General features: G+C 64.5%; 45 protein-coding genes, 1 tRNA gene and 1 pseudogene (2 of these 47 cut by a window edge). 24 read left to right on the forward strand and 23 right to left on the reverse strand.

Annotated elements, in window-relative coordinates; translation table 11 throughout:
- A protein-coding gene (locus EPO50_RS18950; protein WP_296346568.1) for an alpha/beta hydrolase crosses the window boundary here: on the forward strand, positions 1 to 223 show its 3' portion. It extends 662 nt beyond the left edge of the window; only the last 223 of its 885 coding nucleotides appear in the window; its start codon lies beyond the left edge, outside the window; its stop codon occupies positions 221 to 223.
- A 21-nt stretch (positions 224 to 244) separates the two neighbouring features.
- Here EPO50_RS18950 and EPO50_RS18955 read toward each other — a convergent pair whose 3' ends face one another.
- From EPO50_RS18955 to EPO50_RS18965, 3 genes are all read right to left on the reverse strand, one after another.
- Positions 245 to 1,270: an aspartate-semialdehyde dehydrogenase gene (locus tag EPO50_RS18955; protein WP_296346569.1), complete on the reverse strand. Its 1,026-nt coding sequence runs from the start codon at positions 1,268 to 1,270 to the stop codon at positions 245 to 247.
- Between the two features lie 183 nt (positions 1,271 to 1,453).
- Complete coding sequence (rpoH, locus tag EPO50_RS18960) at positions 1,454 to 2,389, reverse strand: RNA polymerase sigma factor RpoH (protein ID WP_296346570.1); 936 nt, start codon at positions 2,387 to 2,389, stop codon at positions 1,454 to 1,456.
- Positions 2,390 to 2,532: 143 nt separating this feature from the next.
- A complete protein-coding gene (locus tag EPO50_RS18965; protein ID WP_296346571.1) occupies positions 2,533 to 3,507 on the reverse strand; it encodes an RluA family pseudouridine synthase in 975 nt (324 codons plus the stop codon).
- Positions 3,508 to 3,527: 20 nt separating this feature from the next.
- Here EPO50_RS18965 and EPO50_RS18970 point away from each other — a divergent pair, with 20 nt between their 5' ends.
- The 4 genes from EPO50_RS18970 to EPO50_RS18985 are packed head-to-tail and all read left to right on the forward strand — an operon-like array spanning position 3,528 to position 7,660.
- Positions 3,528 to 3,869, forward strand: coding sequence for a DUF6476 family protein (locus tag EPO50_RS18970; RefSeq protein WP_296346572.1), 342 nt, complete (start codon positions 3,528 to 3,530; stop codon positions 3,867 to 3,869).
- Positions 3,870 to 3,871: 2 nt separating this feature from the next.
- Complete coding sequence (locus EPO50_RS18975; RefSeq protein WP_296346573.1) at positions 3,872 to 4,273, forward strand: VOC family protein; 402 nt, start codon at positions 3,872 to 3,874, stop codon at positions 4,271 to 4,273.
- Positions 4,274 to 4,275: 2 nt separating this feature from the next.
- Positions 4,276 to 5,316 carry a low specificity L-threonine aldolase gene (locus tag EPO50_RS18980; protein WP_296346574.1) on the forward strand — a complete coding sequence of 347 codons (1,041 nt, stop codon included), beginning with the start codon at positions 4,276 to 4,278 and terminating at the stop codon, positions 5,314 to 5,316.
- 43 nt (positions 5,317 to 5,359) lie between these two features.
- Positions 5,360 to 7,660 (forward strand): molybdopterin-dependent oxidoreductase, encoded by a 2,301-nt coding sequence (locus EPO50_RS18985; RefSeq protein ID WP_296346575.1) that lies wholly within the window; start codon positions 5,360 to 5,362, stop codon positions 7,658 to 7,660.
- A gap of 13 nt (positions 7,661 to 7,673) precedes the next feature.
- Here the strand turns inward: EPO50_RS18985 and EPO50_RS18990 are convergent, their stop codons facing one another.
- Positions 7,674 to 9,377 (reverse strand): amidohydrolase family protein, encoded by a 1,704-nt coding sequence (locus EPO50_RS18990; RefSeq protein ID WP_296346576.1) that lies wholly within the window; start codon positions 9,375 to 9,377, stop codon positions 7,674 to 7,676.
- Positions 9,378 to 9,515: 138 nt separating this feature from the next.
- Between EPO50_RS18990 and hemP the strand changes: the two genes are divergently transcribed.
- Entirely contained in the window at positions 9,516 to 9,701 is a 186-nt protein-coding gene (gene hemP, locus EPO50_RS18995) for a hemin uptake protein HemP (protein WP_296346577.1), read from the forward strand.
- 88 nt (positions 9,702 to 9,789) lie between these two features.
- Here the strand turns inward: hemP and EPO50_RS19000 are convergent, their stop codons facing one another.
- Positions 9,790 to 10,752, reverse strand: coding sequence for an AraC family transcriptional regulator (locus EPO50_RS19000; protein WP_296346578.1), 963 nt, complete (start codon positions 10,750 to 10,752; stop codon positions 9,790 to 9,792).
- A gap of 210 nt (positions 10,753 to 10,962) precedes the next feature.
- Complete coding sequence (locus EPO50_RS19005) at positions 10,963 to 12,723, reverse strand: winged helix-turn-helix domain-containing protein (protein WP_296346579.1); 1,761 nt, start codon at positions 12,721 to 12,723, stop codon at positions 10,963 to 10,965.
- 213 nt (positions 12,724 to 12,936) lie between these two features.
- Between EPO50_RS19005 and EPO50_RS19010 the strand changes: the two genes are divergently transcribed.
- From EPO50_RS19010 to EPO50_RS19035, 6 genes are all read left to right on the forward strand, one after another.
- A complete protein-coding gene (locus tag EPO50_RS19010; RefSeq protein WP_296346580.1) occupies positions 12,937 to 14,133 on the forward strand; it encodes a carbohydrate porin in 1,197 nt (398 codons plus the stop codon).
- A gap of 72 nt (positions 14,134 to 14,205) precedes the next feature.
- Positions 14,206 to 15,312 (forward strand): hypothetical protein, encoded by a 1,107-nt coding sequence (locus tag EPO50_RS19015; protein WP_296346581.1) that lies wholly within the window; start codon positions 14,206 to 14,208, stop codon positions 15,310 to 15,312.
- 92 nt (positions 15,313 to 15,404) lie between these two features.
- Positions 15,405 to 16,217, forward strand: a complete 813-nt coding sequence (locus EPO50_RS19020) for an FAD binding domain-containing protein (RefSeq protein WP_296346582.1) — start codon at positions 15,405 to 15,407, stop codon at positions 16,215 to 16,217.
- Positions 16,214 to 18,925, forward strand: a complete 2,712-nt coding sequence (locus EPO50_RS19025; protein ID WP_296346583.1) for a molybdopterin cofactor-binding domain-containing protein — start codon at positions 16,214 to 16,216, stop codon at positions 18,923 to 18,925. The genes EPO50_RS19020 and EPO50_RS19025 overlap by 4 nt, the downstream gene beginning before the upstream one ends.
- Positions 18,922 to 19,881, forward strand: coding sequence for an antibiotic biosynthesis monooxygenase (locus tag EPO50_RS19030; RefSeq protein WP_296346584.1), 960 nt, complete (start codon positions 18,922 to 18,924; stop codon positions 19,879 to 19,881). The genes EPO50_RS19025 and EPO50_RS19030 overlap by 4 nt, the downstream gene beginning before the upstream one ends.
- Positions 19,882 to 19,921: 40 nt before the next feature.
- A complete protein-coding gene (locus tag EPO50_RS19035; protein ID WP_296346585.1) occupies positions 19,922 to 20,755 on the forward strand; it encodes a phytanoyl-CoA dioxygenase family protein in 834 nt (277 codons plus the stop codon).
- Here EPO50_RS19035 and EPO50_RS19040 read toward each other — a convergent pair.
- A complete protein-coding gene (locus EPO50_RS19040; protein ID WP_296346586.1) occupies positions 20,752 to 21,555 on the reverse strand; it encodes a class II aldolase/adducin family protein in 804 nt (267 codons plus the stop codon). The two genes, EPO50_RS19035 and EPO50_RS19040, sit on opposite strands and share 4 nt — an antisense overlap.
- Positions 21,556 to 21,646: 91 nt before the next feature.
- Between EPO50_RS19040 and EPO50_RS19045 the strand changes: the two genes are divergently transcribed.
- Positions 21,647 to 22,651, forward strand: coding sequence for a methyltransferase (locus EPO50_RS19045; protein WP_296346587.1), 1,005 nt, complete (start codon positions 21,647 to 21,649; stop codon positions 22,649 to 22,651).
- A gap of 55 nt (positions 22,652 to 22,706) precedes the next feature.
- Positions 22,707 to 22,782 (forward strand) — tRNA-Glu (locus EPO50_RS19050).
- Positions 22,783 to 23,233: 451 nt separating this feature from the next.
- Here the strand turns inward: EPO50_RS19050 and EPO50_RS19055 are convergent.
- The gene (locus EPO50_RS19055; protein WP_296346588.1) at positions 23,234 to 23,476 is read right to left on the reverse strand and encodes a hypothetical protein; all 243 of its coding nucleotides are present in this window, start codon (positions 23,474 to 23,476) and stop codon (positions 23,234 to 23,236) included.
- Positions 23,477 to 23,717: 241 nt separating this feature from the next.
- Here EPO50_RS19055 and EPO50_RS19060 point away from each other — a divergent pair, with 241 nt between their 5' ends.
- From EPO50_RS19060 to EPO50_RS19070, 3 genes are all read left to right on the forward strand, one after another.
- Entirely contained in the window at positions 23,718 to 25,523 is a 1,806-nt protein-coding gene (locus EPO50_RS19060; RefSeq protein ID WP_296346589.1) for an adenylate/guanylate cyclase domain-containing protein, read from the forward strand.
- Between the two features lie 203 nt (positions 25,524 to 25,726).
- Entirely contained in the window at positions 25,727 to 26,149 is a 423-nt protein-coding gene (locus tag EPO50_RS19065; protein ID WP_296346590.1) for a hypothetical protein, read from the forward strand.
- A gap of 344 nt (positions 26,150 to 26,493) precedes the next feature.
- A complete protein-coding gene (locus tag EPO50_RS19070; protein ID WP_296346591.1) occupies positions 26,494 to 26,997 on the forward strand; it encodes a hypothetical protein in 504 nt (167 codons plus the stop codon).
- A gap of 118 nt (positions 26,998 to 27,115) precedes the next feature.
- Here EPO50_RS19070 and EPO50_RS19075 read toward each other — a convergent pair whose 3' ends face one another.
- The 5 genes from EPO50_RS19075 to EPO50_RS19095 form a co-directional block, all read right to left on the reverse strand.
- Positions 27,116 to 27,871 carry a hypothetical protein gene (locus EPO50_RS19075; RefSeq protein WP_296346592.1) on the reverse strand — a complete coding sequence of 252 codons (756 nt, stop codon included), beginning with the start codon at positions 27,869 to 27,871 and terminating at the stop codon, positions 27,116 to 27,118.
- 33 nt (positions 27,872 to 27,904) lie between these two features.
- Positions 27,905 to 28,525, reverse strand: coding sequence for a glycosyl hydrolase 108 family protein (locus tag EPO50_RS19080; protein ID WP_296346593.1), 621 nt, complete (start codon positions 28,523 to 28,525; stop codon positions 27,905 to 27,907).
- 28 nt (positions 28,526 to 28,553) lie between these two features.
- Entirely contained in the window at positions 28,554 to 31,436 is a 2,883-nt protein-coding gene (locus EPO50_RS19085; protein WP_296346594.1) for a CHAT domain-containing protein, read from the reverse strand.
- A 183-nt stretch (positions 31,437 to 31,619) separates the two neighbouring features.
- The gene (locus EPO50_RS19090; protein WP_296346595.1) at positions 31,620 to 33,614 is read right to left on the reverse strand and encodes a bacterial transcriptional activator domain-containing protein; all 1,995 of its coding nucleotides are present in this window, start codon (positions 33,612 to 33,614) and stop codon (positions 31,620 to 31,622) included.
- Entirely contained in the window at positions 33,611 to 34,789 is a 1,179-nt protein-coding gene (locus tag EPO50_RS19095) for a patatin-like phospholipase family protein (RefSeq protein WP_296346596.1), read from the reverse strand. The genes EPO50_RS19090 and EPO50_RS19095 overlap by 4 nt, the downstream gene beginning before the upstream one ends.
- A gap of 284 nt (positions 34,790 to 35,073) precedes the next feature.
- Here EPO50_RS19095 and EPO50_RS19100 point away from each other — a divergent pair, with 284 nt between their 5' ends.
- The 3 genes from EPO50_RS19100 (at position 35,074) to EPO50_RS19110 (ending at position 42,699) form a co-directional block, all read left to right on the forward strand.
- Positions 35,074 to 36,555 carry a hypothetical protein gene (locus EPO50_RS19100; RefSeq protein ID WP_296346597.1) on the forward strand — a complete coding sequence of 494 codons (1,482 nt, stop codon included), beginning with the start codon at positions 35,074 to 35,076 and terminating at the stop codon, positions 36,553 to 36,555.
- A 7-nt stretch (positions 36,556 to 36,562) separates the two neighbouring features.
- Positions 36,563 to 42,181, forward strand: a complete 5,619-nt coding sequence (locus tag EPO50_RS19105) for a hypothetical protein (RefSeq protein ID WP_296346598.1) — start codon at positions 36,563 to 36,565, stop codon at positions 42,179 to 42,181.
- Positions 42,182 to 42,462: 281 nt separating this feature from the next.
- On the forward strand, positions 42,463 to 42,699 hold the full coding sequence (locus EPO50_RS19110) for a hypothetical protein (protein WP_296346599.1): 237 nt from the start codon (positions 42,463 to 42,465) through the stop codon (positions 42,697 to 42,699).
- Between the two features lie 61 nt (positions 42,700 to 42,760).
- Here EPO50_RS19110 and EPO50_RS19115 read toward each other — a convergent pair whose 3' ends face one another.
- The 6 genes from EPO50_RS19115 to EPO50_RS19135 all read right to left on the reverse strand — a co-directional run bounded on the left by EPO50_RS19115 (position 42,761) and on the right by EPO50_RS19135 (position 50,064).
- Positions 42,761 to 43,765: a tripartite tricarboxylate transporter substrate binding protein gene (locus EPO50_RS19115; RefSeq protein WP_296346600.1), complete on the reverse strand. Its 1,005-nt coding sequence runs from the start codon at positions 43,763 to 43,765 to the stop codon at positions 42,761 to 42,763.
- A 130-nt stretch (positions 43,766 to 43,895) separates the two neighbouring features.
- Entirely contained in the window at positions 43,896 to 44,483 is a 588-nt protein-coding gene (locus EPO50_RS31555; protein WP_367268052.1) for an iron chelate uptake ABC transporter family permease subunit, read from the reverse strand.
- Positions 44,484 to 44,615: 132 nt separating this feature from the next.
- A complete protein-coding gene (locus EPO50_RS19120) occupies positions 44,616 to 45,845 on the reverse strand; it encodes a PepSY domain-containing protein (RefSeq protein WP_296346601.1) in 1,230 nt (409 codons plus the stop codon).
- 8 nt (positions 45,846 to 45,853) lie between these two features.
- Positions 45,854 to 48,343, reverse strand: a complete 2,490-nt coding sequence (locus EPO50_RS19125; RefSeq protein ID WP_296346602.1) for a TonB-dependent receptor — start codon at positions 48,341 to 48,343, stop codon at positions 45,854 to 45,856.
- A 116-nt stretch (positions 48,344 to 48,459) separates the two neighbouring features.
- Positions 48,460 to 49,473, reverse strand: coding sequence for a FecR family protein (locus EPO50_RS19130; protein ID WP_296346603.1), 1,014 nt, complete (start codon positions 49,471 to 49,473; stop codon positions 48,460 to 48,462).
- A 90-nt stretch (positions 49,474 to 49,563) separates the two neighbouring features.
- A complete protein-coding gene (locus EPO50_RS19135; RefSeq protein WP_296346604.1) occupies positions 49,564 to 50,064 on the reverse strand; it encodes an RNA polymerase sigma factor in 501 nt (166 codons plus the stop codon).
- Between the two features lie 131 nt (positions 50,065 to 50,195).
- Between EPO50_RS19135 and EPO50_RS19140 the strand changes: the two genes are divergently transcribed.
- From EPO50_RS19140 to EPO50_RS19150, 3 genes are all read left to right on the forward strand, one after another.
- Complete coding sequence (locus tag EPO50_RS19140) at positions 50,196 to 50,834, forward strand: CBS domain-containing protein (RefSeq protein ID WP_367268053.1); 639 nt, start codon at positions 50,196 to 50,198, stop codon at positions 50,832 to 50,834.
- 681 nt (positions 50,835 to 51,515) lie between these two features.
- Positions 51,516 to 51,893, forward strand: a complete 378-nt coding sequence (locus EPO50_RS19145; protein WP_296346605.1) for a hypothetical protein — start codon at positions 51,516 to 51,518, stop codon at positions 51,891 to 51,893.
- A gap of 680 nt (positions 51,894 to 52,573) precedes the next feature.
- Positions 52,574 to 52,837 (forward strand): hypothetical protein, encoded by a 264-nt coding sequence (locus EPO50_RS19150; protein ID WP_296346606.1) that lies wholly within the window; start codon positions 52,574 to 52,576, stop codon positions 52,835 to 52,837.
- Here the strand turns inward: EPO50_RS19150 and EPO50_RS19155 are convergent.
- Positions 52,834 to 53,568, reverse strand: a pseudogene (locus EPO50_RS19155) (adenylate/guanylate cyclase domain-containing protein). The gene EPO50_RS19150 and the pseudogene EPO50_RS19155 sit on opposite strands and share 4 nt — an antisense overlap.
- 161 nt (positions 53,569 to 53,729) lie before the next feature.
- Positions 53,730 to 54,695 carry a hypothetical protein gene (locus EPO50_RS19160; protein WP_296346607.1) on the reverse strand — a complete coding sequence of 322 codons (966 nt, stop codon included), beginning with the start codon at positions 54,693 to 54,695 and terminating at the stop codon, positions 53,730 to 53,732.
- A gap of 111 nt (positions 54,696 to 54,806) precedes the next feature.
- On the opposite strand from EPO50_RS19160, the gene EPO50_RS19165 reads away from it, so the two are divergent.
- Positions 54,807 to 56,171 carry a deoxyribodipyrimidine photo-lyase gene (locus EPO50_RS19165; RefSeq protein ID WP_296346652.1) on the forward strand — a complete coding sequence of 455 codons (1,365 nt, stop codon included), beginning with the start codon at positions 54,807 to 54,809 and terminating at the stop codon, positions 56,169 to 56,171.
- 49 nt (positions 56,172 to 56,220) lie between these two features.
- Here the strand turns inward: EPO50_RS19165 and EPO50_RS19170 are convergent, their stop codons facing one another.
- Together EPO50_RS19170 and EPO50_RS19175 are read right to left on the reverse strand one after the other, a co-directional pair.
- Positions 56,221 to 57,315, reverse strand: coding sequence for a malate/lactate/ureidoglycolate dehydrogenase (locus EPO50_RS19170; protein ID WP_296346608.1), 1,095 nt, complete (start codon positions 57,313 to 57,315; stop codon positions 56,221 to 56,223).
- A 15-nt stretch (positions 57,316 to 57,330) separates the two neighbouring features.
- On the reverse strand, positions 57,331 to 57,671 hold the final stretch of the coding sequence (locus EPO50_RS19175; RefSeq protein WP_296346609.1) for an SDR family oxidoreductase. Its footprint extends 424 nt past the window's final position; the window shows 341 of its 765 coding nt (coding positions 425-765); the start codon falls outside the window, past its right edge; it ends in the stop codon at positions 57,331 to 57,333.

The following is a 57,671-nucleotide window of genomic DNA, read 5'->3' on the forward strand; positions in this document are numbered from 1 at the left end:
CGGTACCGCGCCCAAGCCGCCCAAGATCACCCAGCCCGCGAGGGTGCTGTGGGGCCGGCACGATCCTGTGCTGAAGTCGGCCTGGATCGACGTCGTGCCGGAGTATTTCGAGACTGTCGAAGCGAGCATCGCGGAGGATGCCGGCCACTTCGTCCACTACGAGCGGCCCGACCTCGCCGCAACGGAGATCGGGCGCTTCTTCGAGCGGATCGGCTACCGCTGAGCGCGCCGGGCTTGCCCGGCGTTATTCCGCCGCCTGCGCGCGGGCGGGCTTGGCGAGTTCCTCGGCGATCTGCACGGCGTTCCAGGCCGCGCCCTTCAGGAGCTGATCGCCGGCGGCGAACAGCACCAGGCCGTTGGGGTTCGAGAGGTCGCGGCGGATGCGCCCGACATGGATGTCGAGATCGCCGCTGGCTTCCAGCGGCATCGGGAAGTGATTGGCGGCGGCATCGTCCACCACCTTCACGCCCGGCGCCTTCTCCAGAATCGCGCGCGCCTGTTCGGGCGAGAGCGGCTTCTCAAGTTCGAGGGTGATCGCTTCCGAGTGGGCACGCAGCACCGGCACTCGGATGCAGGTCGGCGTGATCGGGAGGTCGGGCATGTGGAACATCTTCCGCATCTCCTCGACCACCTTGTTCTCTTCCTCGTTGTAGCCGTTCTCGGCCACCTTGGTGTTGTGCGAGAAGACGTTGAAGGCGATCTGGTGCGGAAACACGGAACGGGTCAGCTCCTTGCCCTCGCCGTACTGGCGCACCTGGTCTTCGAGCTCCTGCATGGCGGCAGCGCCCGCGCCCGAGGCCGACTGGTAGGTCGAGACCACGATGCGGCGGATGCCGGCGGCCTGATGGATCGGCCACACCGCCGTAGCGAGGATCGCCGCCGTGCAGTTCGGGTTGGCGATCACGCCCTTGTGGTGCGCGAGATCGCCCGCGTTCACCTCGGGCACGACCAGCGGCGTCTCGGGGTCCATGCGGAAGGCCGAGGAGTTGTCGACGACGACCGCGCCCGCCGCCTTGGCGGCCGGCACGAACTCGCGGCTGCGCGTGGCGCCGGCGCTGAAGAAGGCGATGTCGATGCCCTTGAAGGCGGCGGCGGTCAGCTCCTCGACCGGATAGGTTTTGCCTTTGAACTCGAGCGTCTTGCCGACCGAGCGGGCCGAGGCGAGCAGCTTGAGGGAGGCAACGGGGAAGTTCCGTCGCTCGAGGACACGGAGGATTTCGACACCCACCGCGCCCGTGGCGCCGACAATGGCGATGTTTTGAGCGTTCATGACGCAATAATACAGGACCGCCCGGAACGCCGGAACGGGTCAGCCCGCCGCGCCTTCAGTGTTCTTTCTCATCGCAGGCATGAGCCCCATTGGGCCGATCAGCTTGCGAGACCGATCTTCCAAAAGGAAGGGCCGGCACCCCGAGGATGCCGGCCCTTTCGTCGTGTCCTGTGGTCCGGGTGGCTACCGGGCGCCAGCCGCCTCGACGGCGGGCCGGGTCGGCGGCCGCTGCGCGGCCTCGACCACCATGTTCTTCATGGCCTTCTGCAGCTTGTCGAAGGCGCGCACCTCGATCTGGCGCACGCGCTCGCGGCTGATGCCGTACTTCGAGCTCAGGTCCTCGAGCGTCTTCGGCTCGTCGACCAGACGACGTTCCACGATGATGTGGCGCTCGCGGTCGGTGAGCTGCTTCAGAGCCGCCGCCAGCATGTGCTTGCGCTGGTTGAGCTCCTGGCTCTCGCCGAGGCGGGCCTCCTGGTTGGGCGAATCGTCGACCAGCCAGTCCTGCCACTCCATGTCGCCTTCGGCCTTCACCGGGGCGTTGAGCGACGAGTCCGGGGCGGCGAGGCGGCGGTTCATGTTCACCACCTCCTCCTCGGGCACGCCGAGGCGGGTGGCGATCTTGGTCACCTGCTCGGGCGACAGGTCGCCTTCCTCGATGGCCTGCATCTGGCCCTTCAGCTTGCGCAGGTTGAAGAAAAGCTTCTTCTGCGCCGCCGTCGTTCCCATCTTCACCAGCGACCAGCTGTGCAGGATGTATTCCTGGATAGAGGCGCGGATCCACCACATGGCATAGGTGGCCAGACGGAAGCCGCGGTCCGGATCGAACCGCTTGACCGCCTGCATCATGCCGACGTTGCCCTCGGAAATCAGCTCGGCCACCGGCAGGCCGTAGCCGCGATAGCCCATGGCGATCTTGGCGACGAGACGCAGATGGCTGGTGACGAGCCTGTGGGCGGCTTTCGAGTCGCCGTGCTCGCGCCAGCGCTTGGCCAGCATGAATTCTTCCTGGGGCTCCAGCAGCGGAAACTTCCGGATCTCAGACAGATATCGGCTGAGATTGCCCTCGGGCGTCAGCGAAGACGGCAGGGCGGGAAGGTTGGCAGTGGCTGCACTCATGGCTACTCCCCCTTTCATACGCGGGATGGGCCGGTGAACGAGTGTTTAGCACTCTCGCCCCCCGACTGCTAAATCCGACTATATTAGTCGGGTAGTCCCTCGGTCAATTTAATTCCGACTAACCCACTGGGACTTTGGGGACTTTACTTAACGCTGTTCAGTGACTGGACCAACTTGCTGAAATCTTGAGGCAATTCTGTGGCGAAGTGCATTTCCTTGCGCGTGGTCGGATGTCTGAACTCCAGGACAGCCGCATGGAGGGCCTGTCTCGGGAATTCCCTCAACGCCTCGGGTGCGTTCGCGTTGCGGGTCTTGCGGCCATAGACGGGATCGCCCACCACGGGACAGCCGAGGTGCGCCAGATGCACGCGGACTTGGTGGGTTCGGCCGGTCCCGAGCTTGGCGCCGATGAGACTCGCCAGGGGATGGAGGGGCGGACCAAAGCGCTTCTCCAGCCAATAGTCGGTGATGGCCATGCGCCCGCTGCTGTGACGCACCGCCATCCGCTTGCGATCCACGGGATGGCGGCCGATTGCCGCCTCGACCCGGCCCCGGTCCAATTTGGGCGCCCCCCAGACCAGCGCCTGGTAGATGCGGGAAAGGTCGTGGGCGGCAAAGAGCTTCGAGAGTGCCACATGGGTGCGGTCGTTCTTGGCCACGACCATCACGCCCGACGTGTCCTTGTCGAGCCGGTGCACGATGCCCGGCCGGCGCACGCCGCCGATGCCCGAGAGGCTGTCCCCGCAATGAGCCAGCAGGGCATTCACCAGGGTACTGTCGGGGTTGCCCGGCGCCGGATGGACCACCATCCCTGCCGGCTTGTTCAGGACCAGGAGGTCCCCGTCCTCGTAGAGGATGTCGAGCGCCAGCGCCTGAGGCACCGGCACCGCGGGTTCGGGCTCCGGAATATCGACCTCGAAGCGCTCGCCCGTTTTGACCTTGCGGGACGGCTCTTCTATCGTCTGCCCCCCCGTCAGCGCCACGCGACGGCCCTCGATCAGCGCCTTTACGCGGCTTCGCGTGAGGGCCGGCAAGGCAGCCGCCAGAGCGCGGTCCAGCCTTTCGCCGGCCGCGGTCTCGTCGATGGTCACGAAGTGGCGCTCCGTGTTGATCGTCACGTGTCGCTCATGGAGTTGTCTTGGCGTCCCCTGCTCGGGCCTCTGCACCGTTTTGGCTGAAGGTGCTGGTTATCTCGATGGGCCTGCTGATCGTGGCGGGCTTCGTCGTCATCGTGGCCGAGATCGGCCGGCGCATCTCTACGCCCAACGCCGGCGGTTCGCCAGCTTCGGGCCCCGGCACGACGTTCACGGAGCGTATCGCGCTGCCGTCCGGTGCGCGCGTCGTGTCGATGAACGCAGCGGGCGATCGCCTGGTGGTGCATGTCGAGACGCAGGGCGGTCCCTCCGCCGCCTATATCGTCGACCCGCGCAACGGTGCCCTGCTGGGCACGGTCGAGTTCCCGCCCGCCGCCGGCCGCTAGCGATGTTCGACCATCTGTCGATCACCACGACCGATCTCGATCGGGCGCAATCTTTCTATGACGCGGTGCTGGCGCCGCTGGGTGTGCCGCGGGTGAACCGGCGCGAGCGGTCCGTCGGCTATGGCGAGCGGTCCGGCGTCGATGGCGGCCCCTGCTACCTCTCGGTCTATCTCAGCAGCAACGTCGTACCCGACAACCGCCACTGGTGCTTTCGTGCGCCCAGCCGGGCCGCTGTCCGCGCCTTCCACCAAGCCGCTCTCGCCCATGGCGGAACCGACGACGGCCGCCCTGGCATTCGCGAGATCTACAGTCCTGATTACTACGCAGCGTTCGTACGCGATCCCGACGGCAATCGCCTCGAGGCCGTGACACGCCAGCCTGAAAAACTGGGGCCCGAGGAATGAGCATGAACTTTCGCAGCGACAACGAGGTCGGCGCCCATCCCGATATCCTCGAGGCCGTCAGACGAGCCTTCACGGGCAGCACCGCGCCGTCCTACGGCGCCGACGACTGGACGCACCGCGTCGAGCGTCGCCTGCGCGAGATCTTCGAGAAGCCTGATCTGCTCGCCTTCCCGGTCGCCACGGGCACGGCGGCAAACGTGCTGGCGCTTTCCTGCTGCACGCCGTCCTGGGGCTCGATCTACTGTCATCCGGAAGCGCACATCGTCGTCGACGAAGCGAATGCACCGGAGTTCTTCACCTCGGGCGCCAAGCTCGCCCCCATTCCCGGCGCGGCCGGCAAGATGGATCAGAAGAAGCTCGCCGGCGCGCTGGCCCAGCCGGTCTATGGCGTGGTCCATCATCCGCAGCCGGCCGTCGTCAGCATCACGCAGGCGACGGAGTGCGGCACCGTCTACGATCCCGACGAGATCGTCTCGATCGCCACGACCGCGCATCGCCACGGGCTCAGGCTGCACATGGACGGCGCGCGCTTCGCCAATGCGCTCTCCTATGTCGGCTGTTCGGCGGCCGAGATGTCGTGGCGCGCCGGCGTCGACGTGCTGAGCTTCGGCGCCACCAAGAACGGCGCGCTGGCGGCCGAGGCCGTCGTCTTCTTCGAGCCGGAGCTGGCGCGCGAGTTCGAATTCCGTCGCAAGCGCGGCGGCCACCTCTTCTCCAAGATGCGCTTCCTCTCCGCGCAGCTCGACGCCTATCTCTCCGACAGCCTGTGGCTCAGCAATGCCCGCCATGCGAACACGATGGCACGCCGGCTGGTCGCCGGACTCACGACCATGAAGGGCACGCAGCTCCTCTACCCGGTCGACGCCAACGAAATCTTCGTCATCCTGCCCTCGTACATGCATGATGCGTTGCAGGCGGCAGGGGCGCAGTATCATCCCTGGCCGTCGGACCGGCCGGGCGAGCGCGCCTTCCGCCTCGTCACGGCCTTCAATACCGATGCCGACGACGTCGACAAGTTCCTGTCCATTGCCAAGGCTGCCTGAGACCAAATCTCCCCGAGACCAAATCTCCCGAGAGTAGAGTGACATGACCCACCAGCGCACGCTCACTGCCGCCCATTGGGGCGTCTACGAAGTCGAATACGACGACGCCGGCAACGCCACGAAGCTGCATCCCTTCTCCAAGGATCCCGATCCCTCGCCCATCGGCCTGCACATGCTGTCCGACGAGGTGTCCCGGCTGCGCGTGCTCCGCCCCTCGATCCGCAAGAGCTGGCTGGAGAAAGGCCCCGGCGCAAACCCCGAGCTGCGCGGCCAGGAACCGTTCGTCGAAGTGCCGTGGGACGAGGCGCTCGATCTCCTCGCCGGCGAACTGAAGCGCGTGAAGGAGACCTACTCCAACCACGCGATCTTCGGCGGCTCGTACGGCTGGTCGAGCGCGGGCCGCTTCCACCACGCGCAGAGCCAGGTGAAGCGCTTCCTCAACTGCTACGGCGGCTTCGTGCGCCACCAGGATTCCTACAGCCTGGGTGCCGCGCGCGTGCTGATGCCGCACATCGCGGCCAGCATGGAAGAGCTGATGGCCATGCACACGCGCTGGGACGTGCTGGCCAAGGAGTGCAAGCTCTTCGTGACCTTCGGCGGCGTGCCGCACAAGAACGCGCAGATCAACGCCGGCGGCGCCACGCTCCATCACGTGAAGGGCGGCCTCTACGGCATGCGCGAAGCGGGCGTGCGCTTCGTCAACGTGACGCCGACGGCCGAGGATCTCGACAATGGCGGCGACGTCGAGTGGCTGGCCATCCGGCCCAACACCGATGCCGCTCTGATGCTGGCCCTCTGCCACACCTTGCTGGCCGAGAACCTGCACGACCGCGCTTTCCTCGATCGCTACACGGTGGGCTTCGACAAGTTCGCCGCCACGCTCAAGGGCAAGGACGCGGCGTGGGCCGAGAAGATCACCGGCATCCCGGCGCACCGCATCGTCACCCTCGCGCGCGAGATGGCCGCGACACGGACGATGCTCTCCATCGGCTGGTCGCTCCAGCGCAGCCATCACGGCGAGCAGCCTTTCTGGGCGCTGGTGACCTTGGCCTGCATGCTGGGCCAGATCGGTCTGCCGGGCGGCGGCTTCGGCGTCGGCTATGGCCCGGTCAACCTGATGGGCAGCCCGCATCCGCGCTACTCCGGCCCGACCCTGCCGCAGGGCTCGAACCCGGTGCCGGATTTCATTCCCGTCGCGCGCTTCACCGACATGCTGCTGCATCCCGGCGAGCGCTTCGACTACAACGGCAAGAGCCACGCCTATCCTGATATCCGGCTGGTCTATTGGGCGGGCGGCAATCCATATCACCACCATCAGGACCTCAACCGCCTGCGCACGGCGTGGCGCAAGCCGGACACGATCGTGTTCCACGAGCAGTTCTGGACGCCGGCCGCCAAGATGGCCGACTTCGTACTGCCCGCGACCACCAGCCTGGAACGCGACGATATCGGCTACGGCACGCGCGAGCCCTATGTCATCGCCATGAAGAAGGCGCGCGAACCGATCGGCGAGTCACGCGACGACTACACGATCTTCAATGCGCTGGCCGAGCGCCTCGGCGTCGGTGCGGCGCATTCCGAAGGCCGCAAGACGGCGCAGGAATGGCTGGAGCATCTCTATGAGGAAGCGCGGGTGAAGTCGGCCAAGGCGGGCGTCGCCCTGCCGCCCTATGCCGAGTTCTGGGAAGCCGGCATCGCCGAAGCCAAGGGCGAGAGCCGCGACCCGGTGATGCTCGCCGCCTTCCGCGCCGATCCCGAGAAGAACAAGCTCAAGACGCCGTCGGGCAAGTTCGAGATCTTCTCCGAGACCATCGCCTCGTTCGGCTATGACGATTGCCCCGGCCACGCGACCTGGCTGGAGCCGATCGAATGGCTGGGCGCGAAGACGGCCGAGCGCTATCCGCTGCACATGCTGTCGGACCAGCCGGCCGACAAGCTGCACAGCCAGCTCGACCACAGCCCGCATTCGCGCGCCACCAAGATCAAGGGACGCCAGCCCATCACCTTGCACCCCGACGACGCCACGGCGCGCGGCATCGCCGCCGGTGATCTGGTGCGCGTGTTCAACGATCGTGGCGCCTGCCTCGCGGCAGCCCGCCTCAGCGATCGCATCCGTCGCGGAGTCGTGCGGCTCTCGACCGGTGCGTGGTTCGATCCGGCTGATGCCGGCTCCAACCGGCCACTGGAGAAGCACGGCAATCCCAACGCACTGACGCTCGACATCGGCGCCTCGAAGCTCAGCCAGGGCTGCATCGCACAGACCTGCCTGGTCGAGATCGAACGATACGACGGCCCGGCACCTGTGGTGACGGCGCACCAGCTCCCGGCATTTGCCGGGCGCTGACGGCGCTACGCCTTCAAGAGCTGCGGACGAGGCGGCCGGGTAATGCGCCCGTCGCCTCACCGTTGCGATAGACGACCTCACCCGAAACGATGGTCGCATCGAAGCCGTCGGTGCGCTGGACCAGACGCTTGCCGCCTGCCGGCAGGTCGTAGGCGATCTCCGGGCGCCGCAGCCGCATGTTGTCGTAGTCCAGCACATTGATGTCGGCCTTCAGGCCGGGCCTGAGCAGACCGCGATCGCGAAGTCCCATCTCGATTGCATTGTCGGCGGTCAGGCGCTTGATGCCCCATGTCACGGGAAACAGCGAGCCGCGCCGGCGGTCGCGCGTCCAATGCGTCAGCGTATAGCTGGTCGCGGTGGCGTCGCACATGATGCCAACATGGGCGCCGCCGTCGCCGAGACCGATCAGGCTGTTGGGCGCGGCAAGCATCTCCTCGACGACATCGAGATTGCCCGCCGCGTAGTTGGTGACCGGCAGATAGAGGATGCCCTTGCCGTCCCGTTCCATCAGCAGGTCGTAGGCAACCTCGTCCGGTGAACGGCCTTCGCAGGCCGCACGCGCGGCGACGCTCTGGTCGGCAGAGGGCTCGTAGTCGGGCGGATCGCCGAACGGGAACATGCGCTTCCAGCGTTCGACGCGCCTTGAAGCGTATTCGGATTCGTCGATGGAGTCGGCCAGCATCCGTGCTCGAAACTCGGGCTGGCTCAGCATCGCCACACGTTCGGCGAAGGGAAGATGGGCGATCTTCTTGTAGGTCGGCCGGCCGCTGAACGGATTCTGCGACAGCTCGAAGCCCAGAAGCACGCTGGTCGGCCGCGAACGGATTTGCGCGGTGATGCGCAGGCCCTCGGCGTTTGCCCTATCGATCTCGCTCATCAGGTCGCGCCAGCCGTTCGGACGCGCGTCCGACTGCGTCAGCGTGATGGTGACGGGCCGGCCAGACTCGCGCGCGAGCCGGCGGAACAAACCGATCTCGCCCTGCTGGTCCTCGAAATCCGATACGATCTGCAACCAGCCAGAGCCCACCGAACGCATGGCCTGCGCGATCGCCGTCAGCTCCGCTTCCTCGGCGCGCAGGGTCGGGATGTGCCGTCCATCGGCCGCGCGATGGTTGAGCGTGCGCGAGGTCGAGAAGCCGAAGGCGCCGGTGCGCAGGCCTTCGACGGTCAGCTCGGCCATGCGCCGGCGGTCCTGTTCCGTGGCCGGTTCGCGGTTGGCCCCGCGCTCGCCCATCACATAGACGCGCACCGCGGCGTGCGGGACCTGAGTGGCGACGTCGGCGTCGTAGGATCGCGCCGCCAGCGCATCGAGGAAGTCCGGGAAGCTGTGCCAGTTCCACGGCAACCCCTCGGACAGGACGATCTCGGGGATATCCTCCACGCCTTCCATCAGGTTGATCAGCATGTCGTGCTGATCGGCATGACAGGGTGCGAAGCCCACGCCGCAATTGCCGAGCAGGACGGTCGTCACGCCGTTCCAGGTCGAGGGCGAGAGCCGATGACTCCAGGTTACCTGCGCGTCGTAGTGCGTGTGCACGTCGATGAAGCCCGGCGTGATCAGCTTGCCGCGCGCCTCGATCTCCTCGGCGCCCTTCGGGAGGTTTTTGCCGATCGCTGTGATCTTGCCGTCGGCGATGGCGAGGTCTGCCTCGTAAGCATCGTTCCCCGAACCATCGACGATCGTGCCGTTGCGAATCACCAAACTGGGAGGCGACATGCGGTTACTCCGGGACGCGGCGGCGCAGGGTGACAGCCGATCGCCGCACGAACAAGCACAGGGGGTCGTTCCCCATTGACAAAGCGTGCGAATCGTCTGCAAATGCGAGTGAGTTGCATTTGTAAGGGTGAGGCGACCATGGATCAGATCGTGCAATTGCATCCTGCCGCGGAGACGACATCGCGCGGCAAGCCCGACCGCGACGTGCCGAGCGTCGAGAGCAGCCAGCTCATGAGCGGCCGCCGCGAGCTTCTCATTCGCCACGGCGCCAGCACCTACCGCCTGCGCGTCACGGCCTCCGAGAAGCTGATCCTCACGAAGTAGTTCTCCGCGGGGCTCTCTTGTCGTCCTTTGCTCCGCTCAGGATGGCAACGAGCCCTTGCTGAGGGCGTGCTGCTCCCGCAGCGCGCCCTCAGGCCTGCGCGCGGCTGGCCTGGCGCATATCGCGGGGCGTCGCGCCGTAGCGGCGTTTGAACATTCGGGTGAAGGTCGGCAGCTCGCGGAAACCGCAGAGCATCGCGACATCGGAGATCATCAGGTCGGTGCCTTCCTGCGACGTGAGCAGGCGCCGAGCCCGTTCGATACGTGCCGCCCAGATGGCTTCGGCCACCCCCTCGCCCCGACGTGCGAAGACCCGATAGAGCGAAGCGCGCGAACAGCCCAGCCCGTTCGCCACACGATCCGGCGTGAGATCGGGATCACCGCACTGCGTCTCGATCAGCCGGCTCGCCGCGACATGGAAGCCGTCGACGAACTGCTCGGCATCGCCGGTCCCTACCCGTGTTGCCTGCAGGATCACCAGCGCCATCTCGGCCGCCGCATTCGTGGCCACGACCCGCTCGGCCTCGGACATGAACAGCGCTTCGTCCAGCGTGATCTTGAGATGCTGGCGCAGGATGCCTGCCATGCCGCGCGGGGCAATTTGCCGGCCCGCCAGCGCCGACAGATCCCCGCCCATGACCTCGGCAACCCGTCGCCGCGACAGCACGATGCCGCTCGAGCGATGGCGCGAGCGGATGATCTGCATCGGCTTGGCGTAATCCACGACATAGAGGTCGCCCGACTTCAGCCGGTGCTCGCCGTCATGGTCGAGCAAGGCGCTGCGGCAGTCGCGCATCAGTTCGACGGCGATATCGTCGCCACCGTCGAAGCGCGAGCGGCCAGGCGCCCGCAGCGCCTGCACAGCGTCTGAGGTGTGCTCCACCAGTTCGGTGCGTTCGAGGACGATCCGTTTCAGCCGGGCCTTGAACGGCTGGCCGTTGCGGATGATTTGCGGCTGGGTCCGCTTCAGGACGGTGTCGCGCCAGAACGCCAGACGTTCCTCGGCCGGCACGCCGTCAGTGTTCAGTTCGACCAGCCGGCCGTATCCGGGCACCGGCGCATGAGACGCTGGATTAAATTCCACAGGGATGCTTTGAGACAACCGGCCCTCACTCCGACCGCGAGGATTGGGCCAATAATGCCAGAGCGACAAAAGCCTGGGGAGGATTTTTGCGCTCGCAACGAAGCTATCTTGGGGGCTGATCCATATGCGCTACGCGTCCATTCGGGCGGCCGCGGCCACTGATCCCAAGGAGCGAGACCTCTAGGAAGCGACAGTACCAGTGCGTCCGTCGAGCCTCAGCGTTCGCAAGATGCGCTGGAAGCGCGGGTTGCCATAAAGGGGTCGGAAATAGGGATTCTGCCCCACAAAGCACAGGTACGTCGTGCGCGCATTCACGCAGTGTTCGAGGGCGTCGAGCGCGCGTGCCGGCTCGCCGACGGCCATCCATTGCATGGCGGCCCCTTCCCAGCGACCGGTCCGCTCGAGAATGGCGATCCACAAGAGCATCGCCTCTCGCCAGCCTTGGCTGGCGACGACCTCTTCCAAATGATCGGCGAGACCTTGAGCGACACTCAGCCCCTTCAGGGTCTTGAGGCGCTCGGCCATGGCTTCGTCGCGACGCCCGAGCTGGTCGAGAATCATCATGCGTCCGTAGTGGCCCCGGACCGAATCGGGTGCGAGCGCCAGGCTATCGCGTACGACGTCGAGCGCTTGCTCGCCCTCGCCTGCCATCCAGTAGACGATCCCGAGATGCTGGAGCGTTTCGACGCGCCGCGGGTCGAGTCGCCGAGCCTGCTCCATTGTCTCGATCGCTTCATCGTGACGGCCCATTGCACTCAGGAACTGGCCGAAGGTCGCGAGCGCTTCGACCGAGCTGGCATTGAGGGCGACGGCATGCGCCAGATCGGCTTCGGCGCCGTCCCAATCCCAGTCGTATTCCATCTTCACGCGGCCGAGGGCTGCCCATGCCTCGGCCAGCCCCTCGTCGAGGGCGAGCGCGCGCTCGGCCGCCCGCCGCGCCATCGGCATCGCCTCGTCGACCGGCAGCGGCCGCAGCATCGCCGTCGACGCCATCAACAGATAGGTCGAGGCGAGCCCGGCATGGGCCATCGCATAGTCGGGATCGAGCACCAGGGCCTGTTCGAACAGGCCCAGCGCCTTCAGCAGCGGCAGCCGCGTAAAGGGCATGAGGTGCGCACGCGCCTGGAGCTGCAGGAAGTAGGCCTCTGCCGTGCGCGGCCGGTAGCTGCGGAGGCCCTGCTCCATGGGCAGCAATTGTGGGAGCGAGGTCGCGACCCAGGTGGCGATCGCATCCTGCAAGGCGACACCATTCACCTGGGACTGCTCGAAACGCTCGCTCCTCTGGGTGCGGCCGCTTTCCACGTCGACCAGACGCGCCGAGACATGGAGTTTTTCGGCCTCGCGCCGCACAGCCCCCTCGAGCATGTGCGCCAGCCCGAGGGTGCGCGCACCGGCAAGATCGTCCACGGCGCCGACGGACGAGACGGCAAGCCCTGGCAAGCTCCCCAGCATCGTGCCGACCGCATCGGGAATGCCGATCCCGAGATAGGTGTCGGCTTCGGCCAGGTCGCCAGTCGAGAAGGCCTGCACCGCGAGCGGCATGGCGCCGGCCATCTGCGGCTCGCCGGCATCCCGCGGCGGCTGGTCGGCCCTGGACAAGGCCCGCACCGGCACGGACAGGCGATAGCCTGCGCCGGCGACCGTCTCGATGATGTCCGCGGGATCGGCTCCGAGCGCCTTGCGCAGGGTCGACATGTGGACGGTGAGCGTGCGGTCCTCGACCACGATGTTGGGCCAGAGCCTGGTCCGGAACGTCTCGTGCGGCACCAGGCGGCCACCGGCCTCGGCCAGCAACAGGAGGATCTGCAAGGCCTTGCCGGGAACGGCTATACGCCGGCCGGCGCGCGTCAGCCGTCGCTCGGCAGGGTGCAGGGCAAACGGACCGAACACGTAGATCAGCATCACGGCGCTTATACACTGCCCCCGCCAAATCTTGACCATTTCTTGACCCGACGGCGGACACAGGCTGACGCAGGATGCGGGCGTGGGTTCTGGTGGGACGAACCGATGGCATCAGGCGGCCTGCTGAAGAGGCCTCGACTTTCCGTTTGCAGTCGCGCGGTAGCCGCCGGCCGCCGGGCCGCCTGTTTCGCCTTGTTTTCCGGAGCTCTCCTTTTGTCCGGCGGTGGAAGCGCCGAAGCGCAAGCCCCGAAAGTGGCCTCGGTCAGCGGCAACCCGGCCGCCACCGACTATGCAACCGGAACCGGCTGGCTCGGCCGCACGCTCGGCCTACGCGACGAGTGGGGCGTAACGCTGGGTGGACTGTGGCTCGCCGACACCAACCTCGTAGCAGCCGGCGGAGCACAGCCCGGCGGATGGACCAACAACAGCGCGCTGGTGATCGGCCTCGGCATCGATGCCGAAAAGCTCGTCGGCTGGCGCGGGGCATCGTTCGGTTTCGAGTTCCTGCAGTTCAATGGTGCGGACACCAATGCCGAGGCGGGCAGCGTCGCGGGCTACAACGGCATCGTCGGCGCTCCTCCCTTCCAGCGCACCGAACTCCTCGAAGCCTGGTACCTGCAGGAGATGATCAAGGACGTTCTGCAGGTCCGGATTGGCCGAAGCACGCCAGGTTACGACTTCGGCAATGTCCTGCGCCCTGTCGCCCTCGACGACGCGACCCAGAACATCCCGGCCGTGAGCGGCCTCCTCTACTCGCCGCTGTTCGTCAACGGCTCGATCATCGGCGCCATGCCTGGCTACTACAATCCGGGGAATGGCGTGACCGTCAATTTCACGCCGACCAAATCCTTCTATTTCAATCTCGGCGTCTATGACGGCAATCGGGCGCGCGGCGTCCAGACGGGCGTCACTGCCCCGCAGTTCAACGGCTACTACTTCAACATCGCCGAGATCGGCATCAACTGGCTGCTGGGCGACGGCAAGCATCCCGGCCAGTTCGGCATCGGCCTGTGGCGGCAAACGGGTCTGCTCACGGCACGCGGCGTCACGCAGGAAGGCACCGGCGGCTTCTACGTGTTCGGCTCGCAGCGTATTGCCTTCGGCCTGAACCCGAGCGTGGCCAAATCGTCGGTCTCCGTCTTCTATCAGGTCGGCGCGAACGACTCCCTCACCCTTCCGATCACCCAGTATTACGGCGGCGGCATCACGGGCTTCGGTCTGATCGGCAACCGCGAACGGGATTCGATGGGCATCGGCGTGGGGGTATCGCGGCTGAACCCGCTTCTGTTCGCCCGTCCGACCGAACTGATGTTCCAGGCCTATTACCAGGCCCATCTGTTCGCTTCGATCTTCCTGCAGCCGACCGTGACGTTGATCCCGACGCCGGGCCTCTCGCCCGACCTGCCTTGCGCCCTGACCACGACTCTGCGGCTCACGGTGCTTTTCTAACGGTGCTTTTCTAGAGGAGAAAACAGTGACAAACCGCAACGCTCGAATGGCTTACGAAGGGGAGAAGGTCTGATGACGAGAGCTGGAATTCTGTCGCGGCTCGCGATCGGATTGATTGCGGCCGGAGCCGTCGTCGGCCCGGCCTCTGCCCAGACCGGCAACCTGCCCGAGTATCTGAAGAACATCTCGGGGACGACGGCGCCGACGCCGCCGGAGCTGGCCAACCGCGACGTGCTGCAGCTCAACACCACGATGTTCGCGCTCTATGACAATGCCGCCCGCACCTTCCGGCGCAACATCATGGCCAACCACCCGATCATCCTGGCCCTGTTCTCGGGCGCCGGCGGCCGCATGATCCTCTACAAGCCCGGACAGCCGCCCCAGGAAGCACCCTCGGTGCCGATGGTCTATCAGGTCATGAAGTCGACCGGTCACAGCGTCATGGCGATCTCGCAGGTCGTCGTGCCCTATATCGGCAACGCCGCCGACAAGAGCTGGGTGACGCCGCTCGCCTCTTATCGCACCCAGATGAAGGCGGCCCTCGACGGCGTCGATGCGCTGGACATCCAGGCCGACTGGAAGCCCACCCTCAAGACCATCCTCGGCAACAACGTCGCCTACATGGACGACTGCCTCGCCAAGGGCGTCATCAACCTCGCCGACCTCCAGGCCTTCGCCAAGAAGCAGGCGCCGGACGTGAAGCTCATCATCAACTGGGCGGCCTCGACCCAGGTGAAGCACTGGATGGGCGTGCTCGATGGCTGGAAGGCCAATCTCGGCCCCGACTTCGACAAGGCCTACGCCGCCTCCAACACCATCTACGTCGCCCGCCAGAACAACGTGCTGTTCAGCGTGCTGGCGCAGTATTTCGGCCCCGAGGCGATCAACGACCGGCTGATGCTGATCGAGACGATCAACTTCACCACCACGCCCGAGGACATGCTGGGCTCGCTGACCCGCATCATCGCCGACCGCACCGTGGGCGAGCTGTTCTTCGGCAACTACAAGCTGATGGATTTCGAGCTGATGGGAGGCGACGGCCGCAAGACCATCATCTCGGAGATGAAAGCGCGCGGCCGCGAGGCCTTCCTGCCCCCCGCGGTGCCCTTCGGCTCCAAGCAGTGGCCGGCCCTCGTCACACCGGGCCCCGGTCCGACCTCGCTCGACGACCTGAAGTAAGGGTCGCCTTTCAAACTCACCTGCCGAGGCGGGCGCTTGGGGCCCGCCTCGTGGCAAAAGACACTGCGCGAGGCCCGAGTACGGGGAATGGCATGAATCTCAACACGATCGTCGAAGTAAAGCGGCCCGAGTCGTTGGACAAGATCGAATGGGGCGAAGGCCATGCCTGGCTGGGCGGCGGCACCTGGCTGTTCTCCGAACCACAGGTCAACACCCATACGTTGATCGACCTCGAACGGCTTGGCTGGCCGGCGCTGACCATGACGGCCCAGGGTCTCGACATTGCGGCGACCTGCAAGATCGTCGAACTGCACGACTTCAAGGGCCCGCCGGAATGGCGCTCAGTGCCGCTGTTCAGCAAGTGCATCGACGCGTTCCTGATGTCGTTCAAGATCTGGAACGCCGCGACCGTCGGCGGCAACATCATCATGTCCCTGCCGGCGGGCGCGATGATCTCGCTCACAGCGGCGCTCGAAGGCGTACTGACCCTGTGGCCGCGTAAAGGTGAGCCGCGCCAGGTGCCGGTCATGGATTTCGTCACCGGCAATCACCAGAACATCCTGCAGCCCGGCGAACTCCTGCGCTCCATCCACCTGCCCGCCTCGGCACTCAAGAAGCGCTTCGCCATGCGGCAGGTGTCGCTCACCCATCTCGGCCGCTCGGCGGCGCTGATCGTCGCCACCGTCGACGACAACGACGACGACTTTCTGCTGACGATCAGCGCGGCGACGCCGCGGCCTGTCCATCTGCGTTTCAAGAAGACGCCTTCGGCCGCCGAGCTGCGCCAGGCAATCGACGAACGCCTGCCGGCCGACGCCTGGTTTCAGGACGTCCATGGCTCGGCCCCCTACAAGCGCCACGTCACCCACTACCTTGCCGAACAGATTCGTGCGGAGCTGTCATGAGTAACTACGAGGTCAATGGCCGCTCCTACTCGGCGGAGCCAAAGCCCGGCCAGTGCCTGCGTACCTTCCTGCGCGACCTAGAGGTGTTCGGCGTCAAGAAGGGTTGCGACGCCGGTGACTGCGGCGCCTGCACCGTGTGGATAGACGGCAAGCCGTTCCATTCCTGCCTCGTGCCCGCCTTCCGTGGCGAGGGCCGCAAGATCACCACCATCGAAGGCCTCGCCAAAACCTGCGGCAACGGCGCCGACATGCATCCCGTGCAGCAGGCGTTTCGCGACGCCCAGGCCTTCCAGTGTGGCTACTGCGCCGCCGGCATGATGATGACCGTGGCGAGCCTCAGCCCGGAACAGCGGGAGGACCTGCCGCACGCGCTCAAGGGCAATCTCTGCCGTTGCACCGGCTATCGCTCGATCGAAGATGCCCTGCATGGCCGCTCCAACATCGAGGAGGATGTCGCAGGCAATGCCTGCGGCGCCAGCCTGCCCAATCCCTTCAGCGACACGATCCTGACGGGCAAGGCGCACTACACGATGGACGTCGCCATGCCAGGCCTGCTGCACCTCAAGGTGCTGCGCTCGCCGCATGCCCATGCCCGCGTCACCCACATCGACAAGGCCAAGGCGGAGGCCGTGCCGGGCGTGGTCGCAGTCTATACCTGGGAGGACGTGCCGCGGCGGCTCTACAGCACGGCGCTGCATGAGGACCATCTCGTCGATCCCGACGACACCTACATGCTCGACAATGTCGTGCGCTTCGTCGGCCAGCGCCTCGTCGCCGTCGTCGCCGAAAGCGAAGCCGCGGCCGAGGCAGGCTGCCGGGCGGTCCATGTCGACTACGAACTGCTGCCTGCGGTCTTCGATCCGGTCGACGCCATGGCGCCCGATGCGCCGCTGCTGCACGACAAGGATGTCCTCACCGAAAATGGCAACATCTACTGCGACCTGCACGGCGAGATCGGCAACGTCGCCAAGGGCTTCGCCGAGGCCGATGTCGTGCACGAGGCGACCTACTCGACGTCGCGCGTGCAGCATGTGCACCTCGAGACGCACGGCTCGATCGCCTGGCAGGGCGACGACAAGCGCTGGCACGTGCGCACCAGCTCGCAGGGGCCGTTCGCCGCGCAGAAGAAGCTCTGCTACCTGATGGGCCTGCGCACCCGCGACCTGCATGTCTTCACCGAGCGCGTCGGTGGCGGCTTCGGCGGCAAGCAGGAGATGATCTCCGAGGACCTCGTGCTGTTTGCCACGATGAAGCTCGGCCGCCCAGTAAAGTGGGAATGGACGCGCGAGGAGGAGTTCATCGGCGCCACGACACGGCACCAGATGACGACCAAGATCAGGATCGGCGCCCGCAAGGACGGCACCCTGACGGCGATGGATGTCCAGGTCGTGTCCAACACCGGCGCCTACGGCAACCACGGCAGCGAGACCCTGGCCGCCGCCATGGCGAGCCCGATCGCGGCCTATCGCTGCGAGAACAAGAAAGGTGTGGGCTACGCCGTCTACACCAACATGGTGCCGGGCGGTGGTTTCCGTGGCTACGGTGCCTCGCAGACGACCTTCGCCATCGAATGCGCGATCGACGATCTGGCGCGCAAGCTCGACATCGACCCGATTGCGATGCGACGCAAGAACGTCGTGCGCCCCGGCGACAACATCGAATCGATCTGGAAGGAGCCGAGCGACGCCAGCTTCGGCAGCTACGGCATCGACGAATGCATCGACATCGTCGAGCGCGAACTGGCTCGCGGCAACGGCGTCCAGAAGCCCGCCGGCGAGGAGTGGGCGGCTGGCACCGGCGTGGCGCTCGCCATGCTGGAATGCGGTCCGCCGACCGAACATCGCTCCGGCGCAGAAATCCGGCTGCTGTCCGATGGCAGCTACCACCTCGCCTGCGGCTCCTCCGAAATGGGCAACGGCATCACCACGGCGCACCAACAGATCGCCGCGTCGATCCTGGGTGTCCGCGCGCGCGACATCGACATCATCAATGCCGACACCGACCGCACGCCCTACGATACCGGCACCTTCGCCAGCACCGGCACTGTGGTGGCCGGCAAGGCAGTTCACCTCACGGCCGAGGCGATGCGCGAGGACATCCTCGACTTCGCCAGCCGCCACACCGGGACCGACCGGGCCAACTGCCGCCTCGACAACGATGCCGTGATCTGCGGCAACAAGCGGGTGCCTCTCACCGAGCTCCATGCTGCCGGCACCAAGGTCGAGCACCGCTTCACCGTCGCCCGCAAGGCCTACCTCTCGCCGCGCACCATTGCCTTCAACGTGCAGGGCGTGCGGCTGGCCGTGCATCGCGTGACCGGCGAGATCCGCATCCTGCACAGCGTGCACGCCGCTGACATCGGCCGGCCGATCAACCCCATGCAGTGCCGCGGCCAGCTCGATGGCGCCATCACCATGGGCTATGGCTGGGCGCTCACCGAAAACATGGTCTACGATGACGGGCACATGGTGAACGCACAGCTGCGCAACTATCGCATCCCCGCCTGGGCCGACGCGCCGCGCACCGACCTCTTCCTGGCCGGCACCGTCGACGCCATCGGGCCGCTCGGGGCCAAGTCCCAGGGTGAATGCGCCATCAATCCGGTCGCGCCGGCGGTGTCGAACGCGTTGGCCAATGCAACGGGCGTGCGCTTCGCCCACCTGCCCTTCACACCGGACCGCCTGTTCGCCAAGCTGGCGAAGTCATGAGCCAGGCCGCCAGCACCGCCCAACGCAGCGTCAGCATCGTCACACAGACCTGCGTGCGACCGGAGCGCTCCGAGGACTTTGCGCGCTGGCAAAGCGAGACCAGCTCGCTCATCCAGGGCTTCCCCGGCTTCATCGAGCAGCGCCTGCTGCCGCCGGCGCCACCGCTGCAGGTCGATTGGGTGATCCTTCAGCGCTTCGCCAGCCTGACCGACGCCCAGCGGTGGCTGGGCTCCGTCGAACGCCAGAAGCGTATCGAGGGTGCGGCTCCCATGCTGGTCGGCCGCGACGACGTCCATATCGTCCAGGACGAGGCCGGTGGCATCAAGCCGGCGCCGGTGTCGGCGGTGATCTCGACGCGCGTCCTGCCGGGCAAGGAAGCCGAATACCGCGTCTGGGAACGCAAGATCGCCGCCGCGCAATCCAAGGCGCGCGGCCTGCAGGGCTACCGCTTCGAGCCGCCGGTGCCCGGCGTGCAGGAGGACTATGTCGCCATCCTGCGATTCGATACGGAGGCCAATCTCCAGGCCTGGCTCGATTCGCCGGAACGCAAGAAGCTGGTCGACGAGGCCGCGCCGCTCACAGAAGAGTTCCACGCCCGCATTGCAAGCGCTGGCTTCGAGCAGTGGTTCCGCGACGTCTCTCCCGGCGGCGCGCCGCTGCCGGTGTGGAAAATGGATATGCTCGTCCTACTGATGCTCTACCCTATCGTCTTCCTGTGGAGCGTCTGGATCGGCATGCCGTACATGTCCAACCTCTCCTTCGCGGTCTCGCTGTTCATCGGCAATATCGTGAGTGTCGGGCTGACCGGCTTCCTCGTGCCCTGGGTCGCCAACCGTTTCGGCTGGTGGTTGCAGCCGGCCGGCCACAGGAACGCCCTCGCCGTCCATTTCCTCGGCGCCGGCGTCATCCTGGCGCTCTACGCCGCCATGATCTTCGTCTTCTGGCGCTTCTTCTGAGCCATCGTCCGCCTTAGACTGATGGCCGGAGGAAAAACCGATGGCCAAACGTCTCAGCGCGGAAGCAGTCGCCCAATACCGCCGCGACGGATTCTATTTTCCCCTACCAGTCCTGTCGGCCGACGAAGCCCGGGGCTACCGCCGCAAGCTCGAAACCTACGAGCAGCAGATTGGCGGACCAATCGCGTCCAACATGCGCCACAAGACGCACCTCCTCTTCACCTGGGCCAACGAGCTGGCGCGCCATCCCGCCGTGCTCGACGCCGTCGAGGACGTGATCGGCCCCGACATCCTCTGCTGGAGCACGACCTTCTTCATCAAGGAGCCACAGACTCCCGCCTTCGTTTCCTGGCACCAGGACGCGACCTACTGGGGCCTGAGCACCGACGACGTCATCACCGCCTGGGTGGCCTTTGCCGACGCACCGGTCGAGAGCGGCGCCATGAAGTTCTGGCCGGGCAGCCACCTCAAGAACCAGCTCGAGCATCGCGACACGTTCGACAAGAACAACCTGCTGAGCCGCGGCCAGGAGATCGCGGTCGACGTGCCGGCGGGCGAAGGCGTCGACGTGGCGCTGAAGGCCGGCGACATGTCCTTGCACCACGTATTGCTAGTCCACGGCTCAGGCCCGAACACCACGCACGACAGGCGCATCGGCTTTGCCATGCGCTACATCCCGCCTCACGTGAAGCAGCTCAAGGTGCGCGACTCCGCCATGCTGGTGCGCGGCCGCGACACCCACGGCAACTTCGACCTGGAGCCCTCGCCCAAGGCCGATCTCGACGAGGCGGCGCTGGCCGTCCATCGCGACTCCGTCGAACGGTCCGTGAAGGCTCTCTACGCCGGCACCGACCGCACGGAGTTCAGAGCTTAGTTGCGCCAGCTCGTATCGGTCTTGTCGAGCTTGCGCAGGAGGGCGGCGAATTCGAGATCGCCGATGCCTACGGCCGACTCCATCTCGGAGAAGCGATCCATGTCGGCGCCCGACTTGGCCGCGAGATTGTCGCCCATGACGTTCAGCGCGCCGGCTGCAGCGGCATCGACCTGTATCTGACACGCCCGCTCCAACCGGTAGAGCCGCAGAAAGGCTTCCGGCACCGAGCGGCCGGTGGTCAGCAGGCCGTGGTTGCGCAGCATCATCGCCTGGTTGTTGCCGAGGTTCTTCAGCAGCCGCTCCCGCTCGTCGAGATCGAGGCTGGGGCCTTCGTAGTCGTGATAGGAGAGCTTGCCGTGGAAGGCCGTGGCCGTCATGGAGATCGGCAACAGGCCATCCTTTAACGCGCAGACCGCCATGCCGGCGCGCGTGTGAGTGTGCATCACGACCTTGTGGCGCTCGGCATGGGCCATGTGGACGGCCGAGTGGATCACGAAGCCCGCGTAGTTCACGGGATGCGGGCTCGGTTCGACGATCTTGCCGTCGAGGTCGATCTTCACCAGGTTCGAGGCCGTGACTTCATCGTAGTTGAGGCCGAAGGGATTGATCAGGAAGTGCGGCGCCTCGCCGGGCACCCTCGCGGTAAGATGGCCGTAGATCAGTTCCGTCCAGCCGAAATGATCCACCAAGCGATACGCGGCCGCGAGCTGGCGGCGCAGCACCCATTCGCCGTCGCCCGGCGGCAGCGCGTTGATGTCGACACCGGTGAGCGGCAGTTCGGACGCGATCGGCATATCCATGACGTGCTCTCCTTCAGACGGGCCCTCCGCGAGCAGCGACGAAGCTTAGGCCCGCGCGCTAGGATCGGGCAACCAAGGAGGAAGCATATCAATGTCGGACAAACAGCGCCTGGACACGACCCGCCTGCAGAAGATCGCCCAGGCCTATTGGGAAAGCGCGGCCCTGATGGCGGCCGTCGAACTGGAAATCTTCACCGCGATCGCCCATGGCCATGACACGATCCCGACCGTCGCCAAGGCGATCGGCATCACCGAACGCAATGCCGAGCGCATCCTGACCGTGCTGGCCGCCATGACGCTGCTCTCGCGCGAGGGCGAGCGCTTCACCAACGCGCCCGACGTGCAGCGCTTCCTGGTCAAGGATGGCGAGCGCTATGCCGGGCCTTGGATCCTGTTCACCAAGCCACGCTGGACCGCGTTCGGCGAACTGTCCGACCGGCTGCGTCGCAAGGAGGAGAACAAGCTCGGCGCCTATGTCGACTTCTCGGTCGACGACGCACGGCGCTATCACGCCGCCACCTACTCGATCGGCATGGGCGCGGCGCGACTGTTCAGCCGCAGCGTCGATCTCACCGGTCGCAAGAAGCTGCTCGACCTCGGCGGCGGCTCCGGCGCCTACAGCATCGTGGCGACCAAGACCTATCCCGGCCTGAAGGCGATCGTGCTCGACCTGCCGCCGGTTACAGTCGTGGCCGACGAATACATCTCCGCCAACGGCGCGGCCGACAGGGTCAGCACCCTGCCTGGCGATTTCACGAGCACCGAGTTCCCCGGTGGCGTCGACGTCGTCGTCATGGCGAGCAACCTGCCGCAGTACGAGCCCGACCTGATCCGCCTCGTCGTCAAGAAGGCCTTTGCGGCCCTCGAGCCCGGTGGCGAGATGCACTTGATCGGCGAAACCCTGCACGACGACCGCCGCGGCCCGCTCTCCGCCGCCCTGTGGGGCCTGAACGAAGCGGTTCAGGGCAGCACCGGCCTCGCCCACACCGAAGCGGAGGTGAAGGGATATCTGCAGGGCGCAGGTTTTGCCGACGTCACGGTCCACCCGTTCGTGCCTGGCGTCCTGTCGCGGGTCACGGGGCGAAAGCCATCCTGAACGGGAGGGGTTGCGCGCGGGCAGCCGTTCGACTATCTGTCCGCCTCCAGCCTCTGCTCCCTTCGTCTAGAGGCCTAGGACGTGGCCCTCTCAAGGCTAAAACACGGGTTCGAATCCCGTAGGGAGCGCCAAGGCTGGATACCCGTAAAATCTAGCTTTTATGCGCATCGGACCGATTGTGGTTCGCTGTGCGGCGCACCCTCTTCCTGGGTGCCTTTGTACATCCAAGATCTGCGCATGACCGACACAACGAGGCCGGTGACTTGCTTCGCAAGCGCCTGGCTGTCGCCCACTAGGGCATTGTGCCGCCGGGTCTCTTTTCGCTGGGATTGATGCGACGCTCTTCATCCTCGGGCCCGACACGGCGCGGGCCGGCGTCTCCTTCCTTCCGCTCAGGGCCGGTGCCTCGCTCGATATCGGTACTCTGCTCACGTTCTTCTGGGGTTACCGCGGGTCTCGGGCGTGGTTCGGCCATTTTTGTCTCCAGCTTTGATTGCAGGCTGGCCGTAGAACGGTTCATCTGAACCAGACGTTGCGCCGCTTCCCTTCACTTGGCCGGGAACAGTCCAATGGACGGAAAATCTAATCTTCGTCCGGATCGCGGTCCGGTTCCTGAATGGCAATAGCATCGGCGAACCTCTTGGCCACGACGGGGCTGCCAGCCGCCTCGGCGGCGCGCAGACCCTCCCGGTTGGCATCGAGTCGGAGAAGGTCGTTGGGGGCGGCCGCCGCCAGCGCCTTTTCGATAAGGTCTATGGCCTCGCTGTACCTCTGCTGATCACGCAAGGCGGCCGCGACCTTGATGGCGTCAGCCAAGCTGCTCATGACTTCACTCCGGCGACGTGATCTTGTCCCAACACTACGACAACCATGCACTCAAGCTCTTCGTGATCGACGACAACGATCTGCCTGTTACGTAGTTCCCACCAGCTGACGATTGGTACGGCGTAATCGCTGTGTGCGTGCCTGATGCCGACACTTCGCCATACCTGCAAGGCTGCGGAGAGCCTGTTGCCCGCCTCGAATACTAGTCCTACGCTTTCGGTAGCTTCTTCGGGAGATGCCGTTGGCGCGTGAGCAGCGCAAACTGGCGGCAATCGTTGCTGCGGACGTAGTTGGCTACTCCCGCCTGATGGGGCGTGACGAGAGCGGGACGCTGGCGCGCCTGCGTACGAACCGCTCAGAACATCTCGACCCCATTCTGGCGAAATACGGAGGCCGCTTAGTCAAGCTAACCGGCGACGGTGTCCTGGTCGAGTTCGCCAGCGCAGTTGATGCGTTGTCAGCCGCCATCGAGTTTCAGCAAATCATGGCGGAGGCCAAGCGCGGCCAGTCCACTGACATAGCCCTCGTGTTCCGCATAGGTTTGCATTTGGGCGATCTGATTGTCGAGGGCGATGATCTTTATGGTGATGGCGTCAACGTTGCAGCGAGGTTGGAAGGAGAAGCGCCATCCGGTGGTATCCTGATTTCGCGCAGCGTGCGCGATGCCGTTAGCGGACGGGTGAAAGCGACATTCGAGGATTTGGGTGCCCTGTCGCTGAAAAACATCGAACGGCCGATCCGCGCCTTCAGGGTGCATTGGGAGGCACTGGATTGGCCGACGCAGGCCGCTCCCGAAGTGCCAGGTGCGCCGTCGGTGACGTTGCAGTCTTCACCAACGCCGCTGACGTTGCCTGACAAACCCTCCATCGCCGTGCTGCCTTTCCAGAACATGAGCGGCGATCCCGAGCAGGAGTACTTTGCCGACGGCATAGTCGAGGACATAATCACTGCGCTGTCTCGGACCAAGCAATTGTTCGTCATAGCCCGCAACTCCTCGTTCACCTACAAGGGCCGAAGCGTCGACATAAAGCAGGTGGGCGACGAGCTGGGCGTGCGCTATGTCCTCGAAGGAAGCGTTCGTAAGGCGGGTAATCGCCTGCGAATTGCTGGACAGTTGATTGACGCAACAACAGGCTCTCACATATGGGCGGATCGCTTCGAAGGTTGCGTCGAGGACCTGTTTGATCTTCAGGATCAGGTGACGACGCGTGTGGTCGGTGCCATTGAACCGGAGCTCGAGCAAGCTGAAATCGACCGGGCACGCCGCAAACCCACTCGCGATCTCCAAGCGTACGACTATTACCTTCGCGGCATGGCGAGCCTATACGTTCAAGTAAGGGAAGCAACCAGCGAAGCCCTCGCGTTCTTTCACAATGCCGCCCACCTCGACACCACGTTCGCCCTACCTCTCGCTCAAGCGTCGCTCTGCTACGTGCAGCGCAAAGCGTACGGTTGGAGCGTGGACCATGACCAGGAAATGGTCGAAGCTGAGAGATTGGCCCGATGTGCATTGGAGCTGAATAGGAAGGACCCACGAGTGCTTGCCAGTGCAGGGTACTCATTGGCGTACGTATGCGGGCGCTTGGACGAGGGAGCGGACCTGATTGATCAGGGAGTTGACCTCGATCCCAACTATGCCCTTGCTTGGACTTGGAGGGCGTACACAAAGATGTGGCTTGGCGCTAGGAAGTCCGTGATCGAAGATTACGAACGCGCGCTGCGCCTCAACCCTCTCGATCCCTTCGCGTTCCTTGCACAGGCAGGAATGGCCCAGGCTCATTATCTTGCTGGTCGATATGTTGATGCAGTGGCTTGGGCGGCAAAGTCGCTGCATCTGAGGCCGCATCACTTGCCTACACAGCGCATTTACATGGCATCACTCGGGATGTTGGGGCGCAATGTCGAAACTCGAAAGGCATTTGAGGTTTACCGCCAGTTGGACCCAACCGCGCGGATACTGACCATCAGGGAGCGCACGCCCTTGCGCTTGGAAGAAGACATAGAACGACTTGTGGCAGGACTGCGTCTCGCCGGGCTTCCCGAATGACCGAGCAGCGTCGCCTTGCCGACACCTTATCGGCCGATGTCGCTGGCAACTCGCGGCTGAGGTAGATGTCGCTCTGACAAAGCGACAGGACTAGCGAAAGGTCAGAGAGAAAGCGGGCCTCGACAAACAATCCCAACGGGCTCAATGTTTTCTTTGCGATGGGTCATCTTTTGTGCGCCTCGATGCATAGCGAGGGGTGTTCAATGACGACGCTTTTGCCCTGCTCAAACCACACACGCTTCTATCTCAGGCTCACGGCGACGCTTTTTGCCATAACGGTAGCCGTCACGCCAAAAGCCGAGGAGCTGGGCCATCTTCGATATCACGACAGCGACTATCGTCATTGGAAGCAACCAGGCACCAACATTTCATGCTGTTCGGACCATGATTGCGCACCTGTGCGAGCGGAACTGCGGCAAGGTCAGTGGTTCGCGCTTCGGCACGGCGACTTGTACGCTGAACTTGACGAGATGGGTCAGGGCGAATTGCTGCTGTGGCGAAGCGAATGGATCGCTGTGCCCGACGAAAGAATAATTCTGGTACCCAATCCTACCGTTGAGGGCGGACACCTTTGCTATTCGAGGGGCACGGTTCTTTGCTTTGTTCCCCCGAATACTGGCGGCTGAATTTTGTACCCTAACCCGTTGCGCTACGCGCCATGGCGTCAATAAGGATCTCGATCTGACATCAGGGTCCCGCTTGTCGTCATGCCATCACCGCGACAGGAGCTGACATCATTCGAAACAGTTGCAGCGCCAGCACTTTCAAGGACATCTCCAAGGGCCCAACGAGTGGTTCGGTCGCTACTGCGAGGACATAGGCATGGACGAACGTTTCAGGGATTTCCACTCGTTGCGTCATGGCTGGAAGAGCGTTGCCCGTGGTGCGCGTATGGGTTCGACTTTGAATCAAGATTGCGATTTGGTCACAGCTCGAACGTATACGTTCGAGAAGTCCTCTGGTTTGCTTCATGCGGGGCAAGGCGATTTCAGGGGAGGCGACCATTCAAACCGTCGAAGCAAACTCCATCCAGCGGCACTGGCAGATGCCCCTGCCCATCCCTGCCGGTGAGACTTTTAGGACCGCCCTAGTAGATCACACGCGTGGCATCATCATCGTAGCGGTGATCGATCAGATCGATGACACACTGAAGCATCGGATTCGGTTCGATCACCTACTTCTGCCGAGCCCGGCTGAGTTCGCGGCTGGTGCCTGCGATCCCGATGAACTGCCTCTCGAACCAGGTGAATGGGTGATCCAGTGGACCAACGAGGGTTATGCGCTCATCGACGGTGGGGATAATCCAGCAGCCGACGTAAGGACGATCCAGACGATCATGGCGGACTGCTATTCATCCCAGGGACGGACACGTAGTCTATTGGAGCTGGGGCGATTACTAACTGAGGTTGTCGAGGCCGAACTCGACAGGATCAGGCGAACTGCCATTCGGCGTGGTCTGATGCAGCTCCATTAGCCTGGCCGCGGTTCAAGCGAAAAGGCCCCGATATCTCAACCGTCGGAGCCTCTAGTTTTGAGTCGCACATACCAGGCGCGACGGCCCAATCGAAGCTCCTGGTGGTCGCCCCTGCCAATCAAATGTCGATGTTCTGGATGTTCTCCGTCACGAACGGCGTGATCTTCTTGGCGAGGGCCTCTTTGGTGTCTTCGAGCACCTTGGCGCTGAGCACTGTCTCGCTGAGCGCGCTCTTCACCGTCGCGCCGGAGGTCGAGACCCTGACGAACAATACCTGCGTAATGGTGCTCGTCGCCTTGATGCCGAAGAATACCGTCTTGATCTGGGCGCCGCCGTCCGCGCCGGCATCGACGGCAGTCAGCCCGAACTTGGCGCCCTTGACGGCCTGGCTTTTGCGCTGGAACAGCGTCAGCCAGGGGCTGTCCTTGTTCATCTCCTCGAGACCCTTGAGCGCGGCCAGGATGATCGCGCCGGCCGCAACCCCCGGGCCGAGCGCCGTAGTGAGCACGGGGATGATGGCCTTGTGCAACTCCGCGTTCTTGTCGGAGATTTCCTGCTCGCTCATCTCGACGCTGGTCACCGACCAGCCGATCTTGCCCATGACCTCGTTGTACTTCTCGAACCAGGTGAGTGGTTCGATGTTGCCGGGGCTCGCCTTGTCGGCCGCGAGCTGGCCGAGCAGCAGGCCGTAGCTGATCGTCGGCCGCAGCGACAGCGGCACCTCGCCGCCGAACGCCGCCAGCTGCGAGTTCACGACCAGCGCCTGCTTGCCGCTGGTGAACGACGCTGCCAACGGCGCCATCGTATCGTCGCGGCGGCCCGACGGCGGCGTGGGAAGGTCGACCGCCTGGATGTAGCTGACTGATTTGCTCATGACGTGGCTCCTTGCTGCAGGATTACATGAGGGCTAACGCCATTTCTCCAGCGCCTGGCCTGGACCGAGATCCGGCACGCGTTCGATGAAGTTGGTGTCGCCGAAGTCGATGGTGCTGTCGCGCGAGCGTGTGAAACCCGGCAGCCTCGCCTCGGCCCTGAGGTCGTTCAGCCTGTTGAGCCAGCCCCTCAGAAACTTCGCCTGGCCCGGCCGTGCGGCGAACGTGTGATACAGACCCTCGCGGATGGCGCAGTACTTCACGACGGCGTCGGGCAGCGCACAGGCATCGCAGGCCGCCTGGGTCTTCGCCCCGAAACCACCATCGACATCGGTGCCGACCGCCTCCTGCAGGATCCTGACGGCCCGGCCCGGCCCCATATTGACGCTGGTGTCGAACGTCACGAGGTCGAGCGCACTGCGCAGAGTCTCGCAGCGTGCCGGTTTCCAGTAGCCCCGTGAGTAAATGTCTCCGAGTTCTGCATCCTCGATGACGGCGACGTCGCGGGTGCTGAGACCATTGTTTTGCCGCCAGGTGTCGTAGACGCGCTGCGTCACGCCTTTCATGGTGCGTCCGCCGTGATCGTCGGGATCGTCGGCAAGGCCGCCTTCCCAACGTAGGACAAAGGCTATCGCCTGAGGGTAATTCGCATCCATCGCTCTCTCCCTCTCGTGGTTGACGCTTTCAGACTCGAAACTCGGTGAGCGCCTTGCTCATGCGGCGGATGGGCGCGACCAGGCTCTGCCGGAACGACGCGGTCTCGGGGCAGCCGAAGCCCAGCATGTCCTCGTAGAAGTCGAGCTGCTCGATGACCGACAGGAGTTTCACCGGCGAACCGACATGCTTCCAGGCGTCGAGGTAGGATTGCCGTATGCCGACCTCCTCCCTCTCACCAAATGAGTCGCTGGCCATCGCTGTCATCATCCTGAGGTCGGTCGTGGCAATCAGCAGCCAGAAATCGTCCGGCTCAGGAGTTCCGACCTCCCTGGCAAGCGCCAGGAGCTCGTCGTGCAGCCCCTTCGTCGACTTGCCCGACCGCAACGCCGTGATCAGCCGCGCCGAAAGGCGCATCAGCATCGGGTAGCTGCGATGGATAGGACGCAGGCCGCCGGCCCGCCCTTCGGGCAAGCAGCCTATGGCCTTCTCATAGCATTCGGCCATCCGGGCCAGGGCTTCGTCGGCGGCCTCCGACTTCGCCCGGACCTGCGCCAGCCGCTTCCAGCACCCACCGGCAATCGCCAGCCGCTCCGGCGTCGGTCCCAGCACGCCGATGAGATCCTCGATGAGTTTGCGGGACGCCTCGATTTCTTCGACTGCAACCTCCAGCAGGCTGTCGCTATGACCGGCGTAGTGGAAGCCGACAGCCGCGCTCCGCGCCCTGAGGTTGGCGAGCTGCTCGATCGCCTTTACGTTGAAACGTGAATCAGCTCCCGCCCGCGCCGCCTCGTAGTGCTCGATGGCCTTGCTCAGCTCGCTGAGCTCGGCTTGCGCCTCACCGAGCGCCACACGCAGCTCCGCGACGCCGAGCCAGTTCCGCGCGCTCGCCTCGATTTCGATCGCGTCGAGGCGCGCACGCTGCTGCTCGATGTCGCGTTCGAGTCCGATGTTTACGTCGTCCCGGATCTGCTCGACCGCAGCAATCGCTTCGGCACAGGCAACGAAAGGCTCGTGATGGCCTTCCCTGCTGCTGCTGTCACCCTGGCTTGCCTGCCGGTAGACGCGCGGCAATGCATAGTCGGGCTCGCCGTAGCACTGATAGGCGCCCCAGGTCGTTCCCGACGGCCGGACCTCATAGGCGGCGCGGCGCGCAAACAGGGCAGCCTCGCCGAAGCCGACGCCACTCAGCATGTTCTTGTAGAATTTCTTGCTGAACGCCAGCGCAGCGTCGTCGTCGACCGCCCAACCGGCGGCGACGACGGCACGCACGCCACCCCTGATGAGCTGGACGGCGACGCTGGCCGCAAGTTCCGGCTGGTTGATCACCAGCGCCGCCTTGCGCGCCTCCTCCTCGGCTCCGGGCTCGACCTTGCCGATGTGGCAGCAATTCAGGAAAAAGAGATTGGGCGCGACCGGCATCTTCGACAGCACCGACGGCCCCAGGACCACGCCGCTGCCCAGCACCACGCCGGTCATCGGCCGCAACACGCCGTCGCTGCCCGCCATCTTCTTGCGCACGACGCCGTGGGCGGCGATGTGCACGATCTCCCAGGCCTCGGCCACGAGATGCTGGCAGATGTTCTCGGGTGTCGCGTCACGCTCGCTGAGTACGGTAACATCATGCGAGGCTGCGAGCAGCTCGCGCACCGCGATCGCTTCGTCGAGCGCGCCCGGCAAGGGCAGGAAGCCCATGGCGTGCGCTTCGGGCGGATCGCAGACGACCAACGCCTTGGGCCGGCCAGTCGGCACCACAACACGCTCCTGGAACCGGGATTGCAGGAGCTGCCGCACGAGGCCGTAGCGCACGGCCGGCGGATCGCGTGCCGCATCGCCCAGCACGCTGTCCATGGCCCATGGTCTGCGATCGTCCAGGAGCTCCCACGGAAACTGCGCGCTGTCCTCGTCGAGCACGAGCCGCCGGTTGCGCTCCTCGAGGCTCTGGTCCTTGAGGTTCGACGGCCACAGCAATTCGAACAGTGCGCGGCCCGGCGACACCGTGGCGCCCTCCGGACCTTCGGCCTTGATCGCGCGCCGCATCAGCGGTCCGACGACGTCCAGGTCGGCGGCGATGGTGCGTAGCTCGGCACGGGCCCGACCACCTGACACCGCGAATGCAAGGCCGCGCTGGCCCTCCTCGCCATTGGCGCCCGCCTTCATCATCGTGATCTGGATGGGCTCCCACCAGCTTCGATCGCGCGCCGCAGCACTCCATCGCCGGGCCCCGCCGCGCCGTTCGATTTCCCTGTCGCAGATGAACAGCTTGCCGAGATTCGCCTGCGCCTCGACCGCACGATCGAGGATCCGCCAGACGGCGTGGGCACGCGCCTCGAGGACCTCGAGTATCTCGATCGACGCGAGCCTCGCGGCCAGTCCGGCGCGCGTCGCGAGAGCGGACTGCGCTTCGGCCATCGCCTGCAGGAGCGCCGTCACGCAGGTCGTGAGGTCGAGGCCACCCTCACCCGATCCGACCAGCAGGGCGCTCACCTTGATGTTGCAGGCGGTGCCGTCAGATGTGGTGCGACGCTGGTCGGCCTCGTCGGCGGCGAGAGCAAGGACTCCCTGCCTTATGGTGCGGCGAAGCCCGCCAAGGGAAAGGTTGGCTGCCTCGCCGAGGCCTACGACGACCGCACCGGGCGGCTTCTGCAGCGAATCGAGCACGACGACTGACGTTTCGAGCGGCCCCGGATAGAGGCCGAGATGGCGTCTTTGTGACAGCCGGCCATCGAGCACGCGATCGAGCTGCGCCTCGGCGCCGGCGAAGGTATCGCCATTGTAATGACCGACCAGAACAGGATGCTTGGCAAAAGCCAGATGGCCATGCACCACCTTGATCTGGATCTTCCCGCACGACGCTGATGCGGCCTCCCCCTGGGCAGAGGCTGAAAGACCCCGTGTCGCATCTGTATCCACGTTCGACCTCCGCTGATGCGGGGTGGGACCGAAAACCTAGGGAGGGGACAAAAGCCTACTAACCACGCGGGGCCAAATCAAGAATCTGCGTGTAGCTGCCTAACACAGTACAACCTGATCCTTCTGTGACATTTACCGCTCGGGCGGAAATCGAGCGCGTTCCTGCCGAATCACTCACCGTCGTCAAAGCGACCCGGGATCGATGATCTCGGGTTGGCGTCCCGTCAAGGTGCGTACCAGGTTGGTCATATGCTGCGTGCCGCCCGGGCCATCGCCCTTCTCGCCATTCCAAAGTGCTACGAACGACACTTTCAGCAAACCTTGCGACAAGGCGCTGTAGAGCATCCAGCGGTTACAGCGGTCATGAACGCTCACATCCTTCGGTCCGGGACCGAGCTCGTCCTGCATGACGAGAAGCGTCGTATTGGCGTGTGCCTTGGCGTCGAGGAAGCCCTGCTCCCAGCGGTGATCGGGATCGGCAAAGGTCACGGATTCGGCCAGGAACTGCGGCTCCGGCCGGGCGAGCCGCAACTCGAGCCGCATGCCGCGCTCCAGGCAGGCTTCGGCGAACAGCAGGTCGCCGCCGCTGGCGCCGCCACAGACGCCGAGATCGCCTTTGCCGGCACCGAGCTTGTCGAGGCGCGCGCGAATCGCCGCCACCGCCGCTGCGACTTTGGACGCCGGAAAGCGCGCTTGCTTGGCCTTGCCCGGGCCGCGAACGGCGGGATCGTCGATCATATGGCCGCTGAACAGCACGACATGGCTCGGCGACGCGGCGCGTGGGCCAACCAAATTGTCGAGCTGCTGGTCGGCCCGCTCAATGGCGCGCGACGCTTCCGGCACGATCTCGGGACGGAAGCCGAGCGTGCCCAGGATGCGAAGCTGCTGCAGCATCGAATCGAGTGCGAACCGATCTCGTGCCGCCGCCGCCAGCGCTGCCGCCTCCGCATAATCGTCGATCGCATCGTCCTTGCGGTTCTCGACCAGGGCGAGTTCGGCGCGGCTGGCGAGCGACCAATAGTTCTTGGCCTTCTCCACCTCCACCGCGACGCACCAGCTTACACCTGCCGCCATCTGATCGAGTGGCATTCTGCTCTTGCGTCCCGTGACATGCTCCCAGAGCTTGCCAAGGCTCAGCGCATTGATGCCAGGATAATGGTTGGCCGGCTCGGCGCGGAAGGCATCGAGATAGGCATTGGCTGCCGCCTGCAGGCTCGGTGCCGTGTCGCGCGCCGCCCCGCCGGGGTCGGCCTGGCGCTGCGGATGGGCTTTCCAGGCCTCGGTCCACTCATCCTTCAAGGTGCGGGCGAGAATGCTCAAAGTCTCGCCATCCTTATGGTCTGCGGAGAGGCGTTGCAGAGCCTGACGCGCGTCTGCGTGGCGCCCGGCGCGGCCCAGCGCCACGCCTTCGAGTTGGCGTGCCTTGAGATCGTCTGGATCGACTGCCAGCGCGCGCTGGGCAATCGCTAGCGCATAGAGCGGCCGCCTGAGTTCGAGGAGGGCCTTGGCTGCCTCGCGCAGTGCTTCTAGTTCGAGGACGCTGTTGGGCGTCTCCTCGGCCAGCACCAGAATGTCACCCGGACGCTCCTTGCGATGGGCGACGTCGATCCTGTTCTGCCAGTCCTCCAGCGCCTCCCACAGTTCGTTGGTGTCGCCAACCTTGAGGGTCTTCCAGTCCGGCTCCTGCAGACTAGGCAATTGCTGGAACACCGGACTGGCGCGCCGCCCTCGCCAGGCACCCAGGGTCGCCTCGATCGCACTGGTGAGGCCTTGCCGCTCACGCTCGACGGAATCCGGATCGAGCCTGCCGTCCCTCAAAGTGTATCGATGCATGCGCTGGCCAGCGAGATCGAAAGGTAAACGCTCGCGCATCGCATAAGTCAGTACGGTGCCGCCGGACCGCAATGCATGGCGCACGCCGATCTCGTACCAGACATTGGGATTGTCCATCGTCAGGTCGGCGACGACGAACTCCGCCAGCAGCAGGTCTTGAAACATATCGGCATGGATCGAACCTGCGCGCCAGTCGGCGTCGGCGCGATGAGGCGTAAGGTTCGCCGCTTTGATCGCCGGCGCCAGCAGCTCGGTATAGATCGCATCGCAATCGATCTCCGTGCCGTCAGCCAGCTTCTTCCGGCCAAACGGCATGATCACGAAAGCACGACGGGTCGAGGTCATGGCTTGGGAGCGAACTGACTGAAATGGTCGAGTGAAACCTGCCGGGAATAGGCCTCGCCTACTCGCTGGATGTTGCGAATGAACTTGACGGAGTCCATGACCTGTACGTCCTCCGGCTTTATGTCGCCGAGGCCCAGCGCCTGCAGGCCGGGACCGGAAACGTCCGGATCATAACGGACATAGGTGAACTGCTTCGACCCGGACCAGTTTGCCCCATCGCCCGGCTTCGTCACGCCATCGCCGAACTCGCGATCGATTGGCGCGCCGAAGCGGCAGTCGCCGATCATCCTACAGGTCATGTCCCAGCCCGCAGCGGCTGCATTCATCAGTGCCGCCGGCATGCTCTTTGCATGGTCGAGAAGCCAAAGGTCACCGGGCTTCAGCCCCAGCCTGGCCCGCGGCGCCGTCCCGGTACCAACCGAGACGATGAGGAGGTCGTCGACGCCGGTCTTCCAGTTGACCTTGTACGGTGCCGCCGTCGCCATCTGAAAGGCTAGGAAAGCCGGATTGTTGTAGGTGGTGACGCCGCCATCGACGAAGACGAATGAATACTCCTTCGACGTGCCCTCGCCGAAGACGACCACTTCCGGGGGAAAGAAAGTGGGTGCCGCGGTGCTGGCGCGCACCAGCTGCCACAAGGGCAGCCTGAGATTGCAGTCGCCCCGGCTGGGGTCGTTGTAACGCGCGTGCGGATTGTTGCTGACCGGCCACGGCGAATCCGTCGTGTGGTTGCGCATTACCATCATCAGCAGGCATTGCAGGTTTTCGTTGCCCAATGTCGCCAGAGGCGCGCCATCCTTGTAACCGAGCGCGCGATTGATCTCGGTCTGGAGAATCTGGGCCAGCGGCCCATCGTTGTAGCTGTAGCGCAGGCGCTTGGTGAAGGAGGACGGTTCGAACATCGTCGCGCCGCTTTTGACGTAGAATTCACGGATCTGGCCCGTCGACATTCCCGCGGCGAGGCAGGTCGCGATGATCGCGCCAGTGCTTGTTCCGCAGACGAAGTCGAAGAAATCAGAGAGGACGAGGTCGGGGTTGCCGCCGTGCTGGCGCAGGTCGGCCTCGAGCTTCGCCAGGATTTCCACACTCATCAGGCCCAGGATGCCACCGCCGTCGCATGCCAGGATCTTCTTCGGCCCCTTGGCGGTCATGCGTGCACGCACTCGATCAGTCATGGCGACCTCACGTTTTTTTGATGTGATGCCCTTATGCCGGTGCCCCCCACTCCGCCTCTCCGGCCTGGGCCGGGAGAGGAGTGCGAAGGGAAAAATGCGACGCGACTGTCGACGACACGTTGGGGCAAGGCGGGCGCGACGGCAAGACTCGTCGGATGGTTCCTGGATGCGGACCATATGACATTGCTACCCAAGGTTTAATCGTTGACCTGAAGTGAATTGAGCTTAGACTTTGTGGGCAAGTGTGCGTGTCAGGCGGCCGACCTGTGGGGAACCGGTAGCTAATGGCCTACGCGAACGGGTACAAACACGACGTTTTCATCAGTTTTGCCCTCGTCGACGATGCCGGTGCATCTGACGAGCCGGGCTGGGTCGTGCGCTTTGCCGATGACTTTTCCAATGCGTTGAAGGCCCGGTTGGGCGGGACGCCCGAGCTCGAAATCTTCTTCAGCCAGCGAAAGTCACAGGGCGGCAGCTACTCCATTGCGAGCTTTGCGTCCGATGCACGCGAGTCGGCGTTGATGCTGTCGATCGCCTCGCCGAGCTATGTCGGCGACAGGGCCGGCGCCAAGCCAGTGTCGCTGCAGGAGCTCGACGCCTTCGCTGGCGTTCATGGCGCCCAGAGCGTCGACCGGTTGTTCCTGGCCCAGGTTCTGCCCTTCCTGGAGAGTGAGCCGTGCCCCGAGATGCTGCGCTCGAAGATCCCTGTACGCTTCTGGTACGAGACAGATGCCGGGGCGGCCATAACGCTGGAGCCAACTACACCCGAACGGAGGGAGCAGTACAAGGCCCGGCTCGGTGACCTCGCGGAGGCGATGAGCCGGCAGTTGCTGGCCTTGCGCAGGGCAAGCCAGAAGCCGGGAAACGGTGGACCAGCCCTCGGTCAGAATCAGCCCGGGCCGTCGCCGCAAGATCCAGCGGTGGGTTCGGGAGCCACTCCCAGCCTGGGTACGGTCCTGCTGGCGCAGGTGACGGACGATCTCGAGGAAGAGCGCGAGCAGGTGCGACGCCATCTGCAGCAGTATGGTGTACGTGTCCTGCCGGAGGAGCAGTTCTATCCGGCCGAGTCGGAAGCGTTCACGAAGGCCTTCGAAGCCGATCTGGCGCGCGCCGACATGGTCGTGCAGCTCCTGAGCCGCCTCAAGGGCAGCCGTCCAGATGGCCATGTTCAGCTCCAGGCCGGGCTCGCGGCCAAGTCGGGCAAGGCGCTCGCACAATGGCGCCATCCGGAGACCTCCATTGACGGCCTCAGCGACCAGCAACGCGCGCTACTCGAGAGCTCGACAGTCTTCGTGAGTGGCCTGGAAGCCTTCAAGCTCGACGTGGTCGCGCGGCTCCGTGTGCTGCTCAATCCCAAACCGGCTCCATCGAAGCTCGCTGTATCTGGCGGGGTGCTCGTCTTCATCAACGCCGACACGCCCGACATATCGATCGCCGAGGGCGTCGGACAGACGATCACGGGCGCCGGCCACGGCTGCTCGTTCCCGCTTCTCGAAGGCTCGCAGCAGGATATGCGCGAGGACCTCGAGAATAACATCGTCGGCTGCGATGCGCTGGTGCTTGTCTACGGTGCCACGCAGGCGAAATGGGTGCGCGCCCAGTTGCTGAACTACAACAAGGTGAAGAACAGGCGTCAGCTCCCGGTGCGTGTGCTCGCGATCTATACTGGCGAGGACGAGAAACCACCCGTCGGCATGACCCTGCCCGAGCTGATGCAGGTCAATTCGGCCAGACTGCCGAACGCACTCGCCTTGCTGGCTAATTGAGGGCGCCATGGACTCCCTTGCCGAACCGCGCGCGCCCTACCCCGGGCTGCGGCCGTTCCTGCAAAGCGAAGTCGATCTGTTCTTTGGCCGAGATGGCGATGTCGACGAGATCCTTAACCGGCTGAAGACCAACCGCTTCGTCGCCGTGCTGGGCGCTTCGGGCAGCGGAAAGTCCTCCCTGGTGCGGACCGGCGTGCTGGAAGCCCTCGAGCTCGGCCTGCTCCGGAAGGCGGGCTCGTCGTGGCGCTTCGTCGACCTCAGGCCCGGTGGCCGGCCGATCGCCAACCTGGCGCGCGCCCTGCTGGCAAGCCGCGCCGCCGGCAAGATGGATCCTGCGGAGGGAGCCGGAAAGGTTGATCCCGAAGAGGCGGAAAGCCTCGCCACCATGCTGCAGCGCGGACCGCGCAGCATCATCGAATGGAGCCATGCCGCACTGGAGTTCGGCGGCGCCTCGGGCCCGCGCACCAATCTCCTGATCCTCGTCGACCAATTCGAAGAGCTGTTCGGCTACGACACCTACGCCAAGCAGGAGCAGGCGCAGGCTTTCGTCAACCTGCTGATCGAGAGCGCAAGCGAGCCGAGCTTGCCGATCTACGTCATTCTGACGATGCGCTCGGAGTATCTTGGCGCCTGCGCCCTGATCGACGGGCTCGCAGAGGCGATCAACCGCGGCCAGTACCTGACGCCTCGCCTCTCGCGTGAGCAATGTCGGCTCGCCATCGAGGAGCCGGCGCGGGTGTGCGGCGTCGAGATCGAGAGCGCGCTGACCAACCGCCTGCTGAACGACCTCGCGGCCTTTGCGCCATGGAACGAGATCGAGGTCCGCCCCGCCGAGGGCAAGGAGCCCGGCAGCCTGGCCGGCACGGCACAGCTCGACCGGCTGGCGCGGCGGGCCGACCAGCTCCCACTGATGCAGCACGTCCTCAATCGGCTGTGGACACAAGCGATCGATCGCGGCGAGACGCCGCCAAAGCTGAAGCTCAAAGACTACAACGCGAGCGGCGGCTTGCGCGGCACCTTGAGCGGTCATGCCGATGAGGTGCTGGAAAAGCTGGTCAAGGAGCGTGGCGAGGGGATCCGACCAGTTGCCGAGACGGTGTTTCGCGCCCTGGTCAATGGCGCGTCGGTCGCCGATGCGGTTCGCCGGCGAACCAGCATCGGCAAGCTCGTGGAGCTCAGCAACGGCAAGCGGGACGATGTGCTGGCGGTCGTCGAGGCCTACCGCGCGCCACGCTGCAACTTCCTCGTAACCGAGCGGGAGGAGCTCGACGAGGATACCCTGGTCGACATCAGTCACGAGAGCCTGATCCGCCAGTGGAAAAAGCTGCGCGAATGGGTCGAGGCCGAGGCGGCAACGGCGGCTTGGTGGCGCAGGCTGCGCGAGGATGCCGTCGAGTGGGATCGCCTGAGCAAGGATCCGGCGCGACAGCCCGAGGCGAACGAGCAGCTGCTGCGCGACATCGAGCTCACGAGGGCGCTCGAGCTGCAGGCGGCCTACCGTCCAAGCCCAGCATGGACGGAGCAATACGGCGGCGACCACAAGATCGTCGGACGCTATCTCGACGCCAGCGTGCAGGCCCACAACACTCGTCTGAAGGAAAAGGCCCTCCAGGAGGAGACACAGCGCGATCGACGGCGGCTCCAGTACAGAATCGGTGGCGCCTTGGCGATCGCCATCGTTGTGGCGGGTTTGACGTCGTGGTTCTGGCACCAGGAACGCCAGGGGTTCGAAGCGCTAAAGATCAATACCGCGCACACGTCGATCGATTCGACCCTGTCGACGGCCATGTCTCACCAGAGCACCGGCGACTGGCCCCGCGCGGCAACGATCATCACGACGGTCACAGCTCCCCTGCTCGTCATAGACGAGCGCCAGAAAGTGGCCTTCGACAGCAAACTCAAGAAAGAGCTCACGGACGCGCTGGATAAGGCGCTGCAACGTCAGCGGGCCTACTTCCGGGCGGGCGATGGCATCCGGCCGCTGGCACTGGAGCCGGGACCGGATCGGCCGCAGGGCCAGGCCACCCGACAGGGTTCCCGTGAGCCGCGGCTGAGCCGGGAACCGCTGATGCATGCCTACTATGGATACCCTGCTCATCGCGCGACCGCCGTGGCGAGCGTCTTCGACAACAGCATCGAGATCTACTGGAGCGACGCCTCCGATACGTGGTCGGGTCGCCAGTCTGTCAGCCTCGCCAAGCTCTACGGTCCGACCTCGAGCGAGACTGTCGATGTCTCCGGCGTCGGCTTCTATGGCGGCGGCGACCACCTGGCGGTCGTTTCCGGCGATGTCATCTTCATGGGCCGCTTTCAGGATTTTGCCGCCAACGACGTCCGCCCAGTGCGGATCAAACGCCGTGAGGATCAAACGGCAGCGCGTGGTAGCCGCGAACTTGAAAACACCTACGCCGATTTGTCGTTCAGCGCTCTGTTTGCCTGCCATGCGACGCTGCCGCATTTCCTGGCACGCGACGACGATGACGCCTTTTGGGTGATTACAGCGTCGGCGGACGGCGCCGAGGCCCGCCGCCTGCTCAAGGGGGAGGCCCCGAACGCCTGGACGACAGATCCCGATCGCGGCCGCTATGCGCTCGCCAAGGGGAACCGGATCTATGTCGGCGAGTGCAGCGGCGACGCCGAGCCCAACACCGACATCGCGGTCAGGATGGACAGGGGCATCAGCGATATCGAATTCACCGCGCCGGACGTGCTCGGCGTTGCGGGCAAAGCCGGCCAGGTGCGCTTCATCGACGTCGGGCAGATCGGCCAGTCGGCCCCACGCGAGGAGACGGTCGACATTCCCGACGGAACGAAATACCTGCGGTTCGCCTATGGCCGCCAGGTATGGCTGATGCCGGCCGATCGTCTCGACAGCCGTCAGACACGGACATCGCCGAGGGACTCAGATGAGCGCGACGTAGCGTCTCAGTCGCGCGAAGGCACGATGATTGAATTGTGGGACGCCACAACACGCAAGATCGCGGGCACGATCGTCCCCGACCGGCGGTCCAAGTTTCTCGATCGCGTAGGAACATCGCCGTGGCTCGCCTTTACCTCGTCGGATGGCACGTTGGCCGTCCAGAAGCCTGTGCTCCGGAGCCCGCTTACCTTGCCTGAGCTTGCCGCAGCGACAGTCGCCATCGGTGGTGGTGTCGCGCCGCTGGATATAGAGAAATCCACCCGACAGGCCTTTGACCTGTTGCGATCGAGCGGCGTCAAGATCCGTCCAGAGACATCCATAGGATCGCCGCTCAACTGCGCGCACGCGCTGGAGCGGCTGGCCGACGAGATCGAGCGAAGCGATGGCGATATCAGGGCGGAACCCGTCATCGTGTTGGCGAAGCAGACGAAGTCCGGTTGCGATCAGAGGATGCCCGCGGACCGTCTCGAGCGTGAGCTTCTCGTCTGGCTTTGCGACGAGATCCTCGGCAACAGCGACGCGTCTGAAATGCCTATGGCCACGATCCGTCATCACGCGGCGGTGCTGGCGGCTCGCGGCGATCCTACGGGCCTTCGGCTCCTCGCTGTGGGTTTCAGCCGCGATCGTGCGGGCAGCGCACCACAGGCGCTGCGAGCGCTAGCGGCTCGGCTCGGCCGGCAACTGCCTTATCCCCTCCTCGACCGGGCGCGCCGCGAGCCGACTGACCGGAGCCTCAGCGAGATCCTCACGGGGCGACAGGAGTCGTCGGACGGACGCGACGAAGAAATCCGGGCACTGCTGCTCCTGTCCCGCGACCGCCACGCCGAGGCGCTGGCTCATTTGTCCGCGGCCCAGCGGTACTATTTCGAAAGCGGAGACCGCGAAAGCGCCGCATCCGTCGGACTCTTGCGCAACCGGATCGCGGCCAAGCTGGGCGATCAAGAGCTGGCCAGCCTGTGGCGCGATATGCTTCCGTCGACGAAACCGATCCAGGCCGGCGTGCCGTCTGCCTCACCTGCCTCACCTGCCTCACCTGCCTCACCTGCCTCACCTACCTCACCTGCCTCACCCATGCCGCCCGAGCCCTACGCTGCGCTGGAGAAGGTGGCCGGCCTGCTGTCCGATCCAATAGCCCGGAGCGAGCTGTTGGTTGAAGCGGCGAACGTCGCACCGAGCAACGAGCTCAAAATCGATCTCCTGACCAGGGCCGTCGAGGCAGCAACAAGCCAGCGCCCGACGCGACTGGAGGACACGCCGAAGCTGGCCGAGGCCGCATCCCAGCTTGTGCAACTCGGCGCGCGCAGCAAGGCGGCGGCGGTCATAGCGGAGCATCTTGCGCGGCTGGATGCCCGGGGTGACGTTTCAGAGGAGGCCGTCCGGCGTATCACCAGTGCCCTTCGCATCGCAATCGATGCCAAGGCCTGGACCGATGCCGAGCCACTGGCCCGCCTGGCTGACATGAACTGGGGTTTCGTCAATTTCAGATGGACCTCTCGTCTGGACGACGCACGACGGGTAATGCTCGTGGCGGCGCTCGAGCTACAGGAAGCTCTGGTCGCAGCAGGCGTCAACAAGACATCGCTACGGCTGGCGCAAGCGCGCACCAGGTTCTGGCTCGGTGTCCTCACGATCCAACGGGATGACGCCACCCGGCAAGCTCGGGCCAAGCATTTCACGGAAGCCGTCGCTTCGTTCGACAGCAAGCCGCCTATTCCGCAGACTTTCGAAATCCGGCTGCAGATGGCCGAAGCCCTGCGTTGGCATGCGACCTTTCTGCCATTCCGGTCCAAGAAGGACTTCTATGCCGTCGCCGACGTGCGCAACCGGGCGCGCTCCACCTACGAGACTCTCTTGGCGGAGATGGAGGCACACTCGAGGAGGGACGCCGACTTCGTCTATGTGCGGACGGCGACCGTCGCGGGCCTGTCGTCTGTGCTGCGGGCTCTGGCCAGCGTCGGCACCGAGATCGCCCGGGAAGAGCTTGGCGAAAACAATCTCGACGGCGCACGCAAGGCGGCGGTCACCGTGATGAGGAACGTCTACGAGCAGGCGTCGCTATTCGAGCCCGGCCGTTATGCCGACATCAAGGTGGACAATCCCGCGGCCAGGCCGCTTTGCTGCCTGCGTGCGGAGAACCAGGCGGAGGATGCCTGGATGGTGGGCTTGCTCGCGGGGGCGGAGGCGCTGGCTGGCGACAACCTTCCCGCTCCGACGCAGTGCGAGAAGCTGGCAGCCCACGCCTTCGATCCAGAGCGGCGCGCGCGTGGCGTGCCTGTCGACCCCAAGGCGATCGCCGCCTGCGAGCGCGAGGCCAAAGAGACGGCGGAACCGGCGCGGACAGCTTACCATCTGGGGCGTGCCTACGCCTTCGCAGGAGGCCCGAATCGCGAGAGTGCGCTCGAGCAGTTCGCCCTCGCGGCCAGCGGCAACTACACGCAAGCCTTCTACAACCTGTCATACGCGTTCAGCCAAAGGTCGAGGACCTGCAGCGTCGTGCCGGCTCTCCTGGATCGATATCGCTATCTGGTGTTGCGCGATTACCTACAGCCGGCATTGCAAACGCTGCGCGATCACCTTCAACCGACCGATGAACCAGTGGTGGCTTGGTTGAGGAAGCTGGCGGAGAGTGAACCCGATACGACCCGCGTCCTGCCCAAGCTCGGCGACCCGCTGCCACTCACCTTCCTTAAGGGATTGTGCGAGTAAGCGTCTCGCCGACGGATCGCACTCCGAGAAGATCCAGGCTGGACGCGAGAACGTTGCGTTTTGACGGGCTACTTGCAGCCTGCCCGGGGTAGCCCAAGAGCATGTTAGCCGTTGGTCCGGCCGGTAACCGTGATCAATTCAAGCTGACTGCGACTGCATGTACTCGGCCACAGTAGTCGGGGAGCCGAGGCAAATCCGGGGCAATTTGCCCGATCGATCTCGCCCACGTGACGCGAACCGAACACTCGGCCCATAGACGCCCATTCTTCTAGGATCAGTCCATGGCAGACCATTGCAAGGCGGAGGCCATCATCGGCGCCGCAATTCTCGAGGCGGACGCCCTGATCCGGACTCGCCTCCTCGATGCAGGCATCGAAATCCCTCACATCGTCCTCGCGGTCGACCAGGACGGCACGGCATACGTGCAAAACAATGCGGGTCCCGAAGCGCTCCGTGACTTGGCGACGGTGATCCTGGAGATTGCCGATGACTACTCGGCGGCCAAGGAGCGTCACTAGGCGTTGACAGCCTTCTCGCTGCCGGGAGGTCTCTTCGGCAAGGCGCCGGCTCGAGCTTTCCCTATTGCTTCTGGATGTTCGCCGCGCCGATCACATACTTCCACTTCCTGTTCTCGGCCGCCATGTGTCTGGCGAGATCCTCCGCGTTGCCAGGCCGCTCCCAGGCGCCGGCATCGCGAATCCTCTTGATTGCCGGCTCACACTTGATGCCCTTCACGATCGCATCAGAGAGCTTGTTCACGACGTCGAGCCGCGTGCCCGCGGGCGCCGCGACGTACCACCAGTGCGCGGTATCGAAGTCCGGATAGCCCTGCTCCGCCACAGTCGGCAAGTCAGGCGCGGCGAACCAGCGCTTGGATGAGCTCACGCCCAGCGCCCTGAGAGCGCCCGACTGGAGATGCTGCTGGTAGGGCGGCAGGTTGTCCATGGCGATCGGGACGTGGCCCGCGACCAAGGCTTTCATCATCGCAGATCTGCCGCGGTAGGCGACATGCGCGAGCTTCATGTCGGCCAGGAGCTGCAGATACTCCATCGACAGGTGGCCGGCACTGCCGACCCCGGGCGAACTGTAGGTCACGTTATTGGGACCCTGCACCTTGCAGTAGTCGACGAACTCCTTGAGCGTTGTGGCTGGAAAGCTCGGATGTGCAACCACGACGTTTGTCACTTCGCCGACCAGCGCCACGGGCGCGAAGCTTTCCTCACTGTCATAGGGCAATTCTCTGTAGACATACTGGTTGGTAACCGCCGTGCCGAGCGTGCCGAGCAACAGCGTCATGCCGTCGGGCGGCGCCCTGGCCACTATCTCCGCGCCGACATTGCCGCCCGCCCCCGGCCTGTTGTCGATCAGGAAGGTTGCGGTCGTCGATTCGGCGAGAATTTCCGCGACGACGCGGGCCAGCAGGTCAGCCGTGCCGCCGGCGGCGAAGGGCACGACCATGCGAACTGTCTTGCCCATGCGATAGAGGCTCTGCGCCTCGCTGTAGCGGGCGAGCATCGGCGCAGCGAGGGCGCCCGTTGCAAGTCCGATGGCAAGCGCGGTGCGGCGGCGAACGACCCTGATCATGGTGCTACCTCCATCGTTGGTGGAGCTGAGCAGGCGATCCAGCCGCGACTGGACCGTCGTAGAGGCCTATTCATTTTGTGGTTTCGTCGACGGTCACTTCGCCCCCGTTAAGCGACGCGGCGAGTAACACTTAACTACTATTCAGCCGTGACCGTAAGTGAATTTGGGAAAACTTAGTGGCGTTATGATGACTGCCGGCGAGACAGAGAACTGTCAACAAATGCGAACTGTTATGACGGCTTCCAGCAACACCGTTTGAGCACGCGACTGCAATTCTCACTAGTGTGCTTCCCACGACCGAAGCGCCCTGCTTCGCAGCAAAACGAAAAGGGCGACTGGTGCCCCTACCAAGCCGATCACCGCATTGAGATGGAAGATATGATGCTCCAGCGGCAGTTACCAAATCCCCTGGACAAAGGATCGTAAGCTGGCGCCAAGTCGCCCCGGCAAAGCTCGCATCGTCCCAGACCTTGAATGCTTTGGCACAAATCTCGTCGATGAAATGCAGAGATACGTTGATCAGGCCCACGCAAAGGTAGCCCAGCATCAATCCCACCAAGAGCAATGTAACGACCAAAAATCTGGTGGACACTGCCGACAGAATAGCCAGGACGACGACACATCCCGCAATGGAAGCGATCGCAAGTCCAAGATCCCCGACCAGCCCCAAGCGCACCAGATAGGTATTCCCGGCGACGCCCGTTAGGACGACCAGCAACGCGGCGCTCAGTCTGGCATCAACTCTTCACCAACCATCCGTATCCAAAGCCGACGCCACGACGCTTCTTCGTGCTGACCGCTTCGCCCAATTCTGGGCAAGCTGATACGGCAGTACTCGCCACTGTCGGGCTTACACGCCTAGCCGCACCGCCAGCCGTGCGCGACGCTTACGATACCAGATCACCACGCCGGTGACCGACAGCGCCGCCACCACGAGGCCCATGACCGATACAAGGATGCGCCCGGGCAGGCCCAGGATCCGCCCGGAATGGAGCGGGAACTGCGCCTGCACGAAGATGTCTGCGGCGGTGCCTTTCCACGGCACGCGCTCGCCCAGCGCGCGGCCATCCTGCCCGTCGAAGAAGAGTCGCGGCGGCGGCAGGCCGGTGCCGGTTCGCTCCGCCGTCGAGTCCGAGAACTGCACCGTGTAGACGCCAAAGCTCGGCGAATAGAAGATCCCGGCGACCGGCGGCCATTGGCGGCGTTCGCCTTCGACTCGGGCGAGCGCCAGCATGTCGTCGAAATTCAGGCGCGGCTCGATAGGATGGTTCCGATCGACGCGCTCGCGCAGGTCGAACGGCGTCGGCGTTACCTGCGAAACCAGCGACATCAGCGGATAGAAGACCTCCTTGTAGAGGTTCAGCGAAAAGCCGGTGAAGGCCAGGATGAACAGCAGCGCCCAGGTCCACAGGCCGGAGGCGCGATGGATGTCGAAGTTGACTCGATAAAAGCTGCCCGACGTTTTGATCTTCCAGGCCGGCTTCCAGCGCAGCCACCATTGCCGCCAGCTGCTGGAGGCGCGCCCTGCCCTTCTGGCCGGCAGCGTCAGGTAGAAGCCGACGAAGCAATCGACGGTCCAGACGATGGCGACAACGCCCATCAGCCAGACGCCCCAGTCGTCGATGCCCCACATCTCCGGCATGTGCAGCGTGTAATGCAGCTCGTAGAGGAAAGACACGAAGGTCTCGGTCGTGATCGGCCAGGCAGCGCCCCAGGCGCGCCGGCCCACCTCCTCGCCCGTGACCGGATCGACGAAAACCTGGTTGTAATCCAGCTCATAGGCTTGCCCGGTCGCGGGATCGACGCGCGGCAGCACGCTCATCGGCAGCGCGTCACCCGGTTCGACGAACAATGGGAAGAACGACACGCGGCCGCGCGGATCGCGCTGTTCGACCCGACGCACCAGCTCGGTGGCCGGTAGCGGCTGGCCGACGCCCGTCGCTCGCACCAGGTGAGGATTGAGGACCCGGTCGAGCTCGCGATCCCAGGAGATCACCGCACCGGTCAGGCCGGAAACGAACAGGAAGGCCGCGATGGCGAGGCCCAGCCACCGGTGCGCCAGGGTGAACGCGAAGCGCATCGCGGTCTCTAGAAGTCGAAGGTTGACGACAGGCGGAAGGTGCGCGGCGTGCCCTGCAGCAGGAAACCGTTGGACGAGGTCGCCCAGTAGCTGGCGTCGAACAGGTTCTCGACGTTGAAGCGGATCGTGACCGGACCGCCCGTCGGGCTCTTCACGCCCTCGAAGGCGTAGCGCGCGCCGACATCGATGCGCGTCCAGTCCGGGATGGTGCGACGCGGGTATGACACGTCGATGTACTGTGCGCCGGTGTAGACGACGCGTCCGTTCAGGGTGAGGCCCTTGGCGAACGGCGTGTCCCATTCGCCGGCGAGGTTGAACTGCACATTGGGCACGCCTAGCGCCTGCCATCCATTGGTCGTGCCGTTCTGAGTCTGCGTCAGCACAGCATCAATGAACATCGCACCGCCCAGCAGCCGGATGCCCTCGGCGACCTCGCCGAAGACGTTGATCTCGATGCCCTGGTTGCGTTGCTGGCCGGCGAGGACCAGCGCGTTGGTCGCGGTGTCGGTGATTGTGCTGGGCTGTGTGATCTGGAAAGCGCTGACGGTCGTCGTCAGCTTCCCCCAGTCGACCTTCACGCCGACCTCGAACTGGTTCGACTTGTAGGGCGCGAAGATCTGCCCGCTGTTGGAGAAGCCGGCGGGCACGACCTGGCCGGGCTGAAGACCCTGAATCCAGTTGCCGTAGAGGGAGACGTTCTCCCAGGGCTTGAAAACGAGGGCAACGGAGGGGGAGAAGGCGCTCTCGTCGTATGCCGAGAGTTGCGCACCTGTCACGGGGTCATAGTTGTACGCCTTGACGCTCTGGAAGCGGCCACCGGCTGTGAGCTGGATGCGCTTGTTCGCGGCCGATATCGTGTCTGCAAAGGCGATTCCCGACAGGGTGGTGAGGCTCGACTTGGTCGCGATCGGCGAGGCGATGTTGGGCCGGGCGATCAGGTTCGGCGCATAGATGTTCGAGGTGAAGGCGGTCCCGTTCACCGATCCCGCCCCCGCCTCCTGCTGGAGCGTCGTCGCGCTCACGGCGAATTCGTGGCTGAGTGGGCCGGTGTCCACGAGCGCCCGCACGCCAACCTCGCCGGTGAGGAAGCTGTTGTAGACGGCCTGCCGGAACGGCGTCTGGGTGATGTTGCCGTTGAACGAAGTGCCTGCCGGATTGCCGGCCGAGAAGGTGTTGACCCGGTTGTCGTGGGCGCCGAAAGCGGCATAGGCCGTGATCTTCTCGGTGAGATCGACCTCGGCCCGCAGCACCGCGAAGAGATCCTGCCGCGATGTATCGCTCCAGGTCTGTCCGAAGTTCGACGAATTGAACGGTGCAAGCGGCACCGCCACCCCGGCATTGGGGCGGACAAAGGACACGAGCCCGCCGATGTATTGCGATTGGAAACCGAAATCGCCCGACAAGCGGACGCGTTCGCCACGGAAATCCAGGCCCAGCGAGGTCAGGCCGACCTGCTCTGTGTTGCGCTCGATGGCCGTATTGCCGGCCCGGAAGACACCGTTGAATCGCGCGCCGAACTGCTCGTCCGGACCAAAGCGGCGGGCGATGTCGGCATGACCGCTGAACTGCCCGACATAGCCGTATCCCGCCGTTATCTGGTTGAGCGGCTGCGAGCCGGCGCGCTTGGGCACGATGTTGACCGAGCCGCCGATCCCGCCGCCGGGCGGCATGCCGTTCAGCATGGCGCTTGGCCCCTTGAGCACTTCGACTCGCTCAGGAAGTTCCGCCTGCACCGAGGCGATGGGCATGATGCCGTAGAGGCCGTTGAACGACGTATCGAGGCTGCTGACGGTGAGGCCGCGAATACGCACGATCTCGTCGAAGCTGCTGCCCGCCGGCCAGGTCGAACGGACGGACGGATCGTCGACCAGGACATCGCGCACGGTGCGGGCCTGCTGGTCCTGCACCTTCTTGGCGGTGTAACTGGTCTGGTTGAACGGCGTGTCCATCACGTCGCGATTGCCGAGCAAACCGAGCTGGCTGCCCGTCGCGACTTGGCCGCCTGCGTATGGCGGCGGAATGTTGTCGATCATCGCCTGCGATGGCACGGGGAAGACGCCCTGCACCTGCACGGGATCGAGCTGCAGGGCGCCCGGCGCGAGAGCGCCGGCGTCCAACTTCTGCAACTCGACGGCATTGGCACCGGTAAACCGGAAAGTCAGACCTGTGCCCGCAAGCAGCCGGCCGAGGGCTTCGGAAGGCGTGAGTTCACCGGCAACGCCATTGCTGCGCAGACCCTGGACCCGCGACACGTCGTAGAAGACGCGGATACCGGCTCGTTCAGCGAAGGCCAGAATGGCGCTGTTGAGGTCCTGCGGAGGAATATCGAACGCGACACGACGGTCGGTCCCTGCGGGCGTCTGGCCTTGAGGCTGGGCACTCACCGGTGACGCCCAGACCGCGCCCGCAGCCACCGTCAGAATCGCCGCCACCGTGCTCGACCACTTGCACAGCGGCTTGGCGAGCCCGATCCGCCTTCTCCCAACCCACACACTCATTACAACACCCCGTCGCCCCACAGGCGAGTGACTTGCATTCTCAGTTAGTTGGGATGACGTGCGACGCGGTCAGATCAGGTAAAAAAAGTTCGGAAAATGTTTCCGGCCGTTGGGGTCTAGTAGAGAACCGTCAGGAAGGGCGGCAGATTCAGGGCGCGGGCGCCTAGTTCGCGGGTCATCGACGCGAGCGCGCCGTCCAGCTCGTCAGTCCGAAAGAAGCCGCTGACTCGGCGGTCCGCCAGGCTGCCATCGGAGATGATGATCCGCCCCCGCCGGTAGCGGTTGAGTTCGGCCACCACGTCAGACAATCGGGCTTTGTCGAAGACCAGTTCCCCCCGGCGCCAGGCCGTGGCGCGCTGGAGATTGACCTCTCTCGCATTTCCTATGCCGCTGGTACGGTCATAGCGGACCGACTGGCCAGGCGAGAGCACGATCGAAGCGCGTTTCTCGCGCGTCGTGGTCGCAGAGATCTCTACCTGATGCTCGACGACCGTGACGTCCGCGCCCTCGCGATCCCGGTCCACCAGGAATTCGGTCCCAAGCGCCGTGGCCGTCCCATTTGCGGCGACGACGACAAAGGGCCGGGTCTCGTTCTCTGTCCTTGGGGCGACGGTGAAATAAGCCTCGCCCGCCAGCAACTCGACTCGGCGCTCCCGACCGTCGAAGCGTACGACAAGGGCGCTGGCGGCATTGAGCTGCACCAAGCTGCCGTCGGCCAGGGTCACGCTGCGATTCTCACCGGGCAGCGTGCGGTAATCGGCTTCGAGCAGAAGCAGCGGGTCGCCAAACCAGAAGAGGCCGAGTCCCATACCGACGATGACCAAAACCATGGCGGCCATCGCCCTGCGCATCACGGCTGGCGTCAGACGGCGACCGGCGGACGGAACAAACGATGGTTGCGGTGAGGACGTGACATCGTCGAGCAACTTACCCGGCGCACGCCGCAGTTCGCCAAGCTCTGCCCAGGTCGACCGTGCCCGCTCGAACGCGGCTCGATGCCTGTAATCCTCACCAAGCCAGCGATCGAACTCGTGCCGCTCGTCGTCCGGCAACGGCCCCCGCCCCAGGCGGATGACCCATGTCGCAGCCTCGGCTTCGATTTCGCGTCTTTGGCGCCCGAGCACGCTCACCTTTCCATCCCGATCTCAAGGTCGCCGCGCGACTCTCGTCATAGAGTAGGACGCGTGAGCGTCCCCGTTCCAGTAAAGGAAACCGTGAATTTATTGAAGGTCGGTGCGCTGAAGGACGTGCTGCAGCGCACTGGCAAGGTGCTTCTGCACCGAACTAATTGAGATCCCGAGCCTTCCTGCGATCTCGCTATACGTCAGTCCCTCGATGCGATTGAGCACGAACACCTGCCGGGTACGTTTGGGCAGTCCTTCGACAATGGTTCGCAGGCGGTCCAAGCGCTGGCGGCCGTCGACGATCTGCTCCGGACCCGGGAGATTCTCGGGAAGGTCCGCCAGATCGTCGTGCGTCGTGGAGTCGGTCCGATGCCGACCGATCCGCCGGACATGGTCGATGGCGAGGTTCCTGGCCGTCCTATAAAGGTAGGAACGATCGTCGACGATGGTCGTCCGGGAGCCCTGCTCGGCAAAGCGCAGGAAGGTTTCCTGGGTCAGGTCGGCCGCCATCTCCCGGTCGCGCAGGCGCCGGTTGAGATAGGTCTGCAACTCGCGCCGATGTGCGAGGAAGAGCCGCTTGAGGTCCTTGCCAATCACCTAGATGCCTTTGCTGTCCACGCGATCCGGGGCGAACCTATCGTTATTGCGAACGAGTCGCAAATCGGGACCTTCCGCGGTAGCCTCTCTGTGAAAATTTCGCCGTCCTCCAACCGGAGAGGCGATTGACGATGGTCTCTCGCACGAACCACGCGACCAGCACTTACAAGCCCCTCCTCAGCGCGCGCGATCCAGGATCGTCGAGTGATCGATCCCATACCGAGCATCGAAGCGGCCGCGATCAATCGCCTGACACGACATTTTGCCGAGTTCTGGCCGCAACCACCGTGGGCAACCTGCATTGCCTATTCGAGCGGACGACACAGGAGGAGTTCATGCTGGTTCGAGAAGCAATGACCCGTGACGTACGCACCATCAGTCCTGACCAGAGCATCCAGGAGGCGGCGCGCCTCATGCTTGATATCGACGCCGGTGCCCTGCCGGTCGGCGAAAACGACAAGCTCGTGGGGATGATCACGGATCGCGACATAGCCGTTCGGGGCGTCGCCGGTGGCAAGCCGCCTACGGCCACCGTACGCGAGGTCATGAGCAAAGAGGTCAAGTACTGCTTCGACGACGAAGACACCAACCACGTGTGCCAGAACATGGGCGATCAGCAGATACGACGCCTACCTGTCGTAGATCGCAACAAGCGGCTCGTCGGCATACTGGCCCTCGCCGATCTCGCGACGTCGGCGAAATCCGGTCAGGCGTCGGCCGCGCTTCTCGGTATTTCACAGGCGGGCGGTTCCCACAATCAGACCACCTGATTGCATCAGGTTGCGAATCGAAGCCTGGCTCTGGCTCCCGTTTGCTATGATCCGGAACCTTGATGGCCGCGAGCCGGCGAGCGTCGCTATCCTCACGAACGCACTCCCTACATGAGCCGAACCGCCGATTACTAAGAAAAAAGCCCGCCGCCGTTGCGGGCAGCGGGCCTGTTCAGGGAGGAAACGCTCGCGACACGCATCGCTGCGCGGTCAAAAACGTCTCCAACCGATCGGCCCTCGGTCGCCTTGCAGATCGACGCGTCGGGCGGTTCGTGGTGTCGCCGCGATGCTCGGCTGGGGGGTGTTCCCACGCCGTCGAGAACAGCCCGTCACACACCGGGCGTGGCCATTCTCTACACTTACACGTCGATCGACCGGTCGGACGAATTCTTGCCCTAGTGGCAGCGCCTGCTGCATGTACAAGCTGTGATCTCAAATGCTTGTGAAGAGCGTCGCATGCCCAAGGCGCCAAGGACGCCTCGTCACGATTGCAGCGACGATGCTCGCGCGCCCTTTACGAAGCACCATCGAGCCGCGTGACTCACCTGTGGCTTACTCCTCACTCTGCCGGTCGGGGAGACCACAGCATTCGCACGCATCCTAGCATGGTTTGCTCTGGCGTGACGTCCATCGCCCTGACACTAGGGGAGTCCGACATCAGATAGACATGGCGCATCGCTCATGGCTTTCGACTGGGTAATCGACTCCAAGGAAAAGCAGATCACTGTCTGCGCGGAAGACGAGTTCACTTTCGCCGACGTAGTGAGCTATCTGGACGCGATTGCAGGAGCGAATGTCCTGGCTTACCGACAGTTGCTCGACTTCTCGAAGGCGCTCACCAAGATCACGCCAGGCCAGGCGATCGAACTCGGCGTTCGCATGAGGATGCAGAATGGGGAGGCTATGACCGGGCCCGTCGCGATCGTGCTGACCGAAGACCAGTTTGAACCGCTCGCCCGGCTGCTGGGCATCATGGCAACGGCGGATCGCCCGATGCGTCTTTTCACCCAGCTCGAAACCGCAAAGCGGTGGCTCGCCAGCGCGCCGACCGGCCACTAGCTGGTGCGACCATTCCTTGTCAGTGATAGGGGCGGTGCAAAGACGCCGCCCAGGCAAACGGCCTGGACGGCGGCTTCGCTTCTGGCAGGCATCGACTCGAGAGAGGTGAAGGTGCCTGCTCGCCGGTCAGCCTGTCCGGCGTGAAGAACGATTCCGTAGCAAACGCTGGACCAGATACACTCTGGCCGTCAATCCATCCGGATGAAGATGTATCGCGGCATCCGGAGGGCCGCTCGCGGTCGAACTGAAAACCTCGACACATCGCCCGCGCCTCTGTCCTTGATGTAGGTCTCATATGGCACGATCGGCGCGAGAACGCCGCACGGTTGCGGCTGCTGGGCGTACGGTCGGGCCGTCTCCCCCCACCTCTTCGGCGATCGGATCGGACGATCCACTGAAGCCTCCCTATGGCTATTCTCGCTTACCGAGTTCATCTCGGATTTGAGGTCAGTATTGGACGTTCACAAGCTTAAAGGCGTGTTTAGTTTGTGGCCCCCAGCAGCGAGATTCGGACGCCCGCAGCCATCTTTTGCCTCAAGGCAACCTCTTGCTGTTATCGACGCTATCGGTGAACAGGCACTCGATACAATTTGAAGGTTGGTCGCGGCCCCTTAGACGACCCGCCTGTTTGCCGCCACAACAGTGCCCTGAAATCTCCTTTGGTCTGGTGCAGTTTAGGCTTGGCCGGCTTCAACGAAGAGGCCGTGGCTGGAGGTGGCGCCTTGCACAATTCGGCATTGCTCGTTCTCAACCTGCGCCGCCAGGCATCGCGAGCGCGACGCCTCGCAGAAGGCACGCGCCCCGACGTCCAAGCCCGCCTGCTCACCTACGCCGACGAGTTCGAGCGCCAGGCTCAGGCTCTCGAAGCCGAAGCCAACGATCCGCCGATTGGATCGCCCGCAGATACCTCCACAACTCAGAGCCGTCGCCCAGAGTGCGTCTAGCCGACGTAGAGCTCGAGGGGGCGATCGAATCCCTTCAGCTCGTAGGGCCTGGCCGTTCTATCTTGCAGGTCATCCCCTGCGCGTTGATATACGGCCGTCGTCACCAGAATCTCGCCAGAGGCGGCGACCGATTAGACACGCGACGCCGTGTTCACGACCGTGCCAATGGCCGTCAAATCGCGATGCGTGCGACCGAACTCGCCGAAGCTGAGTTCGCCACAATGAATGCCAACACCGACACCGACCTCGATGCCGGCGTGACCCGTCAACTCGGCAAACTCCGCCCTTCTCGCGGAGCATCGGCGCTGGATTTCGCGCGCGGCCAACAATGCCTGCCTTGCATGGTTCTCCTGGCGGATCGGGAAGTTGAACACGGCCATAACAGCGTCGCCGATGGTCTTGTTGAGGAGTCCATCGTACTCCCAGATGGCAGCCGCACATTCGTCGTAGAAGATATCGAGCAGATTGCCCATCTCAGTCGCCGACAAAGACTGCGACAGGCTCGTGTAAGCGCGGACATCGGCGAACAGGATCGTGGCGTCGATGGTGATCTTCGTCGCCTTCATCACGCGCTTGAACATCAGCTCGCAGAAGGTGCAGATGTTCGGGTTCATGCGGCTCGGACGCAAACCGACAACACGAAATGGCACCGAAAGTGCCCCGCGGAGCGGGATCGGCACATGCATCTGTTGCCAGCATCCCTTGCAGATCAACGACTGCTGCCGCGCCATGTGTCGCTCCCTTTGTCCGATCGCAGGCACGCGTAGCGATCCTGCGCGCAGCTTTCATCGGTTTCAAAGGGAGAATCGGCCCCGTCCCGACCGCGCAAGTCCAGCAGCGGAGCCGAGCCCATCGGAAGCGGACTGCACAAATGGTGCAAGCGCCGGGATCGTTAGCCCTTCGGCACGATGTTGAGCTGCCGGCGCGCTTCCGCGAGCGGCAGCTCGGCATAGGCCCAGTAGTCCCACTTGTCCGACAGGTCGAGATTCACCTGCGCGCCACGCTCGAGCGCAGCGAACATCCGCTCGGCCATGCCGGGCTTGCCGAGCACGCCGGTGGTCGTGAAATCCTCGTTACTGGGCCGCATGTTCACCCCGGTGCTGAAGATCAGCACGGCGAACAGCACGACGTAGAACGGCCGCGTCTCTTTGAAACCCGCCGTGAAGGCGGCAACCTGGACTTCGCCCTCGGGGTCCGTACCGTAGTCACCCAGCACATGGCAGAGATCGTGATACAGCCCGGCCTCGGGGAAGCCCTTACGCTCGCCCGGCAGGCTGAAGCCGTTCTTGCGATAGAAGGAGATCAGACTGTGGCCCAGCGTATCGCTGGGCAGCGTCTCCCAGGCGCGGTAGCGAGCGGCGAGCGCGGGATCCTCCATCAGGCCGCGCATGGTGAGCACGCTTTTGGCCAGGCTGAGGGGGCCCTTCTGCGCCAACTGGTTCTTCATGATATCGGCGACCTGGCTGCGGCGCAGAAAGTCGAGCTTGAAGATCAGCATCTGATGCTCGGCCAGTCGGCGCAGGTCGGTGACCGCAGGCGTTTCGACGCCCAGTGCTTCGGCGAATTCTTCCACCTTCGCCACCATCTCGCGCGACGGCACACCGTCCGCCAACGCCACCACCAGCATGCCGTTGACGAACTGCTCCCTGAGTTCGGAGGTGGGGAAGCCGGACGCCAGCTCGGACGGCGTTATCGGTGGTAAGGCGTCGATGTCGGCGTCGAGTTTAAGGATGACCTTCTGTGCCGCGGCCATGATGGCACGCTGGACCGGGCCGAGCTGGCCCGAAACGGAAGCCATGGTCTTCATGGCACGCAGGCCGAGCAGGCCGGCGGCAGGGTCGGGACGCAACAGACGCATTGTTTATCAGTCCCCCAAAGTCCGCCCCCTCACTACATTCGGAGCCGGCACAGAACAATTTCCCCGTGGCCACGTTAGGATGAAGTTCCGGCTTCAGGCAAAGGCGAGTTTCTGGTGATCGAGCAGGCGCGGCTACGAACCCTCAACGACCGCCCGGAGCGCGCGGGCGACTATGTCCTCTATTGGATGCAGCAGTCGCAACGCGAGGCGTTCAATCCGGCGCTGGAAACCGCGATTGTCTGCGCAAATCGCCTGGAGCTTCCGGTGGTCGTCGGCTTTGGATTGACCGACGGCTATCCCGAGGCAAACGCGCGCCATTATTCGTTCATGCTCGAAGGGCTGGCCGACGTACAGGCCGCGTTGGCCCGGCGCGGCGTGGGCTTTGTCGTCCGGCGAGGCGCTCCCGATGATGTCGCCATCGAGCTTGCCCGTCACGCTGCCCTCGTCGTCTGCGATCGCGGCTATCTTCGTCACCAGAAGGTCTGGCGCGCCAACCTGGCCGAAGCCGCCGCTTGCCGCGTCGTGCAGGTCGAAGGCGACGTCGTCGTCCCGGTCGAACTCGCCTCAAGCAAGCAGGAGATCGCGGCCCGTACCCTTCGCCCCAAGATCCTCAAGGTGCGCGACGAGTTCGTGCGGCCGTTGCCGCGCACCAGGGCCAAGGTCAGCGCGAAGTCGCTTTCGTTGCCGAAGTCTCTCGACCTGTCCGACACGGCGAAGCTCCTTGCCAAACTCGACATCGACCGCAGCGTCCCTCCCGTTAAGCGCTTCAAGGGCGGCTCGGTCGAGGCCCGTCGCCGCTTGCGCGCCTTCGTCCGTGGTGGGCTGGCGGGCTATGCTTCCGGGCGCAGCGAGCCGGCGCGCGAGCAGGTCTCCTTCCTCGGCGCGTACCTGCATTTTGGACAGATCAGCGCCGTCGAGATCGCGCTTGCGGTAAGCGAGGCGAGTGCCGAGCGCGCCGACCGCGCGGCCTATCTCGAGGAGCTGATCGTCCGGCGCGAACTCGCCATCAATTTCGTCGAACACGAGCCGCACTATGACAGCTATGCCTGCCTCCCCGACTGGGCGCGGCGGACGCTGGCCGCCCACAGCACCGACCGCCGCCCTTATCGCTACAGCACCAAGCAGCTCGTGGCGGCCGAGACTCACGATCCCTATTGGAACGCCGCGATGCGCGAGATGGTGGTCACCGGCTACATGCACAATCACATGCGCATGTATTGGGGAAAGAAGATCCTCGAATGGTCGGCGACACCGGAGAAAGCGTTTTCAACGGCCCTCGAGCTGAACAACCGCTACTTCCTCTGCGGCCGCGATCCGAACTCCTACGCCAATGTCGCGTGGTGCTTCGGCTTGCATGACCGGCCATGGCCGGAGCGTCCGATCTTCGGCAAGGTGCGGTCGATGATGGCGTCCGGGCTCGAACGCAAGTTCGACATCGATGCCTATGTGAGGCTGGTGGCGCGTCTCACGTCCTGACGGCGCCTGCAGCGCGGCAGCGTTTCCGCCGCGCTGCTGCGCGACGATGCTACATCGTCGCCTGCTGGATACGCCGCTCGTCGAGGCCGACGGAGCGCGCGGTCTCGACGATGGCAGCCCAGGTGTCGTCCGGCAGCGGTACGCCTTCAGCCAACCGCTTGGCCCGCATGCGGACCTCTGGCTCACCCGGAACCAGAATTTCAGTGCCGGCAGACGCAGGCTTCGAGCTCTTCACGAAGGCCACGTACTTGGCTATGTCGTTCGGGAAGAAGCCTTCGGCATCGAACACCTTGGGATCGATGTAGAAGGACAGCATGCCGTTGGCGAAGCGCCCACGCTTGGGATCGGTCGCACCCGTGCCCGAGAGCGAGCCACCCAGGATCTCGCACATGAAGGCCAAGCCCGAGCCCTTGTGATCGCCGAAGGCCTGGATCGCTCCGGTACCCTTGCTGTGGTCGCGCGGGCCGGTCGGCGTGTAGTCGCCATAGAGCAGATGCGGATCGGCGCTCGGCTTGCCGTCCGGCCCGATCAGCGCACCGTCCGGCACTTTCTTGCCGCCCTGGCTCGCCACCAGCACCTTGCCTTCGGCAACGATCGAGGTCGCGAAGTCGAGGACCAGCGGGTCCATGCCGGGACGCGGCACGCCCACGCAATAAGGCGCGGTCGAGAAGCGCCGCTCGACGCCGCCGAACGGCGCCACCAGGACGCTGCCCGAGGCGTTGACGAAATGCACCGACACCAGCCCCGCCGCTGCCGCCATCTCGGCCCAGTCGCCGACACGGCCAACATGGCCGGCGTTGCGTAAGGTCACGGCCGAGAGGCCACCCTTCAGGCACTTGTCGATGCCGATCTGGACGGCCTGCGGCGTCACCGTCTGGCCGAAGCCATACTTGCCATCGACGACGGCGATCACCGGTGTGTCGACCAGGACGTCGACCTTCACGTCAGCCACCACCGTGCCGCTCTTCTTCTGCTGGGCGTAGCGCGGCACGCGCACCACACCGTGGCTGTCGTGGCCCGAGAGGTTGGCGCTCACGAGGTAACGGCCGATGCGGCCGCCCTCCTCCCTGGAGCATCCAGCCGAGGCAAAGATGTCCGCGACGAAGGACTCGAGTTCCTTCGCCTTGATTGTCACCGTGCCCATATCAGGACTCCAACATCAGGCCTTGCCGCGCTTCAGGCTCGCGATATAGCCGCGGTTCCAGGTCGGGTTGATCATCACCTCGTTGATGACGATGTGCGGCGGCAGGCAGGCGATGTAGCGGATCAGATCGCCAACATCTTCGGACTGCGCCATGCGCGCTCGCTCGGCCTTGGTGATCGGCACCGGCCGCTTGTCGAGGATCGGCGTTGCCACCTCGCCCGGGCAAACCACGCAGGAGCGGATGCCGTTCACGCACTCTTCCATGTTGATCGTATGGCTCATCGCCACCACGCCGTGCTTGGCCGCCGAATAGGCCGGGCCACTCAGCAGGCTCGGCACCTTGCCTGCGACCGACG

This window comes from Reyranella sp. (assembly GCF_004297405.1).
Classification (GTDB): domain Bacteria; phylum Pseudomonadota; class Alphaproteobacteria; order Reyranellales; family Reyranellaceae; genus Reyranella.

What these genes read in the sequence shown, in the direction of transcription:
- EPO50_RS18955 (WP_296346569.1), bottom strand. Translation starts at nt 1,270, where the DNA reads ATGAACGCTCAAAACATCGCCATTGTCGGCGCCACGGGCGCGGTGGGT.
- rpoH (WP_296346570.1), bottom strand. Translation starts at nt 2,389, where the DNA reads ATGAGTGCAGCCACTGCCAACCTTCCCGCCCTGCCGTCTTCGCTGACG.
- EPO50_RS18975 (WP_296346573.1), top strand. Translation starts at nt 3,872, where the DNA reads ATGTTCGACCATCTGTCGATCACCACGACCGATCTCGATCGGGCGCAA.
- EPO50_RS18980 (WP_296346574.1), top strand. Translation starts at nt 4,276, where the DNA reads ATGAACTTTCGCAGCGACAACGAGGTCGGCGCCCATCCCGATATCCTC.
- EPO50_RS18985 (WP_296346575.1), top strand. Translation starts at nt 5,360, where the DNA reads ATGACCCACCAGCGCACGCTCACTGCCGCCCATTGGGGCGTCTACGAA.
- EPO50_RS18990 (WP_296346576.1), bottom strand. Translation starts at nt 9,377, where the DNA reads ATGTCGCCTCCCAGTTTGGTGATTCGCAACGGCACGATCGTCGATGGT.
- hemP (WP_296346577.1), top strand. Translation starts at nt 9,516, where the DNA reads ATGGATCAGATCGTGCAATTGCATCCTGCCGCGGAGACGACATCGCGC.
- EPO50_RS19005 (WP_296346579.1), bottom strand. Translation starts at nt 12,723, where the DNA reads ATGGTCAAGATTTGGCGGGGGCAGTGTATAAGCGCCGTGATGCTGATC.
- EPO50_RS19015 (WP_296346581.1), top strand. Translation starts at nt 14,206, where the DNA reads ATGACGAGAGCTGGAATTCTGTCGCGGCTCGCGATCGGATTGATTGCG.
- EPO50_RS19020 (WP_296346582.1), top strand. Translation starts at nt 15,405, where the DNA reads ATGAATCTCAACACGATCGTCGAAGTAAAGCGGCCCGAGTCGTTGGAC.
- EPO50_RS19025 (WP_296346583.1), top strand. Translation starts at nt 16,214, where the DNA reads ATGAGTAACTACGAGGTCAATGGCCGCTCCTACTCGGCGGAGCCAAAG.
- EPO50_RS19030 (WP_296346584.1), top strand. Translation starts at nt 18,922, where the DNA reads ATGAGCCAGGCCGCCAGCACCGCCCAACGCAGCGTCAGCATCGTCACA.
- EPO50_RS19035 (WP_296346585.1), top strand. Translation starts at nt 19,922, where the DNA reads ATGGCCAAACGTCTCAGCGCGGAAGCAGTCGCCCAATACCGCCGCGAC.
- EPO50_RS19040 (WP_296346586.1), bottom strand. Translation starts at nt 21,555, where the DNA reads ATGGATATGCCGATCGCGTCCGAACTGCCGCTCACCGGTGTCGACATC.
- EPO50_RS19045 (WP_296346587.1), top strand. Translation starts at nt 21,647, where the DNA reads ATGTCGGACAAACAGCGCCTGGACACGACCCGCCTGCAGAAGATCGCC.
- EPO50_RS19055 (WP_296346588.1), bottom strand. Translation starts at nt 23,476, where the DNA reads ATGAGCAGCTTGGCTGACGCCATCAAGGTCGCGGCCGCCTTGCGTGAT.
- EPO50_RS19065 (WP_296346590.1), top strand. Translation starts at nt 25,727, where the DNA reads ATGACGACGCTTTTGCCCTGCTCAAACCACACACGCTTCTATCTCAGG.
- EPO50_RS19070 (WP_296346591.1), top strand. Translation starts at nt 26,494, where the DNA reads ATGCGGGGCAAGGCGATTTCAGGGGAGGCGACCATTCAAACCGTCGAA.
- EPO50_RS19075 (WP_296346592.1), bottom strand. Translation starts at nt 27,871, where the DNA reads ATGAGCAAATCAGTCAGCTACATCCAGGCGGTCGACCTTCCCACGCCG.
- EPO50_RS19080 (WP_296346593.1), bottom strand. Translation starts at nt 28,525, where the DNA reads ATGGATGCGAATTACCCTCAGGCGATAGCCTTTGTCCTACGTTGGGAA.
- EPO50_RS19090 (WP_296346595.1), bottom strand. Translation starts at nt 33,614, where the DNA reads ATGACCTCGACCCGTCGTGCTTTCGTGATCATGCCGTTTGGCCGGAAG.
- EPO50_RS19095 (WP_296346596.1), bottom strand. Translation starts at nt 34,789, where the DNA reads ATGACTGATCGAGTGCGTGCACGCATGACCGCCAAGGGGCCGAAGAAG.
- EPO50_RS19100 (WP_296346597.1), top strand. Translation starts at nt 35,074, where the DNA reads ATGGCCTACGCGAACGGGTACAAACACGACGTTTTCATCAGTTTTGCC.
- EPO50_RS19105 (WP_296346598.1), top strand. Translation starts at nt 36,563, where the DNA reads ATGGACTCCCTTGCCGAACCGCGCGCGCCCTACCCCGGGCTGCGGCCG.
- EPO50_RS19110 (WP_296346599.1), top strand. Translation starts at nt 42,463, where the DNA reads ATGGCAGACCATTGCAAGGCGGAGGCCATCATCGGCGCCGCAATTCTC.
- EPO50_RS19115 (WP_296346600.1), bottom strand. Translation starts at nt 43,765, where the DNA reads ATGATCAGGGTCGTTCGCCGCCGCACCGCGCTTGCCATCGGACTTGCA.
- EPO50_RS19120 (WP_296346601.1), bottom strand. Translation starts at nt 45,845, where the DNA reads ATGCGCTTCGCGTTCACCCTGGCGCACCGGTGGCTGGGCCTCGCCATC.
- EPO50_RS19125 (WP_296346602.1), bottom strand. Translation starts at nt 48,343, where the DNA reads ATGAGTGTGTGGGTTGGGAGAAGGCGGATCGGGCTCGCCAAGCCGCTG.
- EPO50_RS19140 (WP_367268053.1), top strand. Translation starts at nt 50,196, where the DNA reads ATGGTCTCTCGCACGAACCACGCGACCAGCACTTACAAGCCCCTCCTC.
- EPO50_RS19145 (WP_296346605.1), top strand. Translation starts at nt 51,516, where the DNA reads ATGGCTTTCGACTGGGTAATCGACTCCAAGGAAAAGCAGATCACTGTC.
- EPO50_RS19160 (WP_296346607.1), bottom strand. Translation starts at nt 54,695, where the DNA reads ATGCGTCTGTTGCGTCCCGACCCTGCCGCCGGCCTGCTCGGCCTGCGT.
- EPO50_RS19170 (WP_296346608.1), bottom strand. Translation starts at nt 57,315, where the DNA reads ATGGGCACGGTGACAATCAAGGCGAAGGAACTCGAGTCCTTCGTCGCG.